The following is a 56,237-nucleotide window of genomic DNA, read 5'->3' as shown; positions in this document are numbered from 1 at the left end:
TGGCGACAACCTCTTAATAGGTAAAGATGGAGGAAGGGACTGAGCAGATGAAAGAAATGCTTTTGTAAAGGCAGGATTCTTTTTCTCCGAATCGGCAAATCCAACTGGTGCCCCCCTGTACTCCAGCAAGCACTGTCCAATATGTCTCAATTGATCAGAAAGGTTCGAACCCACTGGTTCAGATAAGTTACTGTAGTTACCAATGGTATTAGAAAGGTTGCGAATTTGAGAATCCCATCTATTCTGCAAATTTCCATTCTTCAAGGTCAGCGTACTATCCACCAGTTCTTGGCGGAGGGTTGAGTCAGTTGATAGCTTTGCAACCAACTCATTAACTCTCTGTGCTAGCACTTTTCGTTCTTCTTCGTAATCTTTCCTATACTTCAGCCCTTGTAACTGGCGCTGCCAGTTTTCTAACTTATTTTGCAGTGCCTTCAATTCCCCTTTTATTTTATCTGCAGGTTTATTTTCAGGCTCAAGCAATTGAATTATTTCATTACATGCAAGCTCAGCTATGTTCTCTTGAAAGAAAAAGGAGGCTACTGTCTCGAGTTTTCTAAGGTCAGTTTTAGCTTTACCCTGAAGCTCGATAGTCTCACCGTTAATTGATACCGCCCCATGACTCTGCCCAGTGGTTCTAAATCCCCCTGCACCAACATCAGGCTGGTTGAGCACCCAGTCCATAGCTTCTAGCAAAGATGTCTTACCAACTCCATTTTTACCAGTCACTAATATAATATCTGCAGGTCGACCGGCAACGGTCATATCAAGAGTTATTGCAGCACCATTTCCTGAATGACGGTAACCTTTGAAATTAGTCAGCGCAATTGACTGGATAGTTTTGATGTTATTAACCAATAGCTGACACCTCCAAAACTGACGTCCCTAACAAATCATTTAAGTCTTTTGCTAGCTCATTTTGCCACTGATATGCAACACTATTAGCCCCCCCAGCTTCTACAGAAGCCTTTAGAATATCCGCATATCTTATGAATAGTTGAGGCTCTATACCTTTGGGTGGCTTAGCTACTTCGACAGCTTTAATTAGCACATTGGAAAAGTCTTCAGTCGTTATTCTTCTCGGTTTATATTCACTTGTTGCCATAGCGCCTAACCAACGATTCTTTGCTTCTTCAACCGTTTTTCCATCATAAGACTTTACCCCTTGGAGAGCGAACCGGCCTCTGTGCCAATCCTGGTCTCCCATAACTTGTAACCACGAAGAAGACTCCACTTTCATAACAATTAAGGCAACCAAGGGTGCAAATTTTTGGTAGTCATGCAGCAAGTCTGCCAAGCGGTCCATTAGACGTGCAACATACTTTTTTACCTCATCCAAATGTTTCCCTGGATCAGACTCAGCTTTCCAAACCACCAAGTTACAAGCAGGGTGACAATAGAGAGATACAGGGAAAATATCCTTCCTTGCCGAATCGGAATATTCAAATTCTATGTGAATTATTTTTTCCATTCTTAGACCTCTCGTAAATATGTGCGACGTTTGATACTGGACTGGTTGGCATAAAAATAATTGGTGGGAGAACAAACAGCATCAATTATCGTTTTAACAACATTATCTTTGTTTCCGTCGTACGGTCTTTGGTAAAAGATATGCTGCCACCCCAAGGTCACAATTGTTTTCGGGGTAATTGAACCAGCTTCGATATTTTTATTGGCTACCCTGCGTAAGCTCGGCCGGACATGCGAGCCTGCCTGTCCCATAGCAAGAACAAGATGATTATTACCGCTCGAAACGCGCACTTTATCTCAAGAGAAAACAAAGGATGGATCTGCATTCAGATGTAGTGTTTTTTTTTCGGATATACCCGATGCTAAAGATTCGAATGTCAGCATTAGGCCTCCCTCTGATTCGCCTTCAACATTGGGAGAAAGAATATCTCTAAACAAAAACAGCAAGGTAGTAAGCTCTGACACTAGAGCCTTATTTTCGTTTATCGGGTCATAAACATCTACTTCGCTGCAATTTAGCTTTGACAAACTGCCTGCTAAAAAAGAAAAAGGACCATTTTCTTTACTGTTAGAACACAAGGCAGGTGACAGCGATTCTAGCCAATTTGGCATAGCTGTAAGACACCCTACATCGTTTTTAACCGAGTTTTCGAGAGTCGATATAACCTGATGCAGAATTACTTGGGCAAATGGCATAATAGAAGTAAAGCTTGCATTCATTGGTTGTAGGCTATGTTTTAAGGCTGTTATCGTTAAAGATCTTATCACCCTCTCATAGATTAGCCCCCACAATTCATCAGCTGAAAGAGTACCTCCAGGCTGAAAACCTCGAATAATTAGTTCGTTACCCTGATTGGCAGGCTGTCCATGATGTACAGCATAGGTATTCACAATCTGCTGTTGATGGAAACTAGGCTGTGGATCAAAAATTGCCATGATTGGAGCAGCTGGTGTACTTAAGACGTGCTCATCATTTGAAATGGATTTATCGGTATATTCATCTAGCACCGCTTGCACAGTATGGTGAACTTGTGGCTCATCGCTACCAAAACCTACAAATATCAAAGATTTGCTTCTAAGCCGGTCTCGAAAAATATCTGCGGCCCACTGCCGATTGCGCCATTTCTGTAATTGACGCTCAGTTAATAAAATAGATTCACATTTTTCAGGATCGGCGCCTCCATCCAATTCTTTAGCACAACCATTAAGCTTGTATACTTTCAGACGATTAACATCATCAAAAGCCGCACCGTTACGTCGATAGTTATCCAAGTTGGCAATCACATCAGCATTTTCTGAGCCTGTAATAAGATTATAGGCCTTTTCAAAATTACAATCGTAGTTGGTCGTAAGTATTTCGCTCAAAAGTCCCTCACGAGCGAGCTTCGCGATGTATATATGTGCAGGTGTAGGAATTAGTTCTTTATAAAGATCAATTTTTAACAATTTAATTAGCGCTTCATAAGCACTATTCACGCAGGAAAATTCCCACAGATAAAGTTCAGCGAGGTGGCCTAGTTTATTTGATTCAGTGGCTTGTCTGACATCGCAGAAATAACAAGAATTTATACTCAGAATACAATCGTCATACGCATATCCAAATTGTTCAAGCGGTTTAGCACAACCCTTCTTACATACAGTCCCATATTTTTTGACTCGTACTTATCGAAGCGAAGGCGAAAAAGCTCATTACTCAACGTAGCAACAATCCATTTTACATTATGCACCTCCCATCCAAGAGCATGCTTGCTCGTAATGGATATGCCCGCACCAGCAATAGGCACACAGCGTTGTTTTAATATTCTATCGACAGTGTAATCAAACGCGTTCCTTGCAATCATATGATCAAGGTCTCCGGCAAGAGATCTTTTGCTAATTTAAGCAAATATGTCTTCTCTCTTATGGCTAGCAACTTCATTAATCTACCCTCAGGGACTTCATAAATTAATCTGCTATAGATCGAAAGGCGTCATTTCCCCGCCTCTAAATCGCCATAATCCCAGCTGCTGGATGCTGATAACCCCGTGCCACATCAATACAAAAATTGCGCTGTACCGACCTTTAAGGGGTAGTGAGTCTCGGTTTTATAAGGCTTCAGAAAGTCCATTCTTACATCTTCGCGGGGAATATATTGGCGCAGTGGGTTGCCGATCTCACGGAGTTCAAAGGTTTGAGTAGTGTCAGCAAGCAGCTTGCCATCAACATGCATCTGCACGCGCTGGCTAATGGGGTGGAGCTCAATGCGTCGGACATTTTGCATATGGTTGTCCCTGCGGCGATTTTTCGCTCTAGTCATTTCAGACTAGCAGCTAAGTTCGTTGAAACCCACGCCTACTTCATTAAACTTTAGGCTACGCAGATGACTTGGGACATGCTCATACCCCATTACCTCCCTACTACTTTCCCTAAACTACTGTGGAACAGCACGGCTAGAATCTGTACTGTTTTGTATATCACGATGGGCGCGACGCCAACATGAGAACGCCCCGCAATAGCGAGGCGTTGAAGGCAGCGGGTATTGGCGCTGGCTCTGCTAAGCAAATGCAGTCTTCTGAAAGCTCTCTCTTGCAATCACACCCGCCTGCCATGCCAGAAGCTGTGGATACTCTTCTTGCCAATTCACCTCAGGCAGCCTGAACGCTAGATAATCCAATGCCACCGCAATAGCGATTTTGCCCAGGTTGATGGTTGAGGCCTGCTGTTTTTCGCCAAGCTCGCCGTCCAGTTGCTTCAACAGCCGCTGAATGGCCCGCGATCGCCGCTGGCCCAGCTCGCTATCATCAACCCCATTGCCGTAATGTTTTCTGGCAATCACGGTCGTGAACGCGGCATCCATCAGGTTTTGGCCCAGCCCCGCCAGGTGTAGCACATCCCCTAGGCTGGCTGCTGGCAGCATTGGCTTGTTGGGGCTAACGCTATCCAGGTAAACGGCAATCAGCATGGATTCGCTAAACGTGGTGCCCTCCTCCGTTACCAGCGCGGGAATGCGCCCGGCGGGGTTGGCCTTTAAGAGTTCGGCATCGTCTGCCCAGGGGTCGCACCACTTCAGCGTCACGGCGTCTGCCAAGCCTTTTTCTAGTAATACGATGCGCACCAGGCGCGCATAGGGCGAGGTTGCGTTTAGGTAGAGTTCCATTATTGCTTCCCTTGGTGTGTAGAGTGCTGTGTAGCGTGCTTTGTAGATTGTTGGGCAGAAAGATCCGTGTGGCGTTGCTGTACGCCACGGCTAAGCAGCACCAGCAAAAAGCCTGCGATAAGGATCAGGCCGCTGATGGCAAACAGTGGCGCGTAGCTGCCCCAGGCGCCATAAAGCGCCGACATGGCATAGCCTGCCACTGCCTGGGCGGCGGCAAAGGCGGCGGTGGCTTGCCCCCAGAGCTTTTTGTGGGCGGTTGGCCCTACCAATTCAGCAAGGCGGCCAGAGGTGAGTGCCACAATGCCGGGGATCATCGCCCCCACCATGAACGAGGAAACCGATTGGCTGAGTAGTGCGAGCGAGAACACCGGCAGCAAGACAGCGGCGGCCTTCGCCGCAAAGGCGATCATCAAGCCACCCTGCCAACCCACTCGCTGCGCCAGCGCGCCGACCATGAACGGCCCACACAAGGCGCCCAACCCGAAGATACCCCACTGCAATGAAGCCGCTTGATTGCCCAGGGCGTTTTCCCTGGCGAGATAGTCCACCCAGAACACGGTATGGGGCACAAAGCCAATCGCATCCAGGGCGTAAGCGCCCACCACCAACATCACGATTATCTTTACACCCGCACCCCCTGTGGGGCTATTCCCCCTTGGGCTAGCCGTGATTGGTGAGGCTAAGTGTGCCACGCCCCAGTCGCACAAAAGGCCAGCGGCAATACAGAGCAGCCCCAGCGTGCCCCAGGTGACGGAGAGGCTTAGCCCTAAAAGTAACGGTACGATGAAGGCCGAAAGCAGTGCGCCAAAGCCAATGCCGGTAAACACCATGGCACCGACACGCGTTCGCCTTTCAGGTGGCGTGGCCGCTAGCGCCAGCGAGGGGCCAACGACCATCAAGATAGCCCCAGCAATGCCGGAGATTAGTCGCCAGAAGAAAAACCAGAGAAAACCACCCGCCCCGGCGCAAAGCACAAAGCTGAGCGCGATACCCGCGAAGCTGGCCGCCATCACCATGCGAGGAGAAAAGCGCTCACTCAGCGAGTGGGCGGCGAGTGCGCCGATAAAGTAGCCCAGCAGGTTGGCAGCCCCCAGGTAGGCACCTTGGCTCGCGGTAAACCAACCCTCTTGAATAATCGCGGGCAATAGCGGCGTATAGGCGAAGCGTGCGATGCCAATCGCCGCCAGGGTCGCCATTATGCCTGTCATCAGGGCGGGCAGATCGTGGGTAGTGAGTGTTCGCTTCATCACGCCAATTCCTTTTTGTGCCACCCCTTGGTGGGGTCGGCAGCACGTTGGTACACCGCCAGACTACGCGCGAGAAATTATTTCTAGAAACGATTAGTTTTGATCGCTACTATCTTGTTTATAGATAGCCTGACAGGGAGACGGCGCGTGCAACTTAAATCGCTGCGACTGCTCGTGGCCGTGGCCGACACCGGCAGCTTTGGGGCGGCGGCCAAACGGCTGCACACGGTGCAATCCAATGTGACCACCCACATTAAGAAACTCGAGGAGGAGTTAGGCGTACAGCTGATTCACCGTGCGGGGCGGGTTCGCCCGACGAGTGCCGGATTGGCGCTGGTGGAGTACGCCGAGCGCATGCTGTCGGCCCACGATGAAGCGGTGTCGCTCTTCAAAGGCCAGGAGAAGGCGTGTGGGCGGCTGCGCATAGGCGCCATGGAGACCACAACGGCGTTGCGCCTTCCGCCGATACTGGCGGCGTACCACGCAGCGCAGCCTGACGTTGATATCCAGATCAAGACCGGGCCCACGGCTGAGTTGGTCGAGTTGTTGCTTAACGGGCAGGTGGACTGTGTCTTCGTGGCCGGGCGGCTTGAGCATGGCCGCTATCATTCGCTCAAAGCGTTTAGCGAGCAGCTTGTCTTAGTCGGCTCAACGCCCATGACGACGATGCCCTCTTCACAAGCGCTGCTGACGTCTGCTTTCTTAGCGTTTCGCCAGGGGTGCAGCTACCGCCAGCGTATCGAGCTGCTGCTGGCGTCCCAGGGTGTTAATGCAGGAAGGATCTTCGAGTTTGGTTCGCTGGATGCGATGCTTGGCTGCGTTGCTGCCGGGATGGGTTACACAGTGCTCCCCCGTGGCACGGTTGACGCCCATCAGCACCGGTTCGGGATTCACACGCTGGCACTGCCCGCGTCCATCGCCAATATCGATACCTATTTTGTCGCCCCCGAACCAGAAACCTGGACACCTGCCTTGGCAAGCTTTGCTGAGACGTTGCGTGACGCGGTGGTGGTGGATGAGCCTCTGTTGACTGCATCATGAATAGGATAGCGACAATACGCTATAGCGTTACTGTCCAAAACACATTCATTCAGGCAAGCCGTATTTCTTGCGAATATCCGCCACACTCGTAATGTTACCCGCTTGGCTATCTGCCATGCCCTTTTCGATGGTCTCCCGAACGTAGATCTCATGCATAAGGTCTTCCCAAGTGGCATTCACAGGAAGTTGCTCAATTAGCTTGTGCGCGTCGTCTTTGCTCATCGTAGCTGACATGGTGACTACCTTTTTTAGGTACGTAGAAAATACTTTTAGAGGATACCTTAGGTTACCGAGAGTGTTGCGGTTTATGCCATTTTCTGCAAATACATCGCGTGTGTCCTTTTAAATACGTTTGATTGGCTCCGCTATCTGCTTGCGCGTGTGCTTGGCAATAAACTCACTGCTCAAATACTTAATACCTATAGCTGCCACTCTTTTAACAACGGCTATCCAGCCCTAACAGCATGTATTGTTGGCTCACTCTATTAGTAGATGCTCGCTCAGCGCGACGAGGTCTTCAGCCACAAAATCCCACGCTTCTTCTGCTTCTAAATCTTTGCTCTGGTGGGGCCCATACTCTGTACGCCGGGGGATAAACGCCGTTTTCATTCCCAATGCTCGGGCAGCCCCCAGGTCGTAATTGTGGGCCGCGCATAACATTACCTCTTCAGGCGGCAGGCGCAGCAGGCCGCAAGCCCCTAAATAGACCTCTGGGTCAGGTTTATAGTGTTGGAATAACTCGGCGCAAAACACCATATCCCAGGGCAGTTTGGCGTGACGGGCAACGTCCACCATTAGTGATAAATTGCCGTTGGTCAGCGTGCCGATAATATAGTGCTCTTTTAAGCGCTGTAGGCCGTTCTGAACATCCGGCCATGGGTCTAATTGGTGCCAAAAGTGATTGATGCGATCAATGGTCGCCTCATCTAGCGCCACCCCATGCTGCTTGAGTAGTTTGACGAGGCTTTCTCGGTGCAGGTCATCCAACCCCATCCAAGGCACGTCACCTTGCCGTACTCGGTTCATCGAAGGCGCATAGTGCTGACGCCATTGATCCGTTATCACTTCACTGGGTAATTCAATCCCTAGCTCTTTCTGCAGCTCATTGAACTGATGAATCAAACTGGAGCGCCAATCAACAATAGTGCCAAATACGTCAAACACGATGGCTTTCATTAGTGTCTCCTTGTTGGATGGTTATTGCTGACTGCGTCGTTAGGTGGCTAGAAGAATCCTGGGCTTATTCAGGCTTTTTTCACAAAGTGGGCAGTTACCATCATGTCGCCGACGCCGTCGACCTTGCAGTCCAGTTGGTGATCCTTGCTGTTCATGAGCCGCTTAATCAAGGCTTTGGTGCCCACCTTGAGTACCAGTGAGCTGCCTTTGACCTTGAGGTCTTTAATCATCGTTACCTTGTCGCCTTCCGCTAACAGCGTGCCGTGGGCGTCTTTCACTGTCACGGTGTCTTCCGCCTCTGCCTCAGCTGGGTTCCATTCGTGGGCGCATTCGGGGCAGATGAACAGGCGTTGATCCTGATAGACGAATGCGGATTGGCAATGGGGGCAAGGTGGGCACGACATGAATGATGACTTCTGTGGCTTGGTTTAGGCTGTTTATGATACTGAGCCTGTGCATTCTTGGCGAATGCCTTCACGCCTAACCAGGAAAGGAGAACCAAGATGAACAAACGTGACCTGGAAGCAACCTACCGTGGTTACATCACCTGCCTCAATAATCAAGACTGGACGAACCTTGACCAGTTCGTGCATGACGATGTCCACCACAACGGCAGGCGCCTAGAGCTTGATGGTTATCGCGCCATGCTGGAAGCCGATTACGAGCAGATACCGGATCTTCACTTTAACATTGAGCTTTTGGCCGTTGATTCACCCCATGTCGCGTGCAGGTTGCGATTCGATGTCACACCCAAAGGTAGCTTCCTTGGCCTTGCGGTGGATGGCAAAAACGTGACGTTTTGCGAAAACGCGTTCTACCTGTTTAGCGATGGCAAGATTAGGGAGGTCTGGTCGGTCATTGATAAAACCGCGATTGAGGCTCAGCTTGGTTAAACGTTCTGGTTATCTCCCTTCACGTATGAATAGCGCAGAATATTGGATCGGTAGGCCCAGCCTTGGTGGGCCTCGTTTTGTGACGATATTGGTCTAGAGAAGCGTTATCTGAGCCGTTTGACTGGCTACCTGCGCTCCTTGGATAGTCATTAACTTATCACCTGAACGACACAGCTTTGTCACTTAGGCGGGCTACCGTTGCATTGTAAGTCACAATAAAGTGAGCTTATACATTGCAGAAGGTGATCCAATGGAGCCTGTTCAATCCTCTGACTTAATGCTCCGCATCGAGAAAATGGGGGTGACATATCCTGGGAATGTCCTCGCACTCCGCCCCACCACCGTCGATTTCCACAAAGGGGAGTTTACGGTACTACTCGGCCTTTCCGGTGCGGGTAAATCGACGTTACTGCGTTCTCTCAACCACTTGGTGCGGCCCAGCACTGGCAAAGTGATCTCGGCCGAGCTAGGTGCGCTCGAAACCCGGTCTACGGTACGCCGCCATCGGTGCAAAACCGCCATGGTTTTCCAGCACCATCAGCTCATTGAACGCCATACGGCGCTCCAGAATGTGCTGACCGGTCGGCTTGCTTACCACAGCACCTGGCGCAGTTTGTTTCCGCTACCCAGGCAGGAACAGGCGCTTGCTCTGCACTGCCTGGACCGCGTAGGCATGGCCGAGAAAGCGCTTACCCGGGTCGATCAACTCTCCGGCGGGCAGCAACAGCGGGTGGGCATTGCGCGTGCCTTGGCGCAGCAGCCCGCCATGATATTGGCGGACGAGCCAGTGGCCAGCCTTGACCCGGCAACCTCTGAGCGAGTGCTAACGCTACTGCGAGATATATGCCGTGAGGATGGTATTACCGCCATTATTTCACTGCACCAGCTGGAGTATGCCCAGCGGTTTGCTGACCGCATTATCGGGTTAGCGAATGCCCAAATCGTTTTCGATGCGGCCCCCTCACAGTTACAGCAACGCCACCTGAACGAGATCTACCACGGCACGCGCGGAGCTGTGACCGACGCCGCTGAGACCACCGAACCCAACCCTCAAACCACCACTCCCTCCCCGATAAAACTGGAGATTGCCCAATGAAACCGCTATTCAGCTTTTTCTTTGCCATCTGTCTTATGTTTGGAATCGCCATGCCGGCCTTGGCGGCGGACCCTGATCCAAATCCGGATCTATTAAAAGTCGCGCTACTCCCCGATGAAAACGCTTCTGAACTGATCAAACGCAACCAGCCATTGAAAGAGTATCTTGAAAGTACCCTTGGGAAAGAAATTGAGTTAATCGTCACCACGGATTACTCCTCCATGATCGAAGCCATGCGCTTTGGTCGCATCGACCTCGCCTACTTCGGCCCGCTCTCCTATGTGATGGCAAGAAGCAAAAGTGAGATCGAACCCTTTGCCGCCATGATTGTGGATGGCAAGCCCACCTATCGCTCCATCATTATTGCCAATGTCGATTCCGGCGTTGAGTCCTATGCGGATATCGAAGGCATGAAAATGGCCTATGGCGACCGTGCCTCTACGTCAAGCCACCTGATTCCCAAAACCGTGCTGCTTGAATCGGCGGGGCTGGAAGCAGGCGAGGACTATGAAGCCCATTTCGTTGGCTCCCATGATGCCGTGGCGGTGAACGTGGCCAATGGTAATGCGGATGCAGGCGGGCTATCGGAAGTGATCTTTGAGCACGTAATGGACCGCGGCCTGATAGACCGCAACCAGGTTAGGGTGTTGGGTCACAGCGGGGAGTACCCTCAGTACCCTTGGGCGATGCGTTCCAACCTGGACCCTGAACTCAAGCAGCAGATCCAGGATGCCTTCATCAGCATCGATGATGAAGAGATTCTGGACAACCTAAAAGCCGAAGGTTTCGCCGTTATCACGGACGCCGATTACGATGTGATTCGGGAAATGGGTAGTCTGCTCAACCTCGACTTCGGCAAGATGTAAGGGGGCATGATGAATCCGTCCAAAACAGTGCCGCCACCCCTTTCATCGCTTTCTCCTGACGCCGTGTTGGACGAACACGCCCGCGGCTGGCGGAGCAAGCTCTTCCAAGCGGGCTTGGTGCTGGCAGTGGTTCTTCTGGCGAGTTGGTATGTAGATCTGCTGGATTTTCGCACCCTGGCCAACGGGGTGCCTGCCATCGCTACCCTAATGGGAGAATCCCTACCGCCCGACTTTACCAACGCCATGGATTGGATAGCGCCGCTGGTCGATACCCTTGCCATGAGCATTGCCGGCACGGCGATAGCGGTCACTGCTTCCGTACCCCTGGCGTTCCTGGCCGCTCGCAATACCTCGCCCCACCCCGTGGTATTCCACGTAACCCGCACGCTGCTGAACGCTCTTCGCTCGGTGCCCGAGCTGATTATGGGCATTATTTTCGTTGCTGCCGTGGGGTTTGGCGCCTTACCGGGCGTGCTCGCGCTCGGCCTTCATTCTATCGGCATGGTGGGTAAATTCTTTGCCGAAGCGATCGAGCATGTCGACCCAGCCCCGGTAGAGGCCGCCAATGCCGCTGGCGCGACGCGATTACAGGTTCATTGGCACGCGGTGCTCCCGCAGGTGCTTCCGCAGTTTGCTGATGTCTCTATCTACCGCTGGGAATACAATTTCCGCGCCTCTACGGTGATGGGCATGGTGGGGGCTGGCGGGATCGGCTTCGAGCTAATGGGCTCTTTACGCGTCATGCAGTACCAGGAAGTCAGCGCCATCCTGATTGTCATACTCGTTATGGTGACGATGGTGGATAGCCTTAGCGGCCATCTTCGTAAGAAATTCAAGTAAGGAAATCAAATGAAACCAAGGGTTTTCATTACCCACCGGGTACACAACAGTGTGTTGGAAAGGCTGGAACAACACTGTGAAGTGATCACCAACCAGTCAGCCACTACCTTGACCGCCGCCGAGGTAAAGGCCCGCGCGGCAACCGCAGACGCCATGATGGTGTTTATGCCGGACCAGGTCAGCGAGGAATTTCTAGCGGGCTGTCCCAAGCTGAAAGTTATTGGTGCCGCCCTGAAGGGATACGATAATTTTGATGTGGAGGCCTGTACGCGTCATGGCGTTTGGCTGACCTTCGTGCCGGATCTGCTGACGGTGCCAACGGCTGAGCTAACCATCGGGCTAACCATTAGCCTAATCCGCCATGTCCGAGCGGCCGATGAGTACGTTCGTTCCGGCCAGTTCAAGGGATGGCAGCCCACGTTTTATGGGCTGGGGGTTGCCGGCGCGACCGTGGGTATCGTCGGCATGGGTCCCATCGGCCAGGCAGTGGCAACACGGCTCCAGGGGTGGGGCGCGAGCTTGCTGTATTCTCAGCCAGACGCCTTGCCCGCTGCTGAGGAGGCCGCGCTAGGCGTGGCGCGCAAGTCGCTTGAAGAGCTGCTCGGGCAAGCCGACATTGTCATTTTGGCCCTGCCGCTCAATAAACAAACCCTGCATACCATGAACACTGCGCGCTTGGCCCTGATGCAACCAGGCGCTTTTTTGATCAACCCATGCCGGGGTTCTGTAGTGCAGGAAGCTGCCGTTTTGGAAGCATTGGAGTCAGGGCAGTTAGGCGGCTACGCAGCGGATGTTTTTGAAATGGAAGATTGGGCTCGAGAGGATCGCCCGCAAGAGATTTGCCCCACCTTGCGAGCACATCCCAACACGCTATTTACGGCACACATTGGCTCTGCCGTCCAGGATGTGCGGCTGATGATTGAACAGCGTGCTGCCGACAACATTCTTCAAGCGTTACAAGGAGAATGCCCTCAGGATGCGGCTAATTCGCCCACTATCACTGAGACAACTCCATGCTGAACTTGGTCTGGCTGAAAAGTTTTACCACACTGGTTCAGCACCGACGTTTTCAGGCCGCCGCCCAAGCTCTCGGTATCGCACAACCCACGCTTTCACAGCACATTCAAAAGCTCGAAGAACAGCTAGGTGCCCTGTTGATACGCCGCAGTAAAACGGGTTGCGAGCCCACCAAAGCAGCCCTGGCGCTTATGCCGCTTGCGCTTAGTATGTTGCAACTGGACGAGCGTGCTCGAGAAGTCGTTAGCGGTACGCGTTTACGCGTAGGGGCAAGTTCCAACATCGGTATTTACATGCTCCAGCCCTACGTGAGCACGTTCAAGAACATTCCGGCGGTACCTGAGCTGGATCTTGTGATTGATAACAATCCTAACATTGCTAGACAACTGACTAGCGGCGAGCTGGATATAGCGGTGATGGAGTGGTGGCACCCGAAATCTGGCTTCCAGGCAATGGATTGGCGACAGGAGCCCGTGGTGTTAATTACTTCACCCGATCACCCCTGTGCGGAATGGCATGAAATAGACCGGAAAACCCTCGCAGGAATGAGCCTGCTGGGCGGTGAACCCGGAACAGGTACGGGCCGGTTGCTGGCGAGTTTCTTCGGCGAAAGAGGGCCGTTCCCGAAGGTTTCAATGCAACTGGGCAGTACCGAAGCGGTTAAACAGGCTGTCAAAGCAGGCCTGGGCGTATCACTGGTGCTGGCGGCTTGCGTCGAAGCGGAGATCCGAGCGGGCACTTTGTGTGCTATCCCGGTCAGTGATGCCGGGCTGGCCAAGAACCTGAGCGTCATCTGCCCGGAGACGCTTGCACGGCAACCGCCAGTTTCCACTTTCGTCAGCCATATATGTCAGTGAAAAACGAGTGACATCTTTAGAGCCAGGGAAGGCGTATGGGCAGCTAAGAATAGGTGCTATTGAGACCCGCCCCCGCAAGCTTCACTGGAGCGTTACTCGGCATCGTGCAGCCGCACGCCTTCACTTTCGCTCTACAGAGCAATGGCGGCGTCATCGTCGTTGATGGTCATGATGCGGTAGTGCATCAGGCGGTTCTCATTGGGTGGCGGCATCGTTTTGTTCGTTCTGCTCGTCAGGGTTGTTGAAGTGATCCCTCTGCTCTGCCCATTTCAATAAGGCATCCAGCGCCGGGCAGAGCGTTTGCCCCCATTCGGTCAGGCGGTACTCCACTTTCGGCGGCACCTGGGGATAGACTTTGCGCGCCACGATGCCATCCGCTTCCAGCTGGCGCAGCTGTTGGGCGAGCATTTTCTGGGAGATATCGGGGATGAGTTTTCCTAAATCGGAGTAGCGCTGCACTTTTCCATCGAAGAGATGAAAGAGAATAATGAGCTTCCAGCGCCCTTCCAGCATTTTTAATACATTTTCCACATCGCTTGCGGCGGTAGCGGGCGTATAAAGCTTTCTCATGGGTGAGCCACTTACCTTTTTGTGCGTTCTTGATAACGCGTCAGTCTAGGCAGAAGATTCTCGCATATTACCCCCTGCGAGAGATGACCATCATGAGTTTGTCACTGCCAGACGCGATCACTACTTACTTCAGCATCAGCAACGGTGCGGATGCCACCCACATTGCGGATTGCTTCACTCAAGATGCCTGTGTGTTCGACGAAGGCGAGACGCACCGCGGGCGACCCGCTATTCAAGCCTGGATGCGCGCCACCCGCGACAAGATTGAGTATCGCGTCGAGCCGGTCAGTGTTTCCCAACAAGGCAACACGATGGTGGTTACCGCCACCGTGACCGGCAACTTCCCCGGCAGCCCGGTTCAACTTGACCACGCTTTCCAGCTTGCCGAGTCGCAAATCCAGTCATTGGAGATCCACTAATGAACCTGAACTTGAACGGGCGACGCGTATTGATCACCGGGGGCAGCCAAGGGGTTGGCGCGGCCGCGGTGGCACTCTTTCGCGAGGAAGGCGCGCAAGTGCTAACAACCGCCCGTACTCGCCCCGCCGACCTGCCCGATGAGCTGTTTGTAACCGCTGACCTGACGACGGCCGAAGGCTGTGCCACGGTAGCCGATGCGGTCAACGAACGCTTGGGTGGCGTCGATATTATCGTTCACGTACTGGGTGGTTCATCCGCCCCCGGCGGCGGGTTCGCTGCCCTTGGGGAGGAGGAGTGGCAGCAAGAGCTCGACATCAACCTGTTTCCCGCCGTGCGGCTGGATCGCGCCCTGCTGCCCGGCATGCTGGCCCAAGGCGATGGGGTGATTATCCACGTGACCTCCATTCAGCGTGAACTCCCCCTGCCCGAATCAACCACGGCTTATGCGGCTGCCAAGGCGGCGCTATCCACTTATAGTAAGAGCTTGTCAAAAGAGGTGTCACCCAAAGGGGTGCGCGTGGTACGGGTGTCGCCGGGCTGGATCGAGACGGAAGCCGCCGTTGCGCTAGCCGAGCGGATTGCCCAAGAGGCAGGCACCGATTACGCAGGCGGCAAGCAGATCATCATGAATTCGCTGGGTGGCATCCCGATTGGCCGCCCTTCGAAGCCTGCAGAAGTGGCCAACTTGATTGGGTTTCTGGCATCACCGCTGGCGGCCACTATTACGGGAACGGAGTATGTAATCGATGGGGGTACCGTGCCTGTTGTTTGAGGGGGAGAGTGAAATGGCATACATTTGAGGGAGCCTCAGTTCTCCCTTGCAAGACTGGCACCCCCCTTTCTGCTGCCTTGTTAATCAAGTGTCAAACACCCTTGGCCATGAATGACTCAAGCTTCAACTCTGGATACTTTTTCGACACATTCGCAACATCATTGCGGGTTTCTGCGATGATCCACTCTCTCACCTGCTTGGCTGCCTCGCTTAGCGGCTTTTTGCGTGAGTGAACCAGGTGGCATAGCCGCTCGGTGGCAATCGCGGTTGGCGTGGCGGGCACCAGCGAGCCTGTCTCCAGCCAGTGGGATGCGATGTTCAGCCAGCCGATGGCGATGCCCTGGCCCAGCAGGGCCGCCTGGATCACGACGGCATAGTCCGAAAATACCAGCGAGTGAGTGGTGCCGTACGATTCCAGGTGAAAATTGGGCAAAAGCTCAAACCAGTCTATGCGGCTGTCACTGAGGCTGATCAGGGTGGTGGAGACCTCGTTGGTGGGCGATTCGAGTTGCTGCTTGCGATAGGCCGGGCTGCAGACCGGCAGCAGTATCTCCGGCAGTATCAATGAGGCGTCATGCAGGATGTCCTCACCCGTGACGAAGCGAATCCCCAGGTCAACGTCCTCGACCGAGCCGCTGACCGCCCCCGAGATCAGTTGAAAACGCAGATCGATATGGGGTAACTGCGCCTGCAGCCTGTGCATGCGCGGCATGAGCCAGTGGGTCGTGAAAGCAGTGGATACCGATAGCGTGACGGTTTCCAGCCCGGTGCTACGTGCCCGTATTTCCTGAATCGCCGCTTCAATATTGTGAAAGCCATCGATTACCCCTTGGTAAAGTATCTCACCACTCTCCGTCAGCACGGTTTTGCCGGGCGTCCGCAAGAACAGCTTAACCTCCAGGTACTCCTCCAGAAGCGCAAGCATGCGGCTGACCGCTGGCTGGGTAACCCCCAGTTCAGCGGCGGCCTTGGTGAAGTTACCGCAGCGTGCCGCTGACTCGAATACGAAGAGGGCGTTGGCACTGGGTAGTTGTCGGCGCAATGTAGGCATAACTTCAGGTTATGCCACCACCAAGAATTTCGCAATTGTCCGCGAACACCTTATCTGCTGTACTCAATGACAACCGATAGGCATCACAACAATGAAAGGTGATAACTCCTATGGATGAGCGAGATAGTGTGGGTGTTTCCATACGTTCAATCTGCAAGCGATATGGCAACACGGAAGCCCTGAAGGACATAACTTTAAATATTGAGCCGGGTGAATTTGTATCGTTGCTGGGCCCTTCGGGCTCCGGGAAAACGACTTTGCTTGGCGCCTTGGGTGGTTTCGTCATGCCTTCTTCAGGGTCGGTATGGGTTGGTGATCAAGACATGACCTACATGCCGCCTCACAAGCGCAATATCGGCATCGTCTTTCAGAGTTACGCGCTCTTTCCTCATATGAGCGTTGGCGAAAATGTGGCCTTTCCGCTGCGTGCTCGCCGCCTACCTAAATCAACATGGCCAGAGCGGGTGAAACAAGCCCTGGCCATGGTCGAGTTGGATGGCTATCAGGACCGTGGGGTGTCTCAACTGTCGGGTGGCCAACGACAACGGGTCGCTCTGGCCAGGGCAATCGTGTTCGAGCCTCGACTGATCCTGATGGACGAACCGCTTTCGGCGCTAGATAAGCAGCTGCGCGAGACGATGCAGATTGAATTGCGCCGCTTGCATCGCAAGCTTGGGGCCACTGTGGTGTATGTGACCCACGATCAGCGTGAGGCGCTGACCATGAGCGACAGGGTCGCGATCCTCAAGGATGGTGAGCTGGTACAGATCGGCGCACCCGAAACGCTGAACAACAACCCCAAAGACTCCTTCGTGGCCAGCTTCATCGGTGATTCCACCCTACTCCCAGTGACCCGCATCGATGAACACTCTGTTCGGCTAGGTGCTCATACGCTGCGTTCGGCCAAGCCTATTGCTCCCCATGACGATCTACTGCTGGCGATTCAAACCGAAAAACTGCTGATCGATGACGGCCGACATGAGCCGGGCATCAATCGGCTGTCATGCCGGGTCATGGAAGCCGTGTATCAGGGCGATAGCCTGAGACTGTTCCTCGAACTGGAAGACGGTACGTCTATCAGCATGCGTCAGCCCAGTCATCATACGGCACTGCAAAAGATTCCACCGCTCGGCGAGCTCCTGAGCGTGGTACTGCATCCAGAGGACACCATTATCGTGCCTCGTGCGGGATGCGCCACTCCGGCGGCACACGTCGCCTGACATAACCTCAAAGCACCTTAGAAAGGAGTCATTCACGATCATGGAACTTTCCAATTTTAAAGTTCTTACCTTCGATGTCGTGGGCACGCTGATCGATTTCGAAACCGGGGTACTGGACGCTATCCGTCGAATTGGTGGAAATGCTGCTCAAGACCTGAGCGACAACACCATCTTCGAGGCCTACAAACGTGGGCGGGATCGCTATCCTGGCCGTTCGAGCAGTGCCATGGCGGATGTCTATCGCTCACTAGCGGAGGAGTTGAAGCTTCCTGCGGACTCGGTTTCAGCCGACGCCTTCCAACTGGCCGTCTTTCGTTGGCCCGCCTTCGCGGACTCGGTGGCGGCACTAAAGCGCCTACGCAAGCACTACCGTCTGGTTGCGATGACCAATGCCGACCGCACCGCGTTCTCCTGCTATTCGCATATCCTCGACAACCCGTTCGACGATAGCGTGACCTGCGACGAGACCGGCGTGGCCAAGCCCAACCCTCAGTTCTTCGCTTACAACCGTGGTCGTCAGGCAGCTCATGGCTATAAGTTCTCGGAAATATTGCATGTCGCCCAGAGCCAATACCATGACATCGGCATTGCCAAGGAGCTGGGGTACACCACTTGCTGGATAGAGCGTCGTCAGGGCCAGCAGGGGTTCGGCGGCACACCGGAACCCGAACAGGTGACAACGCCGGACTTTCATTTCCCCACGCTCAAGGCGTTGGCCGACGCTGTGGAGAAGGTGTGACATGAGTGGGCCTCAGCCGACCCCCCAGATTGCTTCGCTTTGGCGTGACACGGCTCTTTCAACGCCTGGCATTGGGAGCCTTTCCCGTGACCAGGCGGTCGATGTTGCCATCATCGGGGGCGGGTATACGGGGTTAACAGCGGCCCACCGGCTGGCAGAAAGGGGGGTCCAGGCCATCGTGGTGGATGCCAACCCTATCGGCTGGGGAGCAAGCGGTCGCAATGGCGGCGTGGTATCCGCCAAGTTCCGGCTATCGTTCCCTAGTATCGCCCAGGCCCATGGTATGCCGGTCGCCACTGCTATGCACCGGCTCTGCCATGAGGCGGTGGATGAGGTGGAATCTCTGATTCACGGGTATGAACTGGAGAGTGCACGCTTTACACGCTGCGGCAACCTGCGCTGCGCCCATACGGCCAGGGCGCTGGAAGCGATTACCCAGGAAGCCGAATGGATGCGGCGGGAATTGGGCGACGAGTCACTGCGCTGCCTTTCCGCTGGCGAGGTGGCAGAAGAGACTGGCTCCCACGCGTTTACGGGGGGCGTGGTGGGGCTTGGCGTCGGCACCTTGCACCCCCTTGACTATGTGCGGGGCTTGGCAGAGGGGCTTAATCGACGCCATGGCGAGATCGTTTTCGAGCGAACCCCCGCCACCCATATTCGCCGCCTGGAGGATGGTGTATGTATCACGACGCCGGGCGGTGAAATCAAAGCGCGTCAGGTAATCCTGGCGACCAATGCCTATTCGGATATCACGCCGGTCAGTGCTGCCATCAAATCGCGTCTGGTGCCGTTCAGAAGCTCGATTATTGCGACTGAGCCGCTTCCAGAGGCGCTGCATAGCCGCCTGATGATCAAGGAGAGAAGCTACGGTGAAACCCGCAGGATGATGCGCTGGTTTCGCAAGGTCGATGGCCGGGTCGTATTTGGCGGCCGGGGGGCATTCGGTAAACATGACTCCCAGGCGGCATTCGACTCTCTGCGCAAAGCCATGGTGTCGCTCTTTCCAGCGCTTGCCGATATCGGCATCGCTTACCGTTGGTCGGGGCATGTGGGCATGACGCTGGATGCCCTGCCCCATGTCGGCAGATTTGACGACAGAGTTTGCTACGCCGCCGGTTACAACGGCGCTGGAGTGGCTATGTCGACTTTACTCGGGCGTTTTGCGGCGGACTATGCCATGGGCGAAAACCCTGACGTGGCGCTGCTGGCGGCGGAGAGGCTCCAGGCCGTCCCGTTTTACCCTTTACGTGAAGTCGGTATTCGACTGGTAGCAGGTTACTACCAGTTCCTTGATGCAATCGGGCGCTGATGGGGCGTCGGAAGCATTTACTCAGTTGGAGATCGCATGATGAAAGATACTAACTGCTTGAAATATTTGTTTGGTTCGTCGGTAATGGTCATCGGCGCGCTTGGCGCCGGGCAAACGCTGGCAGATGGCGAAATTACTTTCGTTTCCCAGGGTGGCGCGTACCAGGATGCGCAGACGGTTGCCATCCTCGACCCGGTGGCCGAGGCATTGGGCATCACCATTCGCCAGGAAAGCGCTCCCGACGCCTGGCCGATGATCAGAACCCAGGGCACCACCGGCCAGGCGGTATGGGATGTGGTCGATACACCGCCCTTTAACTGCATTAAAGGGGGAGAACAAGACCTAATAGAGCCGTTGGATTTTAGCCGCATCCCCAACGCTGAGGGCATGCCCGAGGAGTACAAGACGCCCTACTCCGTTGCCTACGAGTTCTACTCCAGCGTACTGGCCTACAACCCCGAGGCCTTTGACGGCAACCCACCTCAAAGTTGGGCGGATTTCTGGAATGTCGAAGACTTCCCTGGCAATCGGTCTCTGCGTAATTATCCAGTCGGTACGCTTGAGGCGGCACTGCTTGCCGACGGTGTTGCCCCCGATGACATTTATCCAATAGATGTCGATAGAGCCTACGAAAAGCTTGAGGAAATCAAGCCCTACATCACCACCTGGTGGACATCGGGCGGGCAGTCGGCGCAGCTGCTTAATGATGAAGAAGTTGACATGTTAATGATGTGGAATGGCCGAGTTAGCTCAATAATGAATGAAGGGGCAAATGCTGACTTCACCTACAACCAAGGCTTCCTCCAGAGTACTCATCTCTGCATCATAAAAGATGCTCCTAACTTAGATACGGCAGTCGAGTTTGTTAACGCGGCTATCGCCCCGGAGTATCAGGCCAACCTGCCACTGCATATCGACTATGGCCCCGGCAACCCGGCCGCTTTCGATAGGGGCACGATCTCGGAAGAGCGAGCAGGCGAGTTGCCTAGCTCTCCTGAAAATGCCGCGAAGCAAGTGTTAATTTCATATGAATGGTGGACATCAGACGACGGTGTCGAGGCTGAGCGTCGCTGGCTGGAGTTCATGCAGCGATAAGTACGTCGTTGCCGTGGCCCGCTTATGGGGCACGGCAACGCTTGTCGATTTCCCGATAGGAGACATCCTTTGAAAGCGACCGCCATCAACAGTAATTTCCCTCTCGTTAGCCACCGGGATGCATCACTTGGCTATCGGCGGCGCGAGCATGCGCTCATGCTGCTCTTGATGTCGCCCGCCGTGCTAGTGGTTTTCGTACTGCTCCTCATTCCACTTGGCTGGTTAATCGGTCAATCATTCTATGCCGATGGCTTCACGCTTGAGCACTATCAGCGAATCTTCACGGAAGGGATCTACTGGAATACGTTCTGGGTCACGTTTCGCATCAGCTTTATCGTGACGCTGCTGGCGCTGCTGATGGGCTACCCCATTGCCTATGCTGCGTCGATATTACCGCGGCGCTGGTCGGTACTGGTGCTGGCGCTGGTGATTCTGCCTTTCTGGACCAGCGTTCTGGTGAGGGCCTATGCCTGGCTGATTCTGCTGCAACGCTCGGGCGTGGTGAACGAATCTCTGATGGGCGTCGGCCTTATCGATGCACCGCTGGCGCTGGTGCATAACGAGCTCGGCACCATCATTGCCACGGTACATATCCTATTGCCGTTCATGGTGTTGCCGCTCTACGCCACCATGCAGAAAATCCCCCACGACCTGATACAGGCTGGCGCGAGTCTTGGCGGCACTCCCCTGCACGTGTTCATGCGGGTGTTCTTCCCACTCTCTCTCAGTGGGGTGTTAGCGGGCATGACACTCGTGTTCGTGCTGTGCCTCGGTTTCTATATCACCCCCGAGCTGGTGGGTGGAGGACGCACGGTCATGGCCTCGATGCTGGTCAGCCGCAACATCCAGCTCTATAGCGACTGGGGGGCCGCCAGTGCAGTCAGTGTCGTGCTGCTCCTCTGTGTGCTGGCCATTTTCTATGTGGTGAGCCGTCTCGTCCCTCTCGAGAAGATACTGGGTGCAAAATGAACAAACTATCCTTGAGCCGAATCACCTTTATGGGCTATGTGGCACTGGTGCTAGCTTTCCTGATCCTGCCACTGCTGATTGTCGTGCCAATGTCGTTCTCGGACAGTCGATTTCTCTCCTTTCCGCCCAGCAATTATTCGTTTCGCTGGTATGACTCCTTATTCAACAATCCGGGGTGGATGTCTGCCGCGAAGACGAGTCTGATTGTGGCCTTCTCTACGGCCTTGATCGCTACACCGATTGGCGTAGCAGCGGCCTATGCCATCAATAACTCGTCCCACTGGCTTATGCGCTATTTAAAGATCGTGCTTCTGCTGCCACTGATCGTGCCGATCATCATCGTCGCCACTGGTGTGTTCTTCATCTACGCCTTGTCGGGGGTGCTTTATACCATTCCTGGTTTGATCATGGCGGATGTGATGTTGGCGCTGCCCTATGTGATCACCGCCGTCACGGCGGGGCTGCACGGTTTCGACCAGACCCAGGAGATGGTGGCCAGAAGCCTTGGCATGAATCGCTTCCGCGCGTTCATGAGCGTCACACTGCCCCAGATCATGCCCAGCGTGGTGACCGGTGCGATCTTTGCGTTCATTCAGGCGCTGGACGAAACCATGGTGGCGCTCTTCATCTCTGGGGGGCAGAACCAGCCGCTGACCGTGCGCATGTTCACTGCGCTGCGCGACGAGATCGATCCGACCATCGCTGCCATCAGCACCTTGCTGACAGCCGCTTCCTTCGCGCTGGTGTTGCTGCTAGTGCTGGCACGCAGGCAGTCACCGACGTGAATATTGACTTTCTTCCCCTGAAGGAGCGCCACCTCGACCAAGCCGCCAAGCTCTCCGACGCCGCGGGGTGGCCCCATCGGCATTGCGATTGGCAGCGGCTGCTGGCTCTGGGCAGTGGGGTAGCTGGTGTGCACAACGGCTCACTGGTTGCCACCGGGATGCACTGGTCGTTCGATGCGAGGCTGGCAACATTGGGGCTGGTCATCGTATCACCGAACTACACACGCCAGGGGTTGGGTCGAAAGGTAATGGAGACATTACTGGAGGCCATCACCGCCACGCGTATCGAGCTGTATGCGACCCAAGCCGGAGCCGACCTGTACCGCTCACTGGGTTTCACTGAGACCGCCTGGGTGCATCAGTGCCAAGGTAGGCTTACCGACTCGGCGGCGGGACAAGCGCTCTTCCCACTGGCCCATCCCGGGGTGAGGGGCTTCCGTGCGACCGACTACGAGGCATTGATCACCCTGGATGAACAGGCCAACGACAGCCCACGCAGGGCGCTGCTTTCCAGCCTATTGGAACAGGGAGAGGCGTTGGTGCTGGAACAGGCGGATGGTCAGTTGAGTGGTGCCGCGATTTGTCGCGATTTTGGCCATGGGTATGTCATCGGCCCGGTCATCGCGCATGAGCATGACGCCGCCAAGTGCCTGATCGAGGCTTGGCTGACCCGTCTGCCAGGCAGCTTCGTGAGGCTCGACACCCTGGATGCCGACCTGGCCGCCTGGCTTGACGGGATCGGCATTAGCGAGGTCGATCGCATTCCTCAGATGGTCGCGGGAAGCGATCTTCCAAGGAGCGGCCCTACCAAACGTTATGCCCTGGCCAGCCAAGCCTTGGGATGATGGGAGAACCAGCATGAGTTTCGTTTATAACGCGGACCCCGAACGGGGTCAGGAGTGGGAGCGCCTGTTCGCTCTGCACGCGCCGGACATGGCGTTTCACCACTGGCCAGACTATGGAGATCCCCTTGATGTTCGCTATCTGGGTACCTGGGCCCCCATCGAGGATCTGGAACGCTTCAGCAATCTGGAGGTGATCTTCTCGCTCGGCGCGGGTGTCGACCAGTTCGACCTGGATGCCCTGCCCCACCATGTGCCGCTCGTGCGCATGCAGGAGCCCGGCATCGTTGCCACCATGCAGGCGTACGTGGCGATGGCGGTGCTTGGGCTGCATCGGGATTTATTGAGCTACATCGCCCAGCAACGTGAGCGCGTGTGGAAAACATGGCGGGTGCGCCCGGCCGCGCAATGCTGTGTGGGGATATTGGGCCTTGGCCAGTTGGGTGCAGCGGTGGCGCAGCATCTAGTGGGGTTGGGTTTCAGCTGTCGTGGCTGGAGCCGCACTGCTCGCGAACTCCCTGGCGTGAAGTGTTATGCGGGGGAGGCAGCGCTGGGGGACTTCCTCGCTGGCAGCGATATCCTTGTCTGCCTGTTGCCGCTGACCGACCACACCCGAGGCATTCTCGATGCCAGGCTTTTTGCTCAATTGCCGCGCGGTGCGTCACTGATCAATGTGGGGCGCGGTGCTCACCTAGTGGATCGCGACCTGCTCTCCGCCCTGGACAGCGGTCAGCTCTCTGCCGCCGTGCTGGATGTATTCGCGCCGGAACCACCACCCGCAGATCACCCCCTGTGGCACCACCCCCGCGTTCTTTTGACGCCCCATGTGGCCAGCATGACCCAACCAGAAAGTGCCGTGATGATGCTGCTGGACAATATTGCCCGGCATCAGGCAGGCCACGAAATGATGGGCGTCGTCGACCGCAAGCGCGGCTATTGAATGCTTGCTGATCCACCAGCCTGACTTCTCCAGCAGTTCGTCTATTGCATAAGCCCAGCTATTTCATAACAGCAAAGACAGGAATCGACATGAACCAAGCAACATCCCTTCTACGCCAGCAGTGTTATATCAATGGGGCCTGGGTCTCGGCTAGCGACGGCCGTACCGTGGCGGTGCATAACCCGTCCAATGGTGAACTCATCGGCCATGTACCTAGCCTCTCCGCAGAGGAAGTTCGCACAGCCATTCAGGCTGCCGAGGAAGCGGGCGCTGGCTGGGCGGCGCTGACCGCCAAGGCCCGCGCCGTCATTCTGCGCCGCTGGTTTGACCTGTGCATGGAACAGCAAGAGCCCCTGGCACAGTTGCTGACCCTCGAACAGGGCAAGCCACTGGCCGAAGCACGGGGCGAGATCGCTTATGGCTCGGCCTTCATTGAGTGGTTCGCCGAAGAGGCCAAGAGAGTCTACGGCGACATCATTCCCAGCACAGGCGAAGGTCGACGAATACTGGTGCTCAAGCAGCCGATTGGTGTGGTCGCCGCCATCACGCCCTGGAACTTCCCTAACGCCATGATCACCCGCAAGGCAGGTGCCGCGTTGGCAGCGGGTTGCAGCATCGTGATCAAGCCAGCCAGCGCGACGCCCTTTTCCGCCCTGGCACTGGCTGAGCTGGCCGAGCAGGCGGGCGTCCCCAAGGGGGTACTGAATATCGTCACCGGGCAGGCATCGGTAGTCGGTAACGAACTGACCGACAACCCAGCGGTACGTAAGCTGACCTTCACCGGTTCCACCGAAGTCGGCAAACAATTGATGCAGCGCTGCTCGAACACTGTCAAGAAGGTCTCCATGGAGCTGGGGGGAAATGCGCCCTTCATTATCTTTGACGACGCCAATCTGGACGCGGCGGTAGACGGTGTCATGGCATCAAAATTCCGCAATACCGGCCAGACGTGCGTTTGTGCCAACCGGATATTGGTGCAGGACGGTGTCTACGATGCGTTTGCCGACAAACTCAAGGCTGCGGTGGAAGCACTTTCGGTGGGTGACGGTTTTGAGGAGGGGGTAACGCTCGGGCCGCTAATCGACGAGCGTGCCGTCGCCAAGGTGCAGGAGCATATCGACGATGCCCTGAAGGGAGGCGCCCGCTTGTTGACAGGTGGCGTTGCTCACGCCCGCGGCGGCAACTTCCTATACCCGACAATTCTCACTGACGTGTCCCGGGATGCCCTGCTGATGCGTGAGGAGACCTTTGGCCCAGTAGCCCCCTTGATCCGTTTCGATAGCGAGAAAGATGCCATCGCCCTTGCCAACGATACCCCCTTCGGCCTGGCCAGTTACTTCTACACGGAGAATCTCTCCCGCTCCTGGCGGGTGGCAGAAGCCCTGGACTTCGGCATCGTCGGCCTCAATGAGGGCATCATCTCCAGCGAGGTAGCCCCCTTCGGCGGCGTCAAGGAGTCGGGCATCGGCCGCGAAGGCTCCAAGTACGGTATTGATGACTATGTGGAAATCAAATACCTGTGCGTCGGTATCAACTAAATTCCCAAAACGAGAGGGAACTATGCGTAATGCCCTGAACTTCTATATCGATGGCCAATGGGTTCCCCCCCATGGGGATGCCCGGTTAGCGGTGGTTGACCCCGCTACGGAGAAACATCTGACTGACATATCGATGGGGACGGCAGAAGATGTTGATCGAGCCGTAGCAGCAGCCTACAAGGCATTTCCTGCCTACTCTGCGACCTCTCGCGAGGAGCGCTCGGCGTTGCTTCTTCGCATACTCGAAGTCTATAAGCGAAGAAGTGAAGAACTGGCAAAACTGATTTCCCGTGAAGTGGGGTCACCGCTCAAGCTGTCGCGTGAGTGGCAGGTAGGATTGGGGCAGCGCCATCTGGAGGAGATGATTCGTGTGCTGGCCTCCTACTCTTTTCATGAGCGGCGTGGCAAAAGCCTTGTGATTCGCGAGCCTATCGGTGTTGCTGCCCTGATCAGCCCTTGGAACTGGCCGCTGAATCAGATCATGTGCAAGGTTGCCCCCGCGCTGGCAGCTGGTTGCACCATCGTCCTTAAACCAAGCGAAGTTGCCCCTCTGAATGCCATCGTCTTGACCGAAATACTTGCCGAGGCGGGTGTTCCGGATGGCGTTTTCAATCTGATAAATGGTGATGGGCCTGAGGTGGGACGGGCATTGTGTCGCCACGCTGACGTGTCAATGGTGTCGATCACGGGATCGACTCGTGCCGGTATCGATGTCGCTCAAACGGCCGCCCCCACGGTGAAGCGGGTACACCAGGAACTCGGCGGGAAGTCGGCCAATATCATTCTTTCCGATGCCGACCTGACATCGGCAGTGACCCGTGGTGTCGATGCTTGCTTCGACAATAGCGGTCAATCCTGCAATGCCCCGACACGCATGCTGGTGCCACAGTCACGCTACGAAGAAGCGCTTGAAATAGCCAGACGAGCGGCCGAAGCGCATCGAGTAGGGGCTCCCGAGGCGCCGGATACGACGCTTGGCCCTTTGATCAACAAACTCCAGTATCAGCGTGTACAGGAGATGATCAACGTCGGCCTGGAGGAAGGTGCACAATTGGTCACGGGCGGCCTAGGTCGACCGGAGGGCTTGCTTGGCGGCTACTACGTCAAACCCACCATCTTCGGGGAAGTGACACCAGAGATGCGAATTGCCCGCGAAGAGATCTTCGGCCCGGTACTGGTCGTGCTGCCTTATCAAGATGAGGCACATGCCATCACATTAGCCAATGATAGCGAATTCGGCTTAGCTGCCTACATTCAGTCTGGAAATATCGAGCGTGCCCGACAAGTTGCCTTACAACTGCAGGTCGGAAATGTCTACATCAATGATCCTGACTGGGATGCGAGCGCCCCCTTTGGTGGATACAAGCGTTCAGGCAATGGCCGCGAATATGCCGAATGGGGACTCGATGCTTACCTGGAAATCAAAGGGATTTCGGGCTACGAACCATAGGGATGGGCAATCATGACGCGTTACCTCATTCTTGGTGGAGGATCAGCGGGCTGCGTACTCGCGGCACGCTTATCTGAAGTGCCGGAAAACGATGTCTGCTTGGTGGAGGCAGGAAACAACCTACATCCGGCGAGGATGCCTGCTGCTATTCGCAGTGCCTATCCGGGACGCGCCTATCTCGATATCCAGAATATCTGGCGTCATCTTCAGGCAGTAATGCATGCGTCAAGCCAGGGACATCGGCGCTACGAGCAAGCCCGCCTTCTAGGGGGTGGTTCAGCGATCAATGCCATGATGGCCAATCGTGGAGCGCCGCAAGACTATGATGAATGGCATGAGATGGGGGCCGACGGGTGGGACTGGCGAAGTTGTTTACCCTATTTTCGCAAGTTGGAGAATGATCAAGACCATGTAGGTAAGCTGCATGGGCAGGATGGGCCGCTGCGCATTGCCAGGCCCGCTTTGGAAACGCTTTCACCATTCGTCAGATCCATGATCAACACGTTGGAGCATCAGGGATATCCGCTGAAGCTCGATCAGAATGGGGCTTGGAAGGATGGAGCCTATATTGGCGCGGTCGCGATGAGTGAAGGGGGAGAGCGTATTCCCACATCGGTTTGCTATCTCAGCGAAGCCGTACGTGCCCGCCCCAATCTGCACATACGTACACGGCTGACGGTCGATAAGGTACTGTTCGAGGGCAAGCGCGCGGTCGGTGCTCGACTGGTTGGCAATGGTAGTCATGCTGAACATGTTCATGCGGACAGGGTCGTTGTCAGTGCCGGGGCGATCCACTCTCCAGCACTTCTCTTGCGTAGTGGAATCGGGCCATCAGAGGCGCTCGCCTCACATGGCATCCCTGTCGTCCACCACTTGCCAGGCGTTGGGGGAAACTTGATGGAACACCCTTCCATCGCCGTATCGACCTTTCTCCCCAAACAGGCTCGAACCCTGTTTCCAGAAGGCCACCATGAGCAGGCGGTCGTACGCTTCTCTTCCAATCTACATGGGTGTACGTCGGGAGATATGCATGGTGCCATTCTGTCTCGTTCGGCATGGCACAGCATTGGCTATCGCCTAGGAACCTTGTTCTTCTGGGTCAACAAATCCTACTCGCGAGGGAGAGTGACACTAAACTCTTCTGACCCGGCCTTGGCTCCCAACGTTGAATTTAACATGCTTTCAGACCCGAGGGATCTGGCGCGACTCAAGCAGGCACTTACCTTTGGAGCGTGCTTGATGAAAGACGCCAACATGAAGGCATGTAGTGATGTTATTTTCGCTGCCAGCTACTCACCTCGAGTAGCAAGTGTTGCCCGGCCTGGCATCTGGAACGCCCTGCAACGTGGAACACTGTGTGGTCTGCTGGAAATGTCCGGACCTCTGCGTAAACGATTAGTACACTCACTGGTTACCCAGGGCGTTACGCTTGAGGCGTTACTCAATGATGATGCTGCCATGACCCATTTTGTCACGAGCAATGTAGGAGGCACCTGGCACCCTTCAGGTACTTGCCGCATGGGCAAGGCCAGCGATCCTGACGCGGTGACCGGCGCTGATGGTGCGGTACACGGTGTCGAGGGGCTCTTTGTATGCGACGCTTCACTGATGCCGTCGATCCCCCGTGCCAATACCAATGTGCCTACGATAATGATTGCCGAGCGTATCGCCGACGCGCTGAAGAACAAAAAAACAACCTGATGACATCATGGCTCACCAACCACTGCCCTCCCCCAGCCGATTAGCAATTATGTACAAGCATTCGGGTACGGGGTTGGCATAAGCTAGGTGGTGTGACTAATCAGGAGGGGCGGCATGAGTAACGCAAGCCGGTTTCAATTTATCAAAAGCCAGCATGTGCCAACGCTAACGGTGCTTCACGCGGCCATTGAGGATTTCAGCTACGACCGCCATGCCCATGAGGAGTATGCTTTCGGTGTCACCCTGGCGGGCCGTCAGGATTTCTTCAGCGGCGGGCGGTTTCACCGTAGCTCTCCAGGCAACGTTATTCTATTTAATCCCGAGCAAGTTCACGATGGCGAACCAGGCGGCGAGCACGCGCTGGATTACCTGATGGTGTATGTGCACCCTGAACAGGTCAACGCGCAGTTTGCGGAAGTCCTGGGTCACGAAAAAATGGCTAGCTTTCGTTCGGATAGCACGCTGATTCAGGATGCCCAATTGCGCAACGCCATTTTAGAACTGGCGCGGTTGGTCACGTCTCACGCCGGTAGCTGTATCGATCAGGAGAATGCGCTTTATCAGGTTATCGAGCGAACCGTGCAACTCGGCGGGGTTTCTCAGCCCAACCAGGTGCTCACCCGCCCCGATGCCCTGCTGGGCCTGGCGAAAGCGTATATTCACGCCCACCTGGATAGGGATATCTCCCTTGATGACATTAGCCAAGCGGCGCATATCTCCAAATACCACTTCTTGCGACTGTTTCGTCAGCAGTACGGCATCACGCCGCACCAGTATGTGATCAATTGCCGAATCAATGCGGCCCGCGCTGCCCTGGATGTTGGCGCCTCGTTAACCGAGGTCGCTTTGCGCTATGGCTTTGCGGACCTTAGCCATTTCAACCGTCGCTTTAAGCGCATTTATGGCATGACACCCCACCAGTATCAGCGTGATATCGCGCGCTAACACTTAAATACGCAAACAGAGGTTTCACCATGTTAGCAATCGTCGCCTATGCCCTGGGCGTCATGTACACCCCTGGGCCTGTGAATCTGCTTGGCTTGAACGTTGGCATCAATGGCCAAGCCAGGCAATCGGTGGGATTTTGCCTTGGCGTGGGCACCGCGATGCTGGCGTATTTATTGGTCTTAGGTTGGGCAGGTGCTGCATGGATCGACGATGAGGCGCTGGTGGTAGTCAGCGCGCTAGGCTGCAGTTATATCGTTTATCTCGCGATCAAGCTTGCCCGATCAAGCGCGGATTTAAGTTCGCTAGACAATGCCCCACGGCTACTCAATTTTCGCGACGGGCTGGTCATGCAGTTACTGAATCCCAAAGCCATTGTGGCCACCCTGCCCATTACCACCCTGCAGTTTCCTGCCGCTGACATTCATGGGCTTAGTTTAGTGGTGTGGGCGTTCGGGTTGGCGCTGCTGGCCGCGGGCGCCCCCGGTAGCTATATCGCGATTGGCAGCGCGGTAGGCAGCCGTGTTAAGAGCACTGCAATCGTTAAGGGCTTTAATTGGTTAATGGCTGGGTTGCTGGTAGTAGTGGCGGTTTCGATAGGCGTAGAGCATGTATGGCTGCCGCTTACTGCCCGAAACTCATGCCCAGCCGTAGTGCTTGTAGGCTATCAAATTCGACCGTGACATCATCAGAAAACAGAGGGTGGCCCTGCACTGCCAAATCTAGCGTTGCTTGAGAGCCGCGATAAGTCACGGTGACAGCGATGTCTGCAGAGGTGCTAACCGGCGCCAGCACATCATACTCAACGTCATCGATGCTAACAGCGGAGAGGCCACGGTCATCCAGCTGTTCTTGGATTTCCCGCTCAACGACAACACCGTAATAGAAGTAAATGCCCGCGTAGCCAAGCGCTACTATGACGATTAGTGAAAAGAGCTTTCCCATTGTTTCTCTCAGTTTTATAGAATCTTGAAGGGTGACAGCGGATTGCTGGGCTGAAACCGGTGGCGGCGCCTCGCTGTGCGAGCATCGCCCATCAGCGACTCTGGGAGATTATCATCATCCGGGTTAAAACTGGTGTTCTTCACTCACCTCCCTACACGCCCTGACGCTTTCGGCCAACTCACTCACCAGGCCATGCACACGCTCTACGGCTTCATCAGGCGTGTTGGCATTTTCGATACAATCGACGAGCGCAGAGCCAACGACGACCGCGTCGCTATAACGGCCGATGGCGGCGGCCTGCTCGGCGGTACGAATACCAAAACCGACGGCGATGGGCAGTTCAGTATGTTTACGAAGCCCGGCTACTGCGCCTTCCAACCGTTCTGGCGTGGGCGCACTTCCACCAGTGACACCGGCAACGGAAACGTAGTAGATAAACCCGGAGGCATTGGCCAGCACTTTGGGCAGGCGCTTGGCATCGGTGGTCGGCGTGGCCAGTCGAATAAAATCAATGCCGTGTTGCGCCGCTGGCTGGCAGAGCTCTTCGTCGTGCTCGGGCGGCAGGTCTACCACGATCAGGCCATCGACCCCGGCCTTGGCGGCATCGGTCAAGAAGCGCTCGACGCCGTAGCAGTAAATGGGGTTGTAGTAGCCCATCAGCACAATGGGCGTGGTGCTGTCTTCTGCACGGAAGCGGCGCACCATTTCCAGCGTTTTGGCTTGTGTCTGGCCGTTATTCAAGGCACGCAGTGCGGCTTTCTGGATGGCGGGGCCATCGGCCATGGGGTCGCTGAACGGCATGCCGAGTTCGATGATATCCACCCCCGCTTTTGGCAGCCCGTGCAACAGGCGGCAGGATGTCTCGGCATCCGGATCGCCAGCGGTGAGGTAACTCACCAGCGCCGGGCGGTTTTGCTGCTTGAGCGCAGCAAAGCAGTTTTCAAGACGAGAGGTATGGGTCATGACGTTCTCCTGTGTCGCGCTCATAGCTGTTTAACCCCGAATTTTTCACCCAGGTGATGGGCGACGCTCATCATGTCCTTGTCACCACGCCCGCTGAGGTTGACCACCATTAAGTGCTCGCGGGGCAGGCTGGGTGCGCGCTTGGCCACTTCGGCCAGGGCATGAGCGGTCTCCAGTGCGGGGATAATACCTTCCTGTTGACAGCAAATTTGAAAGGCTTCCAGCGCTTCGTCGTCGGTGGCAGAGACGTACTCGACCCGCCCCTGCTCATGCAACCAGGCGTGCTCTGGCCCAATGCCGGGATAATCCAGTCCGGCGGAAATCGAGTGGGCGTCGATAATCTGGCCATCTTCGTTTTGCAGCAAGTAGGTGCGATTGCCGTGCAGCACGCCGGGGGTGCCGCCGTTCAGGCTGGCTGCATGCAGGCCGCTTTTCACGCCCTTGCCACCCGCTTCTACGCCAATCATCTTCACGTCGAGGTCATTCAGGAAGGGGTGAAACAGCCCCAAGGCGTTTGAACCGCCGCCAATGCAGGCCACCAGCGAATCCGGCAGGCGACCTTTCTTTTCCAGCATTTGGGCACGGGTTTCATGGCCGATCACGGCCTGAAAGTCACGTACCATGGCCGGGTATGGGTGTGGCCCCGCCACGGTGCCAATGATGTAGAAGGTGTCGTCGACATTCGTTACCCAGTCGCGCAGCGCTTCGTTCATGGCGTCTTTTAGCGTGCCGGTGCCCGAGGTAACGGGGATCACTTCCGCGCCCAGCAGCTTCATGCGGAATACGTTGGGCTGCTGGCGTTCGATGTCGGTTGCGCCCATATAGATGACACAAGGCAAACCGAAGCGCGCCGCAACGGTTGCGGTGGCAACGCCGTGCATGCCTGCGCCGGTTTCCGCGATGATGCGTTTTTTACCCATCTGCTTGGCCAACAACACCTGACCAATGCAATTGTTGATCTTGTGCGCGCCGGTGTGATTGAGCTCTTCGCGCTTCAAGTAAATACTCGCACCGCCAAAGTGCTCGGTCAGCCGCTCGGCAAAGTAGAGCGGGCTTGGCCGCCCCACATAATCGCCCTGAAAATAGGCCAATTGGCGCTGGAATTCGGGGTCGTTCTTGGCGGTGGTGTATTCGTCTTGCAGTTCAAGAATCAGCGGCATCAGGGTTTCGGCGACAAAGCGGCCGCCAAAGTTGCCAAACAAACCGTTGGCATCGGGCAGGCTCTGGGATACGTCTACAGGTTGATTCATCGCGACCTCTGAATGCGTTATCGAACTGTTCAGTAAAAACCGTTCAGTGAAAAACAATGTAATGAAAGTAGCGCAAGCAGGCCGGGATAAAAATCGATAAGATGTCAGCAACATGTGATTTTAAGTCAACTATCAGCAGGATAGCCCATGCAACACAGCATGCCGCCGCTTAGCGCCTTGCGCGCCTTTGAAGCCACCGCCCGTTTGGGTAGCGTGACCGCCGCTGCCAATGAGCTAAGCGTGACTCACGGCGCTGTTAGCCGCCAGTTAAAGAGTCTGGATGACCATTTTGGTGTCGCGCTTTTTGCCAAAGCGGGCCGAGGCATAGCGCTTACGCCACATGGCGAAAAGCTGCAAATCGGTGTGGGAGAGGCGTTCGACCGTCTCAAGGATAGTTGCGCAGCGCTCAAACGTGATGTGGAAGAAGCCCCCTTTACTCTCGCCTGCCCTGGCAGCCTGCTAGCACGCTGGTTGATTCCCCGCCTGGATCGCCTGCACCGCGAGCTGCCTGAGCTCAAGCTAAAAGTCGTGGTGAGCGAAAGCGAACAGCCGGGTACGCAAACGGATGCCAGCGCCACCCTGGCGTTTGCCGAGCCACCCTGGCCTGCGGGTGTGGAGGTATTCGAGCTGATGGCGGAGCAGATATGTGCAGTGGCGAGCCCGCAGCTGGCGGCCCAGTGCGATGCGACCAAGCCCGAATCGCTGCTTGCCAATAAGCTTTTATATACATCTTCCCGCCCCCAGGCATGGCCGCAGTGGGCCACTGCCAAAGGGCTAGAGCTGGCACAGCTTGAAACGGCGCTAAGCAAAGGCCAGGGGTTCGATCACCTTTACTACTTGATGGAAGCGGCAGTGGCGGGCCTGGGTATCGCCATCGCGCCGCGGCTATTGGTAGAAGACGACCTGAAGAGTGGCAGGCTGGTGGCCCCCTGGGGGAGTATTCAGACTCCTGCGCGCCTGTGCCTGTGGTTACCCAGCCAAACCGATAGCCGCCGTAGCGAGCCGCTGGCGAAGTGGCTCAAGCGGGAGTTGATAGTGCCTAGAGCAGAAGCTGAAAAAGAAACGCTGCAAGTTCTTCAAAACCAAGATTTAATGCAGCAAATCATGGCTTCCTCCGATACTCACAATCGGGGCTAAAGCTGCCAATTTTGCTCATTAAACAGACTGTTCTACCGATGCGATGACAAAACTATTTATATTTTGCCATCGGCGAGCATGACGATCAGTCCTGATGATATTTATTTGATAAAAAGCAACATGCTACCCCTTCTGCACTATCAAATAAGTATGCAACTCCGGATACTGGTCGTACTCCAGATGTCTGCACACCGCGCCTAGCGTAATCAGCAGGGACAAGAAGCCGCTGGTACCAAGCGTGGAGTAGTAAATTTCTGGCCCCATGAAGCTATCGGTGTGCTCACCGGGTTCGTCGGTACCCCCGAAAGAGAAGATCAGTACCCCACCCTTATTCAGGCTTCCGATAAGTTTGGTCATCACGCTTTCCTGCAGCGCTAGCGGAATATGCCAAATGCTGTCCCAGGCGGTGATAAAGTCGTATTTTTCCGGCGGCTGCCATTGGCAAATATCCTGATGGTGAAAGGTCACGTCAGGGTGCTTCTGCTTAGCGAGGCGCAGCATTTCATCGGAAATATCCACGCCTTCAGGCGTAAAGCCTTCTTGTTGCAAGAAGTCGATAAAGCGGCCGGTACAGCCGCAACCGATATCCAGCGCCCTGCCCCGATTTTTCACAAACGAAAGCGCCCTTTTGTGCGCCTCTATGCCGTTAGCGAGATTGAATTTTTCGCTTTGCCAAAGGTGAGTGATCTGATCGTAGGCGCTGCCAATATCAGTAGGTGTCATGGGTGGCCTATAGGATAAAAAGTGGAGACTTAGTGACTCTATCACCCACTCAAGCGTTCGCGGTTATTGGCCACCATTTCAGCCAGAAAGTCTGCCACGGCCCGAATGCGGCCTGACTGGGTAAGATCCGTCTGGATAACGAGATAGATGGGCTGATCTACGCCAATATCCGTAGCGACACAGACAAGCCCGGCCTCCCTGGCCAGAAAATGTGGCAATACCGCTATCCCCAGCCCCGCTTTGGCCGCCGCTAGCTGGGTCGCCAGCGAGGTGGTGGTTAGCGCCGGCTCCCGCCCTTGCAGAACCCGCTCAATCCACTGGGCGGCAGGCAGGTGCGCTTGCATGTCTCCCCAGGTAATAAAGGCGTCGCTGTCGTAATCGCCCGCGTCATGATGAATCTCACGCTGGGCCACATAACTGGGGCTAGCATAAAGCCCAAAACCCAGCGAGCCGAGGCGCCGAAGGGTGACATTGCCCCGCTCGGGCTTAACCATTCTAAGCGCCAGATCAGCGTCGCGGCGGTGCAGATTAACGGTGGTGATATCGGTCACCAGCTCAAGTGTGATGCCGGGGTACTGAGCATAAAACTGTGGCAATGCAGGCAGAATCAACGACGTGGCTAGGTTTTCAGCCGTGGCCAAGCGCACCCTACCGCTCAGTTGCGTAGCAAGTGCGCCTCCGCTCGAGAAGGCAGCTGCGGCGGCTTCCAGCGCTTCGGCTTTTTCGATTAGCCCGGCCCCTTCCTCGGTAAGCTGATAGCCCGACTGCTGACGAACGAACAACGGAAGCTTTAAGGCTTTTTCGAGCCGCTCGATACGCCGGGAGAGCGTCGCGATTCCCAGATGGAGTTCCGCTGCCGCGCCACTCAAAGTGCCATGGCGGGCCACCGCCAGAAAGGTGCGCGTGTCATCCCAGACCCACCCGCGGGGCATCTGATTTTCAAAACTGGAAAACGGTTTACCGAATTCGTTCATTTTTTTCATTATTGGATAGTGCCACGCTGTTATTACGCGTTTCAACAAGCGCTCGATAACGGCTCACGCTCTATTGATGGGCCATGGTTTCTTAAGTCATTACAGGAGACATAGCATGCAAACACGTACACTCGGCACCGACCTGACCCTCTCTGCCATTGGCTTAGGCTGCATGGGAATGAGCGAGTTCTACGGCCCCCGAGACGATAGCGAGTCGCTTCGGGTGTTGGCCCGGGCAGTGGAGCTGGGCATCGACTTTTTTGACACGGCGGATATGTACGGGCCACACCATAACGAGGAGCTGATTGGCCTTTTTCTTGCCAGCCATAAGCCAAACGTACGTATCGCCACCAAATTTGGCATTGTTCGTAACCCCGGTGAGTATCAGCGTCGCCTGGATAGCAGCGCCCAGTATGCCCGCCAAGCTTGCGAGGCGTCGCTGAAGCGGCTGGGCATCGAACAAATCGATATCTACTACGTTCACCGCGTTAACCCGGAAACCCCTATCGAAGAGACCATGGAGGGCTTGGCACAACTGGTTAAAGAGGGAAAAATTGCCCATATTGGCCTCTGCGAGGTTAGCGACGAGACCCTGCGCCGCGCACACGCCGTGCACCCGGTGACGGCGGTTCAAACCGAATACTCGCTCTGGACACGGGACGTAGAGCAAGCGGTACTGCCCACCTGCAAGGAGCTTGGCATCGGCTTTGTGCCCTACTCTCCTCTCGGTCGAGGGTTTTTGACGGGCAGGTTTCAAGAGAACGCTGATTTCGGCGAAGGTGATTTTCGTTCTAACCTACCGCGCTTCTCTGAACAGGCCCTGGACACTAACCGCCGAATCGCAGAGGTGATTGGTGACATGGCGTCACTCAAAGGCTGCACCCCTGCGCAGCTCTCGCTGGCCTGGCTACTTTCCAAAGGCGACAACATTGTACCGATCCCTGGCACAAAGCAGTTGCGCTATCTTGAAGAGAATGCGGCAGCGGCATCCATCCAATTAACCATCGATGAGCAGGAACAGCTCGAAGCGGCCACTGCACGCCTTCCGGTCATCGGCGAGCGCTATACACCGGAAGGCATGAAGGGGGTGAATGCGTGAGGAGCGGCTTGGGCCTGGCTACTGAATGATCTCGCCAATCGAACGTTTGCCATCCAGCAGCAGGTACTCCTGGTTTACCAAATCGGGCTTTTGCACAGCGTGAAGTAGCGCATGGGAAACGTTGGCGCGGGAGATTTGGTTGTCGCCTGCTTCCTCCAGTGAACTGGCAAACCGCTGACTGGCGGCTTCGTCGGTCAACCGCCCTGGCTTGAGAATGACGTAGGGAAGTCTGCTATTGCGAAGGTGAGCATCGGCGGCAAATTTTGCGGCCATATAGGGGCGCATTTTCTCGGGCGCGTCCAATGGCTGTTCTGCCCGCATGGCGCTAATCATGATGTAGCGGGAGAGACCTTTTTGCTTGGCGATATCGGCGGTACGAATGGCACCGAACAGGTCGATCATTAGGGTTTTGTCTGGACCGGTATGAGGGCCTGAACCCGCTGTAAAGACCACTTGGTCACAGCCATCAAAGGCATGCTCAAACTCGCCTTCTAAATCAGCTACCACGGTATCGATGCCGTGCTCTTTGAACCAAGCTGCCTGCCCTTCACTGCGAATCATCGCCTTGATGGGCGTGCCCGCTTTTTGGGCTAGCTCGCAAAACTGCTTGCCAATCTGTCCGTTCGCGCCAATCACTAACGTTGTCATAACATTACCGCTTTTCATAACATGTTATCCTTAATTAAAGTATTGATTAAATTAAAAAAATAGCCATGTAACAGTTTTAGACTTTTTTGAGCATCTGGACGCAGCTCAAAAATGGAGTTTGAGCAGATCCGCAGCTCTAAAAAGCGCTTTTATTTGCTTCTGTAAATCATTAACTGAGCGCCCCTTCCACTACCGCCCCCGCCAACTGGCAGCGGGCCTCGCTGGCTTGGTTCAGGCGTTCTTTGAGGTGGACACAGAGGGCCATCAGCTCATCGACTTTTTGGACGATGCGGTGTTGTTCTTCAAGGGGTGGCAAGAGTATAGGGAGTGACCAAAGCTTTTTTGAAATCAGCTTGCATGTGCCATGAGATGATCGGTCAACAAGTTCTACTACCTTATGTTTCGATGCCTGTAGGTACAAAAGTAGGTATTTGCTGATTTCATCAGGCGGGGTCAGTGCCTTCATATCTTGGTTAATTGTTACTTCACTTTCAGTGATCGCAACTGGGAAGGAGTGTGCCAAAATCATTCCCCGAACAACCATAATTAGGCTATTTTCAGGCACTAGCTTTAAGTTTGATTGGCTCAGGGCCTGCTCGGTAACTCTTATCTGGGAATCTTTTATTAGATGGCACTTCATGTCTTTTGGTGATACCCAAGGAATGCTTCCATTCCAAAACTCACCTTTGGACTTCGTAGGCGTAGAACCACCTAAAACTGTTCCTAGATTACCCAACGAAACCTCGGCCCACCCATTCAAAGAACAAGGCTTGCTTATAATGTAATGCTGCTTGAGCAGATTTATCACTGGCTCATCCCCCTCATCCTGCTCCACCAGCCGCCCCATTACTGCCAATTGCAGGATGCTCTGTTTAAGCTTGCCGATGCTTTGCTCAGTGGTAAACAGCGTGTCGAAGTGCTCGGCGAGGCGCGCCCAGTTGTCGGCCAGCTCGGTGGCGTTCGCGGATTGAGTTAAAGTGCCAAGCAAGGTTTCCACGAGGGTTTCGTGGGCGTCGAGCTGGTCGCTGGTTTGCTGTTCCAGCCTGTCGCAGATGGCCATCAGTTCATCGACTTTTTGGACGATGCGGTGTTGTTCTTCGAGTGGTGGGAGCGGCATGGGGATGGATGCCACTTTTGTGCCGGAAACCTCCTTGAAAGTTGTGCCGCTTGCGCTGGCATCGATATGTGGTGCGGACCGCTTCAAAAAATAATAAATGAACTGGTTCATCTCTTGGATGCGTGGAACACAAGACTTGAACCCTTGGTTGGTAGCAAGCTCTCCCGATGTTATCGCAACATACCCTATAGGCGCTCTACTGGAGAACAATACGCTTCCCAACGGCAACAATTGCGCAGAAGACTTAGCCAACCCGAGTTCGGAAATATCACGATTACCTGAAGCAATGAATTTCTCTTTGAGCCCGTAAAGGTCTGCAGGAGTTAGCCAAGGGATTCCCTTATCTGACCAGAAGGAAGGCTCACCGGATTTAGGTGTACCCCCTCCCACGATTTGACCAATCGCGCCCAAGCGAACCCATTGCCAACTAGATGGCAGGTTGAACTCAGCTTCCTCTGCAGAAATGCTGGCCACATGCTTAGGCTTTCTTATCCGCTTTGATTTAACTAGTTCTTGCTCAATATCTTTGATTCGGGTGAGAAGTGTGGGTGCAGGCTCATCATTCGGATTTTGCTCCACCAGCTTCCCACGCACTGCCAATTCTAAAATCAGCTCCCGAAGCTTCTTTATCCCCGTCAACTCAACCTTTCTATTACCCCCACGGCCACTGCTGGACTTCTTCGTTACCGCCCCGGCCCATAGATCCAGATGCTCCGTGATCAGCGTTTGTGCACTCATGCCTGCTCCCTCCCGTCACAGGTCAGCGCATCACCGAGGATGGTTTTCAGCTGGTCGAGCAGCTCTTGAATCTCAGACTGTTGTTGTTCGTACTTGGCCAGCAGCTCGTCCGGGTCGTGGCTTACCTCTTCGCCCTGCCAGGGGTTCTTGATATCTAGGTTGTAGTTACGCGCCTTGATATCGTCGATCGAGACCTTCCAGGCCTGATGGGTTTCCTCACGGCTGGCAAAGCCATCGGTTTCATCGCCCCACCAGTCGATCTCTGTCTGGAATTCGGCAAACTTCATCGGGCGGGTCTTGCTGTAGTTCTTGTAGCCTTCCGGGTAGGGGTGTTCGTAATACCAGATGTTTTCTGTTGGCTGGCCCTTGGTGAAGAACAGCAGGTTGGTCTTGATGCCGGTGTAGGGGTTAAACACGCCGTTGGGTAGGCGCACGATGGTGTGCAGGTTGCACTCCTCCAGCAGCTTTTCCTTGAGGCGGGTTTTCATGCCCTCGCCAAACAGAAAGCCATCCGGCAGCACCACGGCGGCGCGGCCGGTGTTTTTCAGCAGCTGGATAAACAGCGTCATGAACAGGTCAGCGGTTTCCCGGGTGCGGAAGGCGCTGGGGAAGTTGGTTTCAATACCGTCTTCTTCCATGCCGCCAAACGGCGGGTTGGCCACAATCACATCCACCCGCTCTTTCGGCCCCCAATCGCGCAGCGGGCGCGCCAGGGTGTTGTCGTGGCGGATCTGGTTGGGCACTTCAATGCCGTGCAGAATCATATTGGTGGTAGCCAGCAGGTGCGGCAGCGGCTTTTTTTCGACCCCATGGATGCTGTTCTGCAGGGTCTGTTCGTCCTGCAGGGTTTTCACGTAATAGCGGCGCTTGTGCTCGATGGTGCAAGTTAAAAACCCACCGGTGCCGCAGGCCGGGTCCATCACGGTTTCTTCCAGCTTGGGGTCGACCCGGTTAACCATAAATTCGGTCACCGCCCGCGGGGTGTAGAACTCACCGGCGTTGCCCGCGCTTTGCAGGTCTTTGAGGATCTGTTCGTAGAGTTCGCCCAGCTCGTGGCGCTCGGCAGACTTGTTGAAGTCGACGCCGCTTTGCAGGCGGTTGATCACCTGGCGCATCAACTGGCCAGATTTCATGTAGTTATAAGCATCCTCGAATACATTACGAATCACTACGCCGCGAATATCGTCGCCCTGGGGCTGTAGCTGCTGCAGGCCGGGGAAAAGGGTGTTATCGATAAAATCCTTGAGCTCGCCACCGGTCATGCCTTCCGGGTCGGCGGCCCAGTTCCGCCAGCGCAGCGGCTCGGGGATTGGCGAGCGGTAGTCATCGCTGAACATTTCCCACTCTTTCTCGCGGTCGTCGAAGATCTTCAAAAATAGTAGCCACACCAACTGGCCAATTCGCTGGGCGTCGCCGTCAATGCCCACGTCTTTCCGCATGATGTCTTGAATGGATTTAATCGTGGTACTTATTGCCATGATGAGGTGTGTTCCGTTGGCATGTTAATAGCGGCCTGCACAGGTGCAGGCCGCTAGCAAAAAGAGAATGGTATCAGGCCGGGGTCTGGTAAAGCGCGTCTTCCAGTTCATACAGGGCACGCTGGTAGCCCGGCTTGCCACCAAAGGCGTTAATTAGTTCCATCGGGGCGCCAAGCTCACTGAAGGGTGTCAGCGTCAGCACCTTGGGGTCTTCTATCGGCGCAATGCCCGAATCGGCGTATTTATCCACCAGGGATTCGAGCACCTGCCGGGCTTGGCCTTCGTAGCGGTTGAAGATATCGCGCTTTCTGACCTGTTCAGCCCGCTCGCGGCGGCTTAGCGGCGGTCGATCGAAGGCGATATGGCAGATCACATCGAAAGGGTCGGGTTCTTCTCCCCACTTCTGGCCCAGTTCGGCCACCAGCGCATCCCAGAAGATGCCCTCTTCGGCCAGCTCATCAAGAATCACTTGCTTGCGCTCGGCATCCTGCCAGCTACGCAAAAAGTCATCCAGGGAAGCGTACTGGGCTTTCACCTGTTTACGGGTGTAATCGCGCAGGCTTTCGGTAATCAGCTTGCCATCCGGCCCCAAATATTGAACGCGCTCGGCGACAATACTGACTTCCACGTCATCCACCACGTATTTGCGCCGTGGCTCGGGGCCTTCAGTGGTGCTCAGGCCGCCCACATCGTCAGATTCCCAGGTGGCGTTGTCGTCGACATCGTACTCGGCCCAGTCCGTCTCGACACCTTCTGCGAGCACGTCCGTCGTGTCTTGTGCGTCAGCCTGTTCTTCATCCAGTCCGCCGGTTTGCTCGTCTTCCGGCACGATGGGCGCGTCATCGGAATAAGGCTGGTAGACCTGTACTGGCTCGCCATCGAAATCCGGGTCGGCGAACAGTTCGGTGGCTTTCTTGAAATCCAGAATCGTGAACCAGTGCTTGTGGTAGTCGTCGTTGATGCGGGTGCCCCGGCCAATAATCTGCTTGAACTCAGTCATCGACTGAATGCGCTGGTCGAGCACAATCAGCTTGCAGGTCTGGGCATCCACGCCGGTGGTCATAAGCTTGCTGGTGGTGGCGATCACCGGGTAGCGTGATTCGGGGTCGATGAAGTTGTCCAGTTCGGCCTTGCCTTCCTGCTCATCGCCGGTAATACGCATGATGTATTTGCGGTTCTCAGCCACCCGCTTAGGATTGAGGTTCACCAGGGCTTGGCGCATACGCTCGGCATGGTCGATATCTTCACAGAAGACGATGGTTTTCTGGTAGGGGTCGGTGCTTTCCAGCAGCTCGGTGAGTTTTGCCGCGACCAGTTGGGTGCGTTTTTCCAGCACCAGCTGTTTATCGAAATCCTTCTGGTTGTAGATGCGGTCTTCAATCTCCTGGCCATGCTTATCCCGCTGGCCCTTGCTGGGCCGCCAGCCCTGAAGGTCTTTGTCGATATCCACCCGCACCACTTTATAGGGCGCAAGAAAGCCATCCTCGATGCCCTGCTTGAGCGAGTAGGTGTAAAGCGGTGCGCCGAAGTAATCGATGTTCGAGACTTCCTTGGTCTCTTTGGGCGTTGCGGTTAAGCCGATATGCGTTGCCGCTCTGAAGTAATCGAGAATCTTGCGCCAGGCGGAGTCTTCCGCAGCACTGCCCCGGTGGCACTCGTCGATCACAACCAGATCGAAGAAATCTGGTGAGAACTGCTTGTATATGTTCTGAATGTCTTCTTTACCGCTAAGAGCTTGATACAGCCCAAGATAAATCTCGTAAGAGGCATCCACTTTATTGACCCGATCTTTACCCCTTTTCACAGCCAGGGTGATATCTAGCTTTTGACCATCTTTCTCAACACCTCCTGCTTTTGCCGAAAGCTTCGCCATCGCACCTTTAAAAGGCTTGAAGTCGTTGTTCATGGTCTGGTCGACCAGAATATTGCGGTCAGCCAGGAAAAGAATCCGTTTCTTCTGGCGTGACTTCCACAGCCGCCAGATGATCTGAAAGGCGGTGAACGTCTTACCCGTGCCTGTCGCCATTACCAGCAGAATGCGATCCTGCCCCCGTACCACCGCCTCGACGCTACGGTTGATAGCAATGCGCTGGTAGTAACGCGGGCTTCGGCCGCTGCCGTCATCAAAATAGGGCTGCTCAACCACCGGGCGAGCCGCGGGCTGAATGCCTTTGTATTGGCAATAGCGCTCCCATAGCTCATCAGGAGACGGAAACTCGGCCAACGTCATCATGGTTTCGGTTTGCCCACCCAGCCCCGTGCGGTCGTGGAACAGGAAACCATCACCGTTGCTGGAAAACACAAAAGGCACATCCAATGCATCGCTATAGGCCAGAGCCTGCTGCATGCCATCACCCAGGCTGTGCTTGTTGTCTTTGGCTTCTATCACCGCAATCGGCTGGTTTTTCTGGAAGCTCAGCAGGTAGTCGGCACGGCGCTTTTTGCCCCGGGTATGTAGCCGTCCGCGCACGATAATCCTACCTGCTGTAAACGTCACCTCTTCCCGAATTTGCGTCTGGATATCCCATCCCGCCCGCACCAACGCCGGGGTAATGAATTTGGTGCAAATATCGCGTTCGCTGAGGGTTTTTATATCCATGGCATAGCCTACTTATCTAGCGGGTGAGCTTATAGTACCAGCTTACGATACTCAGCCGACTTAAGCAGCTTGTGCTAGGCTAAAGCGTATTAGGGTTGGGGGGCTAGGCTGGGAGGGAAAGATGAAGGTTATCGAAAAAGTGACAGCTGATGCCGTGACAGATGTGGTATGTGATGTATGTCTTACCTCAACCCCCGTAGCGGATGAGGGGCTTGAATTTGCCACACTTCAAACGCATTGAGGCTATGGCACTCAACATGACGGCGAACGGTACGAACTGCACTTCTGTGAAAGCTGCTTTTTTAGTACCTTAGCGTTCTTAAAACAGGAACGGCGTGTGCAAAACTTATTCAGTGAAGATGCCTGTGCTGATGTAGTTAAAGCGGATGGCAACTTGGGTCTAATAGCGGCTGATGACTATTTCCGAGATCACAATGGTAAACCTACTGATAGATAGCCGCGACATGAGTAGTTACAAAGGGGCAGCTGACGGCCGAGGCTGTGTGAAAACCTAAAAATCAGTTGGCGGTGACAGTGTTCAGTCGTATTGGCACGACTACCGGCTAACAAGCCAGATCAGAACGCTTTCATTTCTTATGCCAAATCCGACGTTAATCGAGATAAAGCCTAAGAAGCGCTTACTAAAGAGCGTTATTGGCTACCACAAGCTTGGCAGAGCTAGGTCCGGACTAAGGCCTTATGCCCGCAATGCCTGGATCAAACCCTTGGGGCCGAGGATATTTATGACGCGCTTCATGTTGTAGGCAAGCACATGAAGACTCATTTCCGTTCCGACGTTTTTAAGCCCTTTGGTTAAAAAGTGCGTCGCACCCATCCACGCTTTCAACGTGCCAAAGGGATGTTCAACCGTTTGACGACGGATGCGCATTATATCCGGCGTCTGATCCAGACGTGATGTTACCGCCTCCAGTACCTCTTCGTGTTCCCAGCGTCTGATGCGCCGATAGATACCCGTGGTGCACTGCGACTTCATTAAGCAACTCGGACAGGCTGAACTCCAATAGCAATGTAGCGTCTGGCCTTTTTCGACGTTCTTGAAGCGCCAAATCAGGCGCTCCCTTGCAGGACAGCGATATTCGTTACGCTCTTTCACGTATTGGAACGCTTCCCTGGGAAACATGCCTTTGGCCTGGTTCGGCGAGGTTTTGGGCTTAGGGAGATACGTCGTAATACCGGCCTCATGACACGCAAGAATTTCATTACCTGTAAAATAACCGCGATCAGCGACGACGTGGAGATCACTGACGCCGCTAGCATCGCGTGCTTGCTTGGCCATCCGATAAAGTTGACGCCGGTCACTACCGACATTAGTGACTTCATGGGCGACAATCAGGTGATGCTGGCTATCGACAGCCGTCTGAACGTTGTAGCCCACGATTCCTGTTCCTCGCGTCGTCATGGAGCGAGCATCTGGGTCCGTCAACGAGATTTGCTGATCAGGGGCCTCGGTCCTTTGAATTTCAATGGATTGCAGTTGCTGGACTTCTTCTGTGAGGGAGGCGATCTTTTCCTTCAACCCTGCCGTCTGCGCTACTGTGACAACGGTGGAGCCTTGATCCATTGCGTCGAGTTGGCGTAAATAGCGCTCAATACTCTTATCGATTTCTTCTGCGCGGCGTTTCATTTTGGCCAAGGTAAAGTTGCGGTCTCGATTGTTGACTGCCTTAAATTTGCTGCCATCGATTGCCATGACCGATTGTGAGAAAAGCCCTAGACGCCGACATATAACGACAAAGTCTCGACAGGTGGCTTGGATCGCTTTGCCATTGTGCTTGCGGAAATCGGCAATCGTTTTGAAGTCCGGCGCGAGGCGCTCCGTTAGCCACATGAGTTCAACATTACGCTGCGCCTCACGTTCAAGTCGGCGGCTGGACTGCACGCGGTTGAGGTAACCGTAAAGATAGATTTTTAACAGTACAGCGGGGTGGTACGCGGGACGTCCAGTGGCATGAGGATCAATACCTTTGAAACCCAGCTGTTTGAGGTCGAGAGCGTCCACAAAAGCTTCAATGGCCCGAACCGGGTTGTCTTCAGTAACGAAATCATCCAGAAGCTCAGGAAACAACGTAGCTTGGGAACGAGATTCACCTGCGACGAAACGTTTCATCGGTACCTCCCACGATCTGTCATGGGTAGAGTATAGCGACAGCTACGTTTTCACACAGCCTCGGTCGTTAACTGTCATTAGCCTTCCCACACTCTACCTGCAACACAAGCTCGTACACTCGCGTAGGATCTTCCTCGATACACAGATTTGGGCTTTTGCTGCCAAGCTGAGGGTGCGCTGTTTTCATCCAGCGCCTTGCCTGCACTTCATCCATTGCTTGAGCCGCTGCTTCCCAAATATCTTCTCGACAAGGAGTATCGATAACTTCTCTCCCGACGTCATTAGTGTGCTGCCACGCCTGAATATCGTCAGGCTCCGGGGCATTTGGGTCGCATTCATTTAGCAGTATGTTGAGCCGAGCGGGTCTAACCGTTGAAGCGTCTAATGCGTCTTTCGAGTTTTGCAACAGTGCGTCTCGTAGCCAGGCATCCACTGCTTCACAGACTTGATCATTTTCTTGCGGAGGAACTACAGCGGAGCTATTGCCACTTTGGCGGATGAAAAGATGCTCGGGGACGTGAAGCGCAAGACCGCCACGGAGATAAACTACAATTTCACCGCTCATATCGGGCAGGTATGCATCACCGCTTTGTAAGCACTCTAGTGCTTGCCGAAACGTTTCTAACGGCTGAGGGAAGCGATCACGTATATCAAAAGCGCGGTAAGCAAATACGCTTTGTAAATGGTTGTGATTAGGCGGCTTGGCTGATGGCATTCTGAGCTCCAAATGCATTTCGCACTGCTATTTTCTAAACCACCTTAGCACCAGATTACTAGATTTGCTCATCATTCTGAGCTTATTTCATTAGAATCGCTGTCACTTATTACCTGACGTTAACGAGCTCGTCCCAGCGCGTAGTATATCGAGGCGTGCGGTGTTCAAAGCGCAGCGACCAGGCATTATCAGCATGAGGTAGGCCTAGCTGTATCGTACCTCGGCCTAATTCTCTATTGAGACGATCTACGGTGACCATCAGCTGCTCGCTTCGTTTGGCCTCGGCCTCGGCTTCTGTTTGCGGTTTTTCCGCCAGTGTCAGTTGGCGGTTAGCTTTCGGAGAGTGGCCTAACAGCATCACTCCTACTTTGTGGTAGGTATAGCCGCAGCCCTTGAACAGCTGCTTGAATCAAGGCGCGGCTATCGTCCGTAGATCGTTCGAGGGACACCACCACGCGGTTACTGTATTGAGGCAAGTCGTTACGAAAAGCATTCGTGCGTACGGATACCATCACCGAACTGGTGACACTGTGCTAGTTGCGTAATTTTTCGCCCCTGCCCTGGCGGCGTGTTGTCGAAGCGCTTCACGTAGATCGTGGGGGCTTGTAGTGAGGCGTTCGAACGAGCGGGAGACTATTATTTGCTGTTATGCTTGCTCATATCGTCCAGTTGAATAGCGGGCTTTCCGCGCAACTCCCAAACGATGCGTTCCTGCACCACGTTGAAGTGTCTGCGAATTTGCTTTGGGTCTGTTTCACGAAGCTGCCAAGCCGTCTCGATCCCCATTAACCTTAATCGTTCGCCAGTGCGACGAGCAATGCCCTATAGCTCGGTGACCGGGATTTGCTTGAGAAGCGCCTGCGTCGATGGACTATCCACCGTTAGCTCACAAACATCTTTATCACGGTAGCCGGGGTGCTTCTTTGCTGCGTGATTCGCCAGTTTGGCCAGCACACGGGGAGGCGCGAAGCCGACCGAAACAGGAATACCCGTTCTTTACCCTACCGTCTGCGTAAGTTTTGTCCGTAGGCTTCTAGGGTCGTAGGATCAAAGCCCTGAAACCCCACAAAGCTTTCGTCGATAGAGTACACCTCTACATCCGGCGAATACTCGCCTAGCACCTCGGTGACCCTCTGGACATATCGCCGCATAGTGCGTAATTACTCGATAGCAACGTCGCTTGGCGACGGATAAACGGAGGCAGTAGATGCTTGGCTGTGCTCGCCGTCCCAGGCAGGCGAGCAGGAAGGATTGAGTCCCGAAACAGCATTGGTCGATCTCGCCCATGGAAACCCCAATCCGCAATGGCTACCCGAGCTGACGGGGCTACTGGCCGAATGCTTGCCTAAGCCGTTTTTGTATGGTGAGGACACGATCCTTCCCGAACTACGCCGATGGGGGCTTGATTGGCTCAAGCCGGATTGCCCGTCCCATCACGAGATGGAGCTGACGCATGGCGCTGTCGACGCTATTGAGCGTCTAGCGGTTGCGCATCTAGTGCCCGGCGACCAAGTAGCCGTGGAAGATCCTTGCTTCTTAGGTACCATCAATGCGTTGCGATTGGCCAGCATGCAGACCGTGGGCGTCGAAATCGACGACGCGGGCATGTGCCCAGAGGCATTAGAGGCAGCCTTGGATAAGGGCGTGCGGGCGGTGCTGGTCACACCACGCGCTCACAATCCGACGGGTTGCAGCCTGTCCAAACATCGCGCAGACGCTTTGAAACGGGTTCTCGCAGCGCATCCGAATGTGTTGATTATCGTCGATGACCACTTTGCTCTGCTGGCCGAGACGCCGTATCACTCCATCATCCCGACCACCACAGCCCGCTGGGCGCTGATACGCTCTGTCTCCAAAGGCTTGGGGCCGGACCTGCGCCTTGCCTTCGTGGCCTGCGATTTGGCAACGGCGGACGGCTGCGAACCCGACTAGCCCCTGGAATGACCTGGGTGAGCCCATTCTTCAGGCGCTCGTTAGCGCCTGCCTGACGTCAAAGGATGTCCGCAAACGACTCGACAAAACGCGCAGCGAGTACGCACGACGCCGCGAAGAGTTGAGTACGGCCTTACAAGCTCAGGGAATTGACGTACTGCCTGTCTCGGGCGGTTTCAATGTACGGGTGCCGCTGCCCCAGGACGCGAAGGATGTGGCCTACGCCCTCGCCAAGAAAGGCTGGCTGGTTCGGCTGGGCAGCACTTTCGAGGTGCAAGGCTCTGTTGAGGCGATCAGGGTCACGGTGTCCACGTTGCAAGATGGCCAGGCGCAACGCTTTGCGGTGGATCTAAAATCGTGCTTTGCACGTAGGCCATGACGGGAGGCATGCAGGCCCTATCAGCTCTAGCTGTTAGAGTTGTTCGCTGCGGGTGGCTAGATCGCTCTGTACGATCCGAGGTAGGGTTTCACCATCCAGTTAATCCGGTTATCCATAAAGTGTCATCCTCCAGCTACTCCGGATACCCATTAATTGGATAATAACAGCGGCACCGCTGGGTTATGTGCGTTTCAGACAGGTACTAATCAATTACCCCCGGATAACGCTTTTTAGCTCGGTAGAGGCGATAAATCGTTATGGAATTGGTCAAAATCACGAGTGCTTCGGCCAGTGTCCCCCCGAACGAGCCAGTTAGGCTATGACTTCATGGCCATGTGTAGGCCATTGGTCTTGGCGAAGTTGAGGGTGCCGGCGTCGCAGCCGATCAGTAGACCGCCGGGGAAGACCATCTTCGGTAGGCAGTTGAGGCCGCCCTTGGCGATGGCCGGGCACCGTAGGCGATCCGTTTGCCGCCCTCGAGATGTTTCGCCAGCACTGGGTGATGCTTCATGCGCTGGAACTCGTCGAAGGGGGAGAGCCAGGGGTTCTGGTAGGAGAGGTCCATGATCAGGCCCACCACCACTTGCTGGTTGTCGCCGTGGTAGAGGAGCCAGCCGCCGTGGGGTACTAGTCCAGCGGCCAGCCCGAGCCGTGAAGGGTCAGGCCCGGCTCATGCTGCTCGGCGGGTATGTCCCTCAGCTCCATGCCCGCCATGTGACCATCCTTGAGCAGGTATACTTCGTCGCGTCTGGCCGGAGTGGTCAGCGGCACGCCACGCTCCTCCCAGGCAGGGAACAGCTCGACCAGGGTGCGAGGCTCGAAGATGTCGCCGGAGAGGGTATGGAACCCGCTTCAGATCCCTTGGTAGAGGTCTGCAACGGTGTCACCTGATCGGAGAGAGTGACGAGCAATCTGATCAGAGTCATTGCTACAACTTGTTCTCTAGTTCCGGCAGCGCCTTGAAGAGGTCCGCGTTCAGGCCATAGTCGGCGACCTGAAAGATCGGTGCCTCCTCGTCCTTGTTGATCGCTACGATCACCTTGGAGTCCTTCATGCCCGCCAGGTGCTGGATTGCCCCGCTGATGCCCACTGCGATGTAGAGCTCGGGGGCAACGATCTTGCCGGTCTGCCCCACCTGCATGTCGTTGGGCACGAAGCCAGCGTCCACAGCGGCGCGGGAGGCGCCAATGGCGGCGCCCAGTTTGTCGGCAATGCCGTCCAGCAGTTTGAAGTTGTCGCCGTTGCCCATGCCGCGTCCGCCGGAGATGACGACCTTGGCACCGCCCAACTCGGGACGATCGCTCTGCGCCAGCTCCTCTTTCACGAAGCTGGACTGGACGTTGTCGGCAACGAAATCGATCGTCTCAAGGGTGGCACTGCCACTCTCACCGACCGCATCGAAGCCGGTGGTACGCACAGTGATCACTTTGAGTGCATCCTCACTTTTGATCGTGGCAATGGCGTTACCGGCATAAATGGGACGTTTGAAGGTGTCGGCACTCTCCACGGCGATGATGTCGGAGATTTGACTGACATCTTTGAGGGCGGCTAAACGCGGCAGGACGTTTTTGCCGGTGGTGGAGGCGCTGGCCAGCACATGGCTGTAGCCATCGGCTAGCTCAACCAGCAGCGCGCCCATGGGCTCGGCCAGCTCGTGGGCGTAAACGGCGTTATCTGCGACGCGCACTTTGCTCACGCCGTCCAGCTTGGCGGCGGCTTCGGCGGCGGCTTGAACGCCTTCACCGGCCACCAGAACGTCGATATCGCCACCAATGGCGTGGGCGGCCGCCACGACGTGGGCAGTGGCGCCCGCCAGTTGGCCTTCGTGTAGATCCGCAAGTACCAGAATGCTCATGGCATCAACTCCTTTCAAGGCTCTTTGCTAAAGTACGGTTTTCAAAGCACTTATCTTAAAGAGCTTATCTCAAAGAACTTTGGCTTCGTTTTTCAGTTTGTCGATCAACTCGTCTACCGAGGCGACTTTGACACCGCCTTTGCGCTCGGCGGGCGACTCGACGTTGAGCAGACTGACCTTGGAGGGAACCTCGACGCCGTAGTCGGCGGGGGAGTTGACCTCCAGCGGCTTTTTCTTGGCCTTCATGATGTCGGGGAGCTTGGCGTAGCGCGGTTCGTTGAGGCGCAAGTCGGTGGTGACAATCGCCGGCAGCGTCAGCGCGATGGTTTGCAGGCCGCCATCGATTTCACGCGTCACGTTAACCTTGTCGCCGTCCACCACTACTTCAGAAGCAAAAGTGCCTTGCGGCAGGCCGGTCAAGGCGGCAAGCATCTGGCCGGTTTGGTTGTTATCGGTGTCGATGGCCTGCTTGCCAAGAATGACCAAGCCTGGCTGTTCTGTTTCGACTACTTTGGTCAGTAGCTTGGCTACGGCCAGGGGCTCGGCGCGCACGTCGGTTTCGATATGAAGTGCGCGATCTGCTCCCAGTGCCAAGGCGGTACGCAGTTGTTCCTGGGCAGCTTTGGGCCCTACGGTGACGGCGACGACTTCTGTCGCCACACCCTTCTCTTTCAGGCGTACCGCCTCTTCCACGGCAATTTCGCAGAAGGGGTTCATGGCCATTTTGACGTTGGTGAGGTCAACGTCGGAGTGATCCGCTTTGACGCGGATTTTGACGTTGTAGTCGATGACGCGCTTTACCGCGATGAGAATCTTCATGTAGCAACCTCTAGGATTAAAAAACTTGCATCAAGGTAGCCTTGGCCTTGATCTCGTTGTTATTCGCTAACGTTTCTTTCGCATGATCAGGGACCTCCCAGCCGACTCAGTCAGAACTTGGCGGCTGGCCCGAATTTCGGGGATCATTTTAAGCGAATTGATAAAATATCCGAATTAGCTCAGAAACGTGCGTGCATTAATCTGAATCTAGAGGGGTGACTCGATCGGGCTTGCCAGACCATTGCCAAGCCAGTGTCTTCCGAGACACTCCTATTAGAACTCCATTGAGCACGGATGGATGAAGCCAAAGCCCATCGCGTTCGACCGGCGTATCGGTACGGCGAACATAGCGTGCACCGTGGCGCTCCAAGCGGGAAATGATGTCGGCAAGGTCGCTAGTTTCGACATAGCACATGTAAAGGCCATCACCATGCTTGGAGGAAAACCGCCCCATTGGATAGGCAGGATCATGGGCCTCGGATAGTTCGATCCTATCGAGATGTTCGTCATCGAACATCAGTAGGCTACCTTCATAACCAAAGCGTGGAAACGATATTCCAACGCGGCGATTAGCGTTCAGTCCAAAATAATCAGAATAGCCATCAGCAACCTTAGTCCATTTCGTTTTCAATACGACAGTGAGTTCATAAAGAAAGGCGGTCAGAGCATTTTCCTGTCCGGAGGCCGGTTCGCTTGACTCACTTACAGTAAGAGGAAGGCCATATAGCTGTTCACCACTAATGTAGATACGCCCATCGGCCTTGGAATAATCAATGGAGTTTTGTTTCAGTTGCTCTGCAAATAGGTCAAGATTAGCAACTGCCACCCCACCGAATAACAATCCTTCGCCGGAGCGATGAAGTCGTTTCATGGCAGGCCCGTCACCATACGGCTTGACTAGTTCGACCCAGCTTGTACCCAATGCCATCAATCTAATGTCGGCGTTTAGAAAGTCGCTGCGATAGTCTCGAACTGGGGAAGCGCCCAGTATATTGCTGTAATTAGTCTGCGCCTCATCCAGGTTATTGACGACAACCAGAATTCGATCAACCGATTTTAACATGAGAAGTACCCCATCTTGTTATTGATAGTATGGTCGGTATAGCGTCAGCGGCCTGACTTGCCCGTCGATGTGATGGTGCTCTGGGTATCCGAAGATGCCAATTGCTCAGCAAACATCTTAACTTCGTTATCGAGGGCCGAGTGAGTCTGAGACTGATACCATTCACCCAGCATCGCTTTGGTTTTCCGCACGCTATTGAACGGCAGTGCGCTTAGACTCTTTGCAGTTTCACGCGCTTTTTCCAGTGCGGTGCCGTCGCCGACAAGTTCGGTGACAAAACCTGCATCAAGGGCTTCGCGCCCATCAAAGAACCTGCCTGACATCAGCCAATCACGTGCCTTCCGACGTCCGACAATCTGCTCTAGCAGATACGAAGAAGCGCCTTCGGGCCCTAAGCCCAGAGCAACGAAGGGCATACGGAAGCGCGTTGTGGCAGTTGTATAGACGAAATCACAGTGCTGTAGCAGAGTGGTACCGATGCCAATAGCAATACCTTCAGCCGCTGCAATCACAGGGGCTCGACAGTCGCACAGCGAACGCAGGAACTTTACCCCTGGTGAATCACCAGGGCCGCGTTTGATCTTAAAATCGTTGAGGTCGGCCCCGGCAGTGAACGAATTTCCAGCGCCATGGAGAATGATCGCCTTGCAGGATTCATGCTCACCATATTCACGGAATAGCCGTTCAAGCTCATGGTACATGTCATGGCTAAGCGCATTTTTCTTGTCTGGACGGTTGATACAAATCTCAAGGATTTCATTGGTAAAATTGCTTTCAATCATAAGTCCACCACTCTATTTTGTTGATTTTGGGTACATGGCCACATTAATACACTGGATCGATACTCATAATGTGGCCGATGCGTTGAGCTTCACTTCTGATAATCTCTACTGCGTTATTGATACTCTTTTCGTCGGGTAAAGCATCGCGGCTAACCGAGATCCCGAGCGACAACAAACGGCTCTTTATGTTGGGCAGTGGTACTGCCAGGGAAATTTGGTTGACATTCTCATAAAACTTTCTGCCGTAATCATTGGGCGGGGATGGCGATAGCGCCTGGTATAAGGCACTGTCACTCGGGAGGGTGCTACCGACCCTTAAATTCGTGATATGAAGTCGGCGAACCTGCGGGCTAGCTACAGCCCGAGCAATGATTGTTACTCGGTCTTCGGTTAACTCACCAATATTTGCCGTCCCAGCAAAATCATTGGCTAATGCACCAAGACTAGACTGAACAAACTCGTTGATATTGGCACTACCAAGTGCGGCAAACCCAATCTCAAGAGTCTTGGCCGTTAGCCGCCAACGTTCGTGATCTTGAGCGGCATAGCCTTCCTTTTCCAAGGTGTATAGAAATCTCAGAACGGTCGCACGCGGCAGTTCCGTTAAGCGTGCAAGCTCACTGGCTGTTGGGTTTGGATTGATACGAAATGTCTGAAATATCAATAAACACCGCTCAATAGAACGATTACTCTTCATTTGATCACCTGGTGGACAAACTGATCGCTAGATGCATTAATCATATAAGCTACTAACCCGAATTGGCTCTGTCAATATTTCGCAACTAAGTCATCACTCGTGCAGGACGGGAACGTGCTCGTAGCGGCACTAGGGCTGCGTGGTCTCTCTTAAATAAATTTATTTTGAATACCGCGCCTTGTGCATTGGGCAGAAAAACTCCAGAAAAACTACTGGACAGATTTTCGCCTAGCGTTTAAAAAGGTAGACGAAAAAAATGAACAATGCGTTCACTAGATGAACAACAACAAGAGATAGCCATCCTCTTGTCCTCTAACTGCCCTGTCGCTTACAGGGACCGATAAGGGACAGAGCTTGAGCTGTCGCGACCTATAAGGAGAGATATATGGGTATTTTCACAAATAAGGGTAGCCTTCTGGCCACGGCGGTTACTTCCATAATGCTTTTGCCATCCATAGGGCATGCCAACACTGATCGCATGAATATCGTAACGGCTTCTCCCGGAGGCCTCTGGTATTCACTTGGCGCACGCTATTCGCAGATTCTTGAGCAAAATATCGAAGGACTGACAGTCACCAGTTCGCAAGGCGGTTCGGTTCCCAATGCCCGACAGGTTAACACTGGCGAAGCAGATATCGGGGTTATCTATACCGACTTGGCGCAAAAGGCATACGATGGCACAGCACCCTTCCGTGAAGAGCTTGAAAATCTGCGAATCCTAGCCGCTATTGCTCCCGGAAAACTCCAAGTAGCAGTACCCAAAGATAGTGACATTCAGACATTAGAAGATCTCTCTGACAGACGCATCAACCCCACTCCGATCGGATGGGGCACGCGTGATATCGCAGAGATGGTGCTAGAGACCGGAGCCGGGCTGTCCTTTGATAGCATTCAATCCAACGGTGGCAATGTTTTCGGCGTTGGTCACGACGACGGTATGAATATGATGGTCAATGGCCAACTTGATACACTGTTCTTTCTCGGCGGTGCGGCCTCGACGATCATGAGCCTGGACAGCAATCCGGGGGTACGCCTCATTCCCATCGACGGAGAAGTCAGATCCAGCATTCTCGAATCTGAGCAAAATGAAGGCGGAGCCTTCTTCGCGGATGAGGTTACCGGTGATATGTACGAATTCATCGACCAGCCCGTCCCAACCATCGGCGTCATGCAGGTATTTATCGTAAACAAAGATCTACCTGAAGAGCGTGCCTACGAGATGGTCAAAATCCTCTACGAGCAACGTGAAGATCTTGTCGACCTGTTCGCAGGTCAGGCGGAGGAAGCGTTCGACATTCAGGCTGCCCCCAGGGCCGCGGTCATTCCGTTTCATCCCGGCGCTCTACGCTACTTGGAAGAGCAAGGCGTCACCATCGCTGAGTGATGACCAGAGCGTGCTTCGTCCCCCTGCTCGAGGCACGCCGTCATTAGGGGCATCGAAGCTTTGTGAACAAACATGGCCGTTCGATACTTTATTTCACGTGCATCCGTATCTTTCGATACTCTTCAACCCGATGGTGGCCAGATGAGCACTCTTTTCAGCCGAACATCCGCGAAATTCACCATTCTAACTCTGTCAGTGTTCTTTTCGCTATATCACCTGTATTTCGGATATTACCCCGCCCCCGGCGCAATGAATTTCAGGCTAACACACGTGTGTCTTGCGCTGACGCTTTGCTACCTACTGTTCCCAGCACGGGAGAGCATCGTCTCTACCACGGCCCGCCGCCTCGATGCCGCGACACGGATCATCGCTGCAGGGCTAAGTATGGCAATTTTGTTCTATGTCATCCGAGATTCGGACGCCTTCCAGATGCAGACTGGCTACCTCTCAGCCTCTGATATCGTGATGGGGACCATTTTAATCGTACTGGTGCTTGAGGCCACTCGTCGTGTGGTCGGCATAGCGATGGCACTTCTGGCGATACTGCTAATGGTTCATGCGCTAACCTCAGGCGCACTCCCCGGCATCTTGGGGGGGACTAGCATTAGCTGGAAGACCTTTATCGATACCAATTTTGTCCAAACCTCGGGGCTTCTAGGAATCCCTGTTTCCGTGACCGCGGGTTACGTAGTGCTGTTTCTATTCTTTGGGGCGCTTCTCCTAAAAACCGGCGTGGGCCAATTGCTAATGGACCTCGCCACAGCCGTCACAGGCCGATATTCTGGCGGCCCAGCTAAGGCAGCGGTGGTAGCCAGCGCCTGTACTGG

59 protein-coding genes and 1 pseudogene (2 of these 60 only partly in view) are annotated in these 56,237 nt (G+C 54.7%); 28 read left to right on the top strand and 32 right to left on the bottom strand.

From position 1 onward, the window contains the following. From KO116_RS07700 to KO116_RS07675, 6 genes are all read right to left on the bottom strand, one after another. A protein-coding gene (locus KO116_RS07700) for an AAA family ATPase (protein WP_035565364.1) crosses the window boundary here: on the bottom strand, positions 1-858 show its beginning. It extends 1,317 nt beyond the left edge of the window; only the first 858 of its 2,175 coding nucleotides appear in the window; it begins with the start codon at positions 856-858; its stop codon lies beyond the left edge, outside the window. Further along, complete coding sequence (locus tag KO116_RS07695; protein WP_035565367.1) at positions 851-1,471, bottom strand: hypothetical protein; 621 nt, start codon at positions 1,469-1,471, stop codon at positions 851-853. The genes KO116_RS07700 and KO116_RS07695 overlap by 8 nt, the downstream gene beginning before the upstream one ends. Before the next feature lie 296 nt (positions 1,472-1,767). Further along, positions 1,768-2,946, bottom strand: coding sequence for an SIR2 family NAD-dependent protein deacylase (locus tag KO116_RS25450; RefSeq protein WP_200897136.1), 1,179 nt, complete (start codon positions 2,944-2,946; stop codon positions 1,768-1,770). A 556-nt stretch (positions 2,947-3,502) separates the two neighbouring features. Continuing rightward, complete coding sequence (locus tag KO116_RS07685; protein ID WP_052703743.1) at positions 3,503-3,730, bottom strand: DUF427 domain-containing protein; 228 nt, start codon at positions 3,728-3,730, stop codon at positions 3,503-3,505. A 273-nt stretch (positions 3,731-4,003) separates the two neighbouring features. Next, the gene (locus tag KO116_RS07680; protein ID WP_045812098.1) at positions 4,004-4,606 is read right to left on the bottom strand and encodes a glutathione S-transferase N-terminal domain-containing protein; all 603 of its coding nucleotides are present in this window, start codon (positions 4,604-4,606) and stop codon (positions 4,004-4,006) included. Then, positions 4,606-5,853, bottom strand: coding sequence for a YbfB/YjiJ family MFS transporter (locus KO116_RS07675; protein WP_035565822.1), 1,248 nt, complete (start codon positions 5,851-5,853; stop codon positions 4,606-4,608). Before KO116_RS07675 ends, KO116_RS07680 begins: the two co-directional genes overlap by 1 nt. A 147-nt stretch (positions 5,854-6,000) precedes the next feature. On the opposite strand from KO116_RS07675, the gene KO116_RS07670 reads away from it, so the two are divergent. Then, positions 6,001-6,894: a LysR family transcriptional regulator gene (locus tag KO116_RS07670; protein WP_045812097.1), complete on the top strand. Its 894-nt coding sequence runs from the start codon at positions 6,001-6,003 to the stop codon at positions 6,892-6,894. Between the two features lie 45 nt (positions 6,895-6,939). On the opposite strand, the gene KO116_RS07665 is transcribed toward KO116_RS07670, so the two are convergent. The 3 genes from KO116_RS07665 to KO116_RS07655 all read right to left on the bottom strand — a co-directional run bounded on the left by KO116_RS07665 (position 6,940) and on the right by KO116_RS07655 (position 8,474). Then, positions 6,940-7,128 (bottom strand): hypothetical protein, encoded by a 189-nt coding sequence (locus tag KO116_RS07665; protein ID WP_008959973.1) that lies wholly within the window; start codon positions 7,126-7,128, stop codon positions 6,940-6,942. Positions 7,129-7,371: 243 nt separating this feature from the next. Continuing rightward, positions 7,372-8,070 (bottom strand): haloacid dehalogenase type II, encoded by a 699-nt coding sequence (locus KO116_RS07660; RefSeq protein WP_035560319.1) that lies wholly within the window; start codon positions 8,068-8,070, stop codon positions 7,372-7,374. Positions 8,071-8,138: 68 nt separating this feature from the next. Then, positions 8,139-8,474, bottom strand: coding sequence for a zinc ribbon domain-containing protein YjdM (locus tag KO116_RS07655; RefSeq protein ID WP_035560316.1), 336 nt, complete (start codon positions 8,472-8,474; stop codon positions 8,139-8,141). 99 nt (positions 8,475-8,573) lie between these two features. On the opposite strand from KO116_RS07655, the gene KO116_RS07650 reads away from it, so the two are divergent. The 6 genes from KO116_RS07650 to KO116_RS07625 all read left to right on the top strand — a co-directional run bounded on the left by KO116_RS07650 (position 8,574) and on the right by KO116_RS07625 (position 13,639). Beyond that, entirely contained in the window at positions 8,574-8,963 is a 390-nt protein-coding gene (locus tag KO116_RS07650; protein ID WP_035560313.1) for an ester cyclase, read from the top strand. A 250-nt stretch (positions 8,964-9,213) separates the two neighbouring features. Beyond that, a complete protein-coding gene (gene phnC / locus KO116_RS07645) occupies positions 9,214-10,059 on the top strand; it encodes a phosphonate ABC transporter ATP-binding protein (protein WP_035560310.1) in 846 nt (281 codons plus the stop codon). Further along, positions 10,056-10,925, top strand: coding sequence for a phosphate/phosphite/phosphonate ABC transporter substrate-binding protein (phnD, locus tag KO116_RS07640; RefSeq protein WP_022522625.1), 870 nt, complete (start codon positions 10,056-10,058; stop codon positions 10,923-10,925). The genes phnC and phnD overlap by 4 nt, the downstream gene beginning before the upstream one ends. Positions 10,926-10,934: 9 nt before the next feature. Further along, a complete protein-coding gene (gene phnE / locus KO116_RS07635; protein ID WP_027960098.1) occupies positions 10,935-11,765 on the top strand; it encodes a phosphonate ABC transporter, permease protein PhnE in 831 nt (276 codons plus the stop codon). Positions 11,766-11,774: 9 nt separating this feature from the next. Further along, a complete protein-coding gene (locus KO116_RS07630; RefSeq protein ID WP_022522623.1) occupies positions 11,775-12,785 on the top strand; it encodes a phosphonate dehydrogenase in 1,011 nt (336 codons plus the stop codon). Further along, positions 12,779-13,639, top strand: a complete 861-nt coding sequence (locus KO116_RS07625; RefSeq protein WP_009287603.1) for a LysR family transcriptional regulator — start codon at positions 12,779-12,781, stop codon at positions 13,637-13,639. Before KO116_RS07630 ends, KO116_RS07625 begins: the two co-directional genes overlap by 7 nt. Positions 13,640-13,834: 195 nt before the next feature. Here the strand turns inward: KO116_RS07625 and KO116_RS07620 are convergent, their stop codons facing one another. Next, positions 13,835-14,209, bottom strand: a complete 375-nt coding sequence (locus KO116_RS07620) for a winged helix-turn-helix transcriptional regulator (RefSeq protein ID WP_022522621.1) — start codon at positions 14,207-14,209, stop codon at positions 13,835-13,837. A gap of 92 nt (positions 14,210-14,301) precedes the next feature. On the opposite strand from KO116_RS07620, the gene KO116_RS07615 reads away from it, so the two are divergent. Both KO116_RS07615 and KO116_RS07610 read left to right on the top strand, forming a co-directional pair. Continuing rightward, positions 14,302-14,628 carry a nuclear transport factor 2 family protein gene (locus KO116_RS07615; RefSeq protein WP_022522620.1) on the top strand — a complete coding sequence of 109 codons (327 nt, stop codon included), beginning with the start codon at positions 14,302-14,304 and terminating at the stop codon, positions 14,626-14,628. Continuing rightward, positions 14,628-15,401 (top strand): SDR family oxidoreductase, encoded by a 774-nt coding sequence (locus KO116_RS07610; RefSeq protein ID WP_035560306.1) that lies wholly within the window; start codon positions 14,628-14,630, stop codon positions 15,399-15,401. Before KO116_RS07615 ends, KO116_RS07610 begins: the two co-directional genes overlap by 1 nt. Positions 15,402-15,492: 91 nt before the next feature. Here KO116_RS07610 and KO116_RS07605 read toward each other — a convergent pair whose 3' ends face one another. Then, positions 15,493-16,452: a LysR family transcriptional regulator gene (locus KO116_RS07605; protein WP_035560303.1), complete on the bottom strand. Its 960-nt coding sequence runs from the start codon at positions 16,450-16,452 to the stop codon at positions 15,493-15,495. A gap of 110 nt (positions 16,453-16,562) precedes the next feature. Between KO116_RS07605 and KO116_RS07600 the strand changes: the two genes are divergently transcribed. The 13 genes from KO116_RS07600 to KO116_RS07540 all read left to right on the top strand — a co-directional run bounded on the left by KO116_RS07600 (position 16,563) and on the right by KO116_RS07540 (position 30,668). Further along, positions 16,563-17,672, top strand: coding sequence for an ABC transporter ATP-binding protein (locus KO116_RS07600; protein WP_035560299.1), 1,110 nt, complete (start codon positions 16,563-16,565; stop codon positions 17,670-17,672). Positions 17,673-17,712: 40 nt separating this feature from the next. After that, entirely contained in the window at positions 17,713-18,411 is a 699-nt protein-coding gene (locus tag KO116_RS07595) for an HAD-IA family hydrolase (RefSeq protein WP_035560296.1), read from the top strand. A 1-nt stretch (position 18,412) separates the two neighbouring features. Next, positions 18,413-19,720 carry an NAD(P)/FAD-dependent oxidoreductase gene (locus KO116_RS07590; RefSeq protein ID WP_035560293.1) on the top strand — a complete coding sequence of 436 codons (1,308 nt, stop codon included), beginning with the start codon at positions 18,413-18,415 and terminating at the stop codon, positions 19,718-19,720. A 36-nt stretch (positions 19,721-19,756) separates the two neighbouring features. Beyond that, positions 19,757-20,815, top strand: a complete 1,059-nt coding sequence (locus tag KO116_RS07585; RefSeq protein WP_235272524.1) for an ABC transporter substrate-binding protein — start codon at positions 19,757-19,759, stop codon at positions 20,813-20,815. A gap of 69 nt (positions 20,816-20,884) precedes the next feature. Beyond that, the gene (locus KO116_RS07580; protein ID WP_045812096.1) at positions 20,885-21,784 is read left to right on the top strand and encodes an ABC transporter permease; all 900 of its coding nucleotides are present in this window, start codon (positions 20,885-20,887) and stop codon (positions 21,782-21,784) included. Further along, the gene (locus KO116_RS07575; RefSeq protein ID WP_035560290.1) at positions 21,781-22,569 is read left to right on the top strand and encodes an ABC transporter permease; all 789 of its coding nucleotides are present in this window, start codon (positions 21,781-21,783) and stop codon (positions 22,567-22,569) included. The genes KO116_RS07580 and KO116_RS07575 overlap by 4 nt, the downstream gene beginning before the upstream one ends. Further along, positions 22,566-23,414: a GNAT family N-acetyltransferase gene (locus tag KO116_RS07570; protein ID WP_052703742.1), complete on the top strand. Its 849-nt coding sequence runs from the start codon at positions 22,566-22,568 to the stop codon at positions 23,412-23,414. The genes KO116_RS07575 and KO116_RS07570 overlap by 4 nt, the downstream gene beginning before the upstream one ends. A 13-nt stretch (positions 23,415-23,427) precedes the next feature. Beyond that, positions 23,428-24,351 (top strand): 2-hydroxyacid dehydrogenase, encoded by a 924-nt coding sequence (locus KO116_RS07565; protein WP_035560288.1) that lies wholly within the window; start codon positions 23,428-23,430, stop codon positions 24,349-24,351. Positions 24,352-24,440: 89 nt separating this feature from the next. Further along, positions 24,441-25,889, top strand: a complete 1,449-nt coding sequence (locus tag KO116_RS07560) for an NAD-dependent succinate-semialdehyde dehydrogenase (protein ID WP_035560285.1) — start codon at positions 24,441-24,443, stop codon at positions 25,887-25,889. A gap of 22 nt (positions 25,890-25,911) precedes the next feature. Beyond that, positions 25,912-27,339, top strand: coding sequence for an aldehyde dehydrogenase family protein (locus KO116_RS07555; protein ID WP_035560282.1), 1,428 nt, complete (start codon positions 25,912-25,914; stop codon positions 27,337-27,339). A gap of 12 nt (positions 27,340-27,351) precedes the next feature. After that, a complete protein-coding gene (locus KO116_RS07550; protein WP_035560279.1) occupies positions 27,352-29,040 on the top strand; it encodes a GMC family oxidoreductase in 1,689 nt (562 codons plus the stop codon). A gap of 114 nt (positions 29,041-29,154) precedes the next feature. Further along, positions 29,155-29,985, top strand: a complete 831-nt coding sequence (locus KO116_RS07545; RefSeq protein ID WP_035560275.1) for a helix-turn-helix transcriptional regulator — start codon at positions 29,155-29,157, stop codon at positions 29,983-29,985. A 29-nt stretch (positions 29,986-30,014) separates the two neighbouring features. After that, positions 30,015-30,668 carry a LysE family translocator gene (locus KO116_RS07540; protein ID WP_045812095.1) on the top strand — a complete coding sequence of 218 codons (654 nt, stop codon included), beginning with the start codon at positions 30,015-30,017 and terminating at the stop codon, positions 30,666-30,668. Here KO116_RS07540 and KO116_RS07535 read toward each other — a convergent pair. The 3 genes from KO116_RS07535 to trpB form a co-directional block, all read right to left on the bottom strand. Next, positions 30,610-30,930, bottom strand: a complete 321-nt coding sequence (locus KO116_RS07535) for a hypothetical protein (RefSeq protein ID WP_035560271.1) — start codon at positions 30,928-30,930, stop codon at positions 30,610-30,612. The two genes, KO116_RS07540 and KO116_RS07535, sit on opposite strands and share 59 nt — an antisense overlap. 123 nt (positions 30,931-31,053) lie before the next feature. Continuing rightward, entirely contained in the window at positions 31,054-31,893 is an 840-nt protein-coding gene (gene trpA / locus KO116_RS07530) for a tryptophan synthase subunit alpha (RefSeq protein WP_035560268.1), read from the bottom strand. Positions 31,894-31,913: 20 nt separating this feature from the next. After that, positions 31,914-33,143: a tryptophan synthase subunit beta gene (gene trpB, locus KO116_RS07525; protein WP_035560265.1), complete on the bottom strand. Its 1,230-nt coding sequence runs from the start codon at positions 33,141-33,143 to the stop codon at positions 31,914-31,916. 147 nt (positions 33,144-33,290) lie between these two features. Between trpB and KO116_RS07520 the strand changes: the two genes are divergently transcribed. Then, the gene (locus KO116_RS07520) at positions 33,291-34,280 is read left to right on the top strand and encodes a LysR family transcriptional regulator (protein WP_035560262.1); all 990 of its coding nucleotides are present in this window, start codon (positions 33,291-33,293) and stop codon (positions 34,278-34,280) included. A gap of 123 nt (positions 34,281-34,403) precedes the next feature. Here KO116_RS07520 and KO116_RS07515 read toward each other — a convergent pair whose 3' ends face one another. Further along, complete coding sequence (locus tag KO116_RS07515; RefSeq protein WP_035560259.1) at positions 34,404-35,003, bottom strand: class I SAM-dependent methyltransferase; 600 nt, start codon at positions 35,001-35,003, stop codon at positions 34,404-34,406. Between the two features lie 41 nt (positions 35,004-35,044). Next, complete coding sequence (locus tag KO116_RS07510; RefSeq protein ID WP_035560256.1) at positions 35,045-35,986, bottom strand: LysR family transcriptional regulator; 942 nt, start codon at positions 35,984-35,986, stop codon at positions 35,045-35,047. A gap of 106 nt (positions 35,987-36,092) precedes the next feature. Between KO116_RS07510 and KO116_RS07505 the strand changes: the two genes are divergently transcribed. Beyond that, complete coding sequence (locus tag KO116_RS07505; protein WP_035560252.1) at positions 36,093-37,076, top strand: aldo/keto reductase; 984 nt, start codon at positions 36,093-36,095, stop codon at positions 37,074-37,076. An 18-nt stretch (positions 37,077-37,094) separates the two neighbouring features. On the opposite strand, the gene KO116_RS07500 is transcribed toward KO116_RS07505, so the two are convergent. From KO116_RS07500 to KO116_RS26275, 9 genes are all read right to left on the bottom strand, one after another. Continuing rightward, positions 37,095-37,724 (bottom strand): SDR family oxidoreductase, encoded by a 630-nt coding sequence (locus KO116_RS07500; protein ID WP_035560410.1) that lies wholly within the window; start codon positions 37,722-37,724, stop codon positions 37,095-37,097. 169 nt (positions 37,725-37,893) lie between these two features. Next, positions 37,894-39,579, bottom strand: a complete 1,686-nt coding sequence (locus KO116_RS07495; protein ID WP_035560249.1) for a restriction endonuclease subunit S — start codon at positions 39,577-39,579, stop codon at positions 37,894-37,896. Continuing rightward, on the bottom strand, positions 39,576-41,057 hold the full coding sequence (locus KO116_RS07490) for a type I restriction-modification system subunit M (RefSeq protein WP_035560246.1): 1,482 nt from the start codon (positions 41,055-41,057) through the stop codon (positions 39,576-39,578). The genes KO116_RS07495 and KO116_RS07490 overlap by 4 nt, the downstream gene beginning before the upstream one ends. Before the next feature lie 73 nt (positions 41,058-41,130). Next, positions 41,131-43,656, bottom strand: a complete 2,526-nt coding sequence (hsdR, locus tag KO116_RS07485) for an EcoAI/FtnUII family type I restriction enzme subunit R (RefSeq protein ID WP_035560243.1) — start codon at positions 43,654-43,656, stop codon at positions 41,131-41,133. A 697-nt stretch (positions 43,657-44,353) separates the two neighbouring features. Further along, positions 44,354-45,784: an IS1182 family transposase gene (locus KO116_RS07475; RefSeq protein WP_035560241.1), complete on the bottom strand. Its 1,431-nt coding sequence runs from the start codon at positions 45,782-45,784 to the stop codon at positions 44,354-44,356. A 67-nt stretch (positions 45,785-45,851) separates the two neighbouring features. After that, positions 45,852-46,499 carry a hypothetical protein gene (locus KO116_RS25445; protein WP_052703741.1) on the bottom strand — a complete coding sequence of 216 codons (648 nt, stop codon included), beginning with the start codon at positions 46,497-46,499 and terminating at the stop codon, positions 45,852-45,854. Between the two features lie 109 nt (positions 46,500-46,608). After that, positions 46,609-46,857, bottom strand: coding sequence for a DUF4113 domain-containing protein (locus KO116_RS07465; protein ID WP_045812094.1), 249 nt, complete (start codon positions 46,855-46,857; stop codon positions 46,609-46,611). Between the two features lie 278 nt (positions 46,858-47,135). Next, complete coding sequence (locus KO116_RS25295) at positions 47,136-47,285, bottom strand: hypothetical protein (protein WP_158414203.1); 150 nt, start codon at positions 47,283-47,285, stop codon at positions 47,136-47,138. 215 nt (positions 47,286-47,500) lie between these two features. Next, the gene (locus KO116_RS26275) at positions 47,501-47,650 is read right to left on the bottom strand and encodes a hypothetical protein (RefSeq protein ID WP_442905822.1); all 150 of its coding nucleotides are present in this window, start codon (positions 47,648-47,650) and stop codon (positions 47,501-47,503) included. 100 nt (positions 47,651-47,750) lie between these two features. Here KO116_RS26275 and KO116_RS26060 point away from each other — a divergent pair, with 100 nt between their 5' ends. Further along, positions 47,751-48,431 carry an aminotransferase class I/II-fold pyridoxal phosphate-dependent enzyme gene (locus KO116_RS26060; RefSeq protein ID WP_158414202.1) on the top strand — a complete coding sequence of 227 codons (681 nt, stop codon included), beginning with the start codon at positions 47,751-47,753 and terminating at the stop codon, positions 48,429-48,431. Beyond that, entirely contained in the window at positions 48,379-48,810 is a 432-nt protein-coding gene (locus KO116_RS26055; RefSeq protein WP_158414201.1) for an aminotransferase class I/II-fold pyridoxal phosphate-dependent enzyme, read from the top strand. Before KO116_RS26060 ends, KO116_RS26055 begins: the two co-directional genes overlap by 53 nt. Positions 48,811-49,012: 202 nt before the next feature. Here KO116_RS26055 and KO116_RS25725 read toward each other — a convergent pair whose 3' ends face one another. From KO116_RS25725 to KO116_RS07435, 7 genes and pseudogenes are all read right to left on the bottom strand, one after another. Next, positions 49,013-49,087 carry a hypothetical protein gene (locus KO116_RS25725; RefSeq protein WP_235272554.1) on the bottom strand — a complete coding sequence of 25 codons (75 nt, stop codon included), beginning with the start codon at positions 49,085-49,087 and terminating at the stop codon, positions 49,013-49,015. A gap of 43 nt (positions 49,088-49,130) precedes the next feature. Continuing rightward, a pseudogene (locus KO116_RS25015) lies at positions 49,131-49,659 on the bottom strand (NAD(P)/FAD-dependent oxidoreductase); the annotation flags it as partial. 79 nt (positions 49,660-49,738) lie between these two features. After that, entirely contained in the window at positions 49,739-50,665 is a 927-nt protein-coding gene (locus KO116_RS07455) for an electron transfer flavoprotein subunit alpha/FixB family protein (RefSeq protein ID WP_035560239.1), read from the bottom strand. Between the two features lie 69 nt (positions 50,666-50,734). Beyond that, positions 50,735-51,484 carry an electron transfer flavoprotein subunit beta/FixA family protein gene (locus tag KO116_RS07450; protein ID WP_035560236.1) on the bottom strand — a complete coding sequence of 250 codons (750 nt, stop codon included), beginning with the start codon at positions 51,482-51,484 and terminating at the stop codon, positions 50,735-50,737. A gap of 196 nt (positions 51,485-51,680) precedes the next feature. Then, the gene (locus KO116_RS07445; RefSeq protein ID WP_035560232.1) at positions 51,681-52,547 is read right to left on the bottom strand and encodes a VOC family protein; all 867 of its coding nucleotides are present in this window, start codon (positions 52,545-52,547) and stop codon (positions 51,681-51,683) included. A 44-nt stretch (positions 52,548-52,591) separates the two neighbouring features. Then, a complete protein-coding gene (locus tag KO116_RS07440; protein WP_035560228.1) occupies positions 52,592-53,329 on the bottom strand; it encodes an enoyl-CoA hydratase/isomerase family protein in 738 nt (245 codons plus the stop codon). Positions 53,330-53,372: 43 nt separating this feature from the next. Further along, a complete protein-coding gene (locus KO116_RS07435; RefSeq protein WP_045812093.1) occupies positions 53,373-54,026 on the bottom strand; it encodes a helix-turn-helix domain-containing protein in 654 nt (217 codons plus the stop codon). A 385-nt stretch (positions 54,027-54,411) separates the two neighbouring features. Between KO116_RS07435 and KO116_RS07430 the strand changes: the two genes are divergently transcribed. Next, a complete protein-coding gene (locus KO116_RS07430) occupies positions 54,412-55,410 on the top strand; it encodes a TAXI family TRAP transporter solute-binding subunit (RefSeq protein WP_035560225.1) in 999 nt (332 codons plus the stop codon). Between the two features lie 72 nt (positions 55,411-55,482). Continuing rightward, on the top strand, positions 55,483-56,237 hold the start of the coding sequence (locus KO116_RS07425) for a TRAP transporter permease (protein WP_082072561.1). 1,198 nt of this gene lie beyond the right edge of the window; 755 of the gene's 1,953 nt are visible here — the first part of the coding sequence; its start codon is at positions 55,483-55,485; its stop codon lies beyond the right edge, outside the window.

Source organism: Halomonas sp. KO116 (assembly GCF_000734975.2).
Classification (GTDB): domain Bacteria; phylum Pseudomonadota; class Gammaproteobacteria; order Pseudomonadales; family Halomonadaceae; genus Vreelandella; species Vreelandella glaciei.
This window is presented reverse-complemented; position numbering and strand designations above follow the sequence as displayed.

Excerpts from the sequence above, each read along its gene's own strand:
- KO116_RS07695 (WP_035565367.1), bottom strand. The coding sequence starts at position 1,471 with ATGGAAAAAATAATTCACATAGAATTTGAATATTCCGATTCGGCAAGG.
- KO116_RS07685 (WP_052703743.1), bottom strand. The coding sequence starts at position 3,730 with ATGCAAAATGTCCGACGCATTGAGCTCCACCCCATTAGCCAGCGCGTG.
- KO116_RS07680 (WP_045812098.1), bottom strand. The coding sequence starts at position 4,606 with ATGGAACTCTACCTAAACGCAACCTCGCCCTATGCGCGCCTGGTGCGC.
- KO116_RS07675 (WP_035565822.1), bottom strand. The coding sequence starts at position 5,853 with ATGAAGCGAACACTCACTACCCACGATCTGCCCGCCCTGATGACAGGC.
- KO116_RS07665 (WP_008959973.1), bottom strand. The coding sequence starts at position 7,128 with ATGTCAGCTACGATGAGCAAAGACGACGCGCACAAGCTAATTGAGCAA.
- KO116_RS07660 (WP_035560319.1), bottom strand. The coding sequence starts at position 8,070 with ATGAAAGCCATCGTGTTTGACGTATTTGGCACTATTGTTGATTGGCGC.
- KO116_RS07655 (WP_035560316.1), bottom strand. The coding sequence starts at position 8,474 with ATGTCGTGCCCACCTTGCCCCCATTGCCAATCCGCATTCGTCTATCAG.
- KO116_RS07650 (WP_035560313.1), top strand. The coding sequence starts at position 8,574 with ATGAACAAACGTGACCTGGAAGCAACCTACCGTGGTTACATCACCTGC.
- phnC (WP_035560310.1), top strand. The coding sequence starts at position 9,214 with ATGGAGCCTGTTCAATCCTCTGACTTAATGCTCCGCATCGAGAAAATG.
- phnD (WP_022522625.1), top strand. The coding sequence starts at position 10,056 with ATGAAACCGCTATTCAGCTTTTTCTTTGCCATCTGTCTTATGTTTGGA.
- phnE (WP_027960098.1), top strand. The coding sequence starts at position 10,935 with ATGAATCCGTCCAAAACAGTGCCGCCACCCCTTTCATCGCTTTCTCCT.
- KO116_RS07630 (WP_022522623.1), top strand. The coding sequence starts at position 11,775 with ATGAAACCAAGGGTTTTCATTACCCACCGGGTACACAACAGTGTGTTG.
- KO116_RS07625 (WP_009287603.1), top strand. The coding sequence starts at position 12,779 with ATGCTGAACTTGGTCTGGCTGAAAAGTTTTACCACACTGGTTCAGCAC.
- KO116_RS07620 (WP_022522621.1), bottom strand. The coding sequence starts at position 14,209 with ATGAGAAAGCTTTATACGCCCGCTACCGCCGCAAGCGATGTGGAAAAT.
- KO116_RS07615 (WP_022522620.1), top strand. The coding sequence starts at position 14,302 with ATGAGTTTGTCACTGCCAGACGCGATCACTACTTACTTCAGCATCAGC.
- KO116_RS07610 (WP_035560306.1), top strand. The coding sequence starts at position 14,628 with ATGAACCTGAACTTGAACGGGCGACGCGTATTGATCACCGGGGGCAGC.
- KO116_RS07605 (WP_035560303.1), bottom strand. The coding sequence starts at position 16,452 with ATGCCTACATTGCGCCGACAACTACCCAGTGCCAACGCCCTCTTCGTA.
- KO116_RS07600 (WP_035560299.1), top strand. The coding sequence starts at position 16,563 with ATGGATGAGCGAGATAGTGTGGGTGTTTCCATACGTTCAATCTGCAAG.
- KO116_RS07595 (WP_035560296.1), top strand. The coding sequence starts at position 17,713 with ATGGAACTTTCCAATTTTAAAGTTCTTACCTTCGATGTCGTGGGCACG.
- KO116_RS07590 (WP_035560293.1), top strand. The coding sequence starts at position 18,413 with ATGAGTGGGCCTCAGCCGACCCCCCAGATTGCTTCGCTTTGGCGTGAC.
- KO116_RS07585 (WP_235272524.1), top strand. The coding sequence starts at position 19,757 with ATGATGAAAGATACTAACTGCTTGAAATATTTGTTTGGTTCGTCGGTA.
- KO116_RS07575 (WP_035560290.1), top strand. The coding sequence starts at position 21,781 with ATGAACAAACTATCCTTGAGCCGAATCACCTTTATGGGCTATGTGGCA.
- KO116_RS07565 (WP_035560288.1), top strand. The coding sequence starts at position 23,428 with ATGAGTTTCGTTTATAACGCGGACCCCGAACGGGGTCAGGAGTGGGAG.
- KO116_RS07560 (WP_035560285.1), top strand. The coding sequence starts at position 24,441 with ATGAACCAAGCAACATCCCTTCTACGCCAGCAGTGTTATATCAATGGG.
- KO116_RS07555 (WP_035560282.1), top strand. The coding sequence starts at position 25,912 with ATGCGTAATGCCCTGAACTTCTATATCGATGGCCAATGGGTTCCCCCC.
- KO116_RS07550 (WP_035560279.1), top strand. The coding sequence starts at position 27,352 with ATGACGCGTTACCTCATTCTTGGTGGAGGATCAGCGGGCTGCGTACTC.
- KO116_RS07545 (WP_035560275.1), top strand. The coding sequence starts at position 29,155 with ATGAGTAACGCAAGCCGGTTTCAATTTATCAAAAGCCAGCATGTGCCA.
- KO116_RS07540 (WP_045812095.1), top strand. The coding sequence starts at position 30,015 with ATGTTAGCAATCGTCGCCTATGCCCTGGGCGTCATGTACACCCCTGGG.
- KO116_RS07535 (WP_035560271.1), bottom strand. The coding sequence starts at position 30,930 with ATGGGAAAGCTCTTTTCACTAATCGTCATAGTAGCGCTTGGCTACGCG.
- trpA (WP_035560268.1), bottom strand. The coding sequence starts at position 31,893 with ATGACCCATACCTCTCGTCTTGAAAACTGCTTTGCTGCGCTCAAGCAG.
- trpB (WP_035560265.1), bottom strand. The coding sequence starts at position 33,143 with ATGAATCAACCTGTAGACGTATCCCAGAGCCTGCCCGATGCCAACGGT.
- KO116_RS07520 (WP_035560262.1), top strand. The coding sequence starts at position 33,291 with ATGCAACACAGCATGCCGCCGCTTAGCGCCTTGCGCGCCTTTGAAGCC.
- KO116_RS07515 (WP_035560259.1), bottom strand. The coding sequence starts at position 35,003 with ATGACACCTACTGATATTGGCAGCGCCTACGATCAGATCACTCACCTT.
- KO116_RS07510 (WP_035560256.1), bottom strand. The coding sequence starts at position 35,986 with ATGAAAAAAATGAACGAATTCGGTAAACCGTTTTCCAGTTTTGAAAAT.
- KO116_RS07505 (WP_035560252.1), top strand. The coding sequence starts at position 36,093 with ATGCAAACACGTACACTCGGCACCGACCTGACCCTCTCTGCCATTGGC.
- KO116_RS07500 (WP_035560410.1), bottom strand. The coding sequence starts at position 37,724 with ATGACAACGTTAGTGATTGGCGCGAACGGACAGATTGGCAAGCAGTTT.
- KO116_RS07495 (WP_035560249.1), bottom strand. The coding sequence starts at position 39,579 with ATGAGTGCACAAACGCTGATCACGGAGCATCTGGATCTATGGGCCGGG.
- KO116_RS07490 (WP_035560246.1), bottom strand. The coding sequence starts at position 41,057 with ATGGCAATAAGTACCACGATTAAATCCATTCAAGACATCATGCGGAAA.
- hsdR (WP_035560243.1), bottom strand. The coding sequence starts at position 43,656 with ATGGATATAAAAACCCTCAGCGAACGCGATATTTGCACCAAATTCATT.
- KO116_RS07475 (WP_035560241.1), bottom strand. The coding sequence starts at position 45,784 with ATGAAACGTTTCGTCGCAGGTGAATCTCGTTCCCAAGCTACGTTGTTT.
- KO116_RS25445 (WP_052703741.1), bottom strand. The coding sequence starts at position 46,499 with ATGCCATCAGCCAAGCCGCCTAATCACAACCATTTACAAAGCGTATTT.
- KO116_RS07465 (WP_045812094.1), bottom strand. The coding sequence starts at position 46,857 with ATGCTGTTAGGCCACTCTCCGAAAGCTAACCGCCAACTGACACTGGCG.
- KO116_RS25295 (WP_158414203.1), bottom strand. The coding sequence starts at position 47,285 with ATGGGGATCGAGACGGCTTGGCAGCTTCGTGAAACAGACCCAAAGCAA.
- KO116_RS26275 (WP_442905822.1), bottom strand. The coding sequence starts at position 47,650 with ATGCGGCGATATGTCCAGAGGGTCACCGAGGTGCTAGGCGAGTATTCG.
- KO116_RS07455 (WP_035560239.1), bottom strand. The coding sequence starts at position 50,665 with ATGAGCATTCTGGTACTTGCGGATCTACACGAAGGCCAACTGGCGGGC.
- KO116_RS07450 (WP_035560236.1), bottom strand. The coding sequence starts at position 51,484 with ATGAAGATTCTCATCGCGGTAAAGCGCGTCATCGACTACAACGTCAAA.
- KO116_RS07445 (WP_035560232.1), bottom strand. The coding sequence starts at position 52,547 with ATGTTAAAATCGGTTGATCGAATTCTGGTTGTCGTCAATAACCTGGAT.
- KO116_RS07440 (WP_035560228.1), bottom strand. The coding sequence starts at position 53,329 with ATGATTGAAAGCAATTTTACCAATGAAATCCTTGAGATTTGTATCAAC.
- KO116_RS07435 (WP_045812093.1), bottom strand. The coding sequence starts at position 54,026 with ATGAAGAGTAATCGTTCTATTGAGCGGTGTTTATTGATATTTCAGACA.
- KO116_RS07430 (WP_035560225.1), top strand. The coding sequence starts at position 54,412 with ATGGGTATTTTCACAAATAAGGGTAGCCTTCTGGCCACGGCGGTTACT.